Genomic DNA, 57,671 nt, shown 5'->3' with positions numbered 1-57,671 from the left:
AACTATGTTTAGTAAGGTTACAGAAACGACAATCAACGGTAAAAAAACAGTCACTCGCCTTGATACGCCTTATGATGCAGTAGTGATTGGAAGTGGTAATCGTTCAAAGCCAACTGATACGAATGAAAAAGATCAGCTATTTATGATCCGAGATGAAAATACACTTACAAAATCATATAAAACTAAAGCGCCAGATAGTATTAAGCCTGCAGATTTGATGCATATGAATAGTGATCCATTTGGGAATGCATTGGATGATGTAGATAAGTTTGTTGAGTTAGAAGCTGACTTAGCTGATTTTAAAGGCTGGCGATATGAGCTTGGAATCGGTGAAAAGTCCCTAGCAGCTTCAACTGTGGTTGGTGGCGTTGCTTACTTTACGTCCTTTACACCCGAGTCAAAAACATCAACTGAAAATCAATGTTCACTCAGTGGCGGTGGGGGCTCTTTATATGCTTTTCATTTGCATTATGGGACTAAAGTTTATGACGAGTTAAAATTTGCAACGAGTTATGATGTGCCAGATACCCCTCAACTCTTCTTTGGTGAATCACCCTCTTGTGTTGATAGCAATGCTGATGGCAAATGTGATAGCGACCCTAGTGTTGACGTTACCCAAGAAAGCCAATTTTATTTTCCGGGTCCATTAAGAAAAGATGGAGATAATCCAATGAAGCCGATTAAAATACAAGGGCCTGATTTGGTGGTTGTTGATGGCGAAATAAACCTAGTAGATGAAGAGGATGCTTCAGGAAATCCAGTGAGTTTAGGGCTTGAGGTTTTCCAAACTTATATTTATAAACGTGAAGAAAATGATGAAATTAAGAACTAAGGATATACAAATGCTAAAAAAGCAGAATGGATTTACACTCATTGAACTTATGGTAGCCGTTGCTATTGTTGGTATATTAGCTTCTATAGCGCTACCTAACTATACCGAATACGTAAAGCGCGCATCTAGAGCAGAAGCTGCCGCTGCTTTATTGGATGCAGCAAACAAAGAAGAGCAGTTTTTTGTTGATAATCGTGAATATACTAAAACATTCTCAGATTTAGGTATTGAAAATAAAACTGAAAACAAACACTTCGAGTTATCAATAGAATTAAACACAGAGAAAACGACATTTACTATAACAGCAAAACCAATTGCAGGAGTGGTAAAAGATGATGCAGACTGTAAAGAATTGTCCATTACTGATGTCGGGCTCAAAGGCGCTAAGGGTAAAAAAGGCAATTCTGATATTAATTATTGCTGGGGAAGGTAGCTTATTTTTTCTGGCATTTATTCGTTGATTTAATTCTAATTCTTCCTGTTTGGCTTATCGATAAAGCAAGTCCTTCCAGATTTGCTTTATTATTGTTTGGGCAGTAGATAAAAGTACCGTTTTGAAAACCATTTAATGAGCCATCAGGTCTAAATGTAATCGCATTTCTTGGGTATTCAAGACTATCTGCATGGTGAGTATGCTCAAACGTACTTAATAGTAATTCTTCGTCATTTAGCGATGTAGACTTATCACTATCAATAAATAGTGATACCTGATCATCCCAATAATCTACCACACACTCATTATTTTTTAGTGCACATAATGTAACGTATGTTCCATTTTCTATGGCATATAGCCTCGCGTAGTTAATGTTACGATGCAATAAGTTCATTTGATTACTTGCACGATTTAAGGCTAAAAAATTAGGAGAAAAAGACAGAGTAAGGTGGCTAATTATTGCAAAAATAGTTATGCATACCATTATTTCTAAAAGGGTCATCCCAACAACATTGTGTGAAAGTGTGATATACCTCATCCTTGAAGTTCCCGTTAGTGCAAAACATTATTTTAGTGTAGTAAATGATAACAATATGACAAGCATGTTTGATTGTTTTTTAACCGCATTTATTTTCGTTATCACCAAGATAAAAGGCGGTGCCCGACTGAGTTATAGTCAACGCTTTTACGTTCTCGCTACCACTATTTGGGCAATATACGAAATCACCCGGCTTAGTGGTAATTCGACCACTTGTATTAAATCGCAACATACTTTCGTTTCCTGTATATTTTAGCTTATCGTTTGGTCCAATTTTTTCCATTACACGTAGTAAGCTATCTCCGGGTGAATTGTAGCTAACTTTATTTTTATCACGGTCTTCTTTTGAATTAATTTTATCGATAAAAACAATGATTATTTTATTTTTATCCCAATTATTCCTGCATGGTAATTGTTGATCGTTCCTTTTTAGGGCATTGAACTGTACCGGGCAAACAATGACAATTTCATCGGAGCTGGCTGCTTGAGAGCGCGCATAGCTAACATTCCTCTTTAATTCTAACAAAAAATTCTCAGCGCGGTTCTCTTCTAGCATGTTACTGCTGCTCCAAAGTGCAATAGAAGCGACAATACCCACAATCGCAACCGTAACCATCAGCTCTAATAGGGTGAAGCCATGTTTCTTATTTTTCATATTAATCTCACTTACTGCGATAGTGTAATTATTGTTATAGTGAAAATTATATCACGGCTGATTGTTTTATCACCGCAATTCAATTGCTTTGTTTGCTATGAAGATAATGATTGTCTAAAATCGAGGTAATTAAAGCTTTGGAAAATAATGAATATGAAAAAAATTGAAGCAATCATCAAACCTTTTAAACTAGATGATGTGCGTGAAGCGCTATCGGAGGTTGGTATCAACGGAATGACGGTGAGTGAAGTTAAAGGCTTTGGGCGTCAGAAAGGGCATACCGAATTGTATCGTGGTGCTGAGTATATGGTTGATTTTTTACCTAAGGTAAAACTAGATATTATTTTAGCGGATGACGATGTAGAGCGTGCTATAGACGTTATTGTTAAAACAGCACAAACAGGAAAAATCGGCGATGGAAAAATATTTGTCACTGATGTAGAGCGTGTTGTTCGTATTCGAACTGCTGAAGAAGATGAGGATGCTATTTAAGCATTTTCATATCTGTTTTTTATTAAAACTCACCGGTTTTTAATTTGAATTCGCGTGGTTTTAATCTGAGATCCGTAATTAGCATGCTAATTACGGATGGGTTATTTTTTATAGCGTATTTTTAAGGTATTTAGCTTAGCAGTGAGTGCAAAAATACCATGCCTATAGCGAGCGGGCATACGAACTTAGTGTACCAAGGCCATATTTTCCAGAATAATGTGTTATGTACTTCTGGATTACCTTGCTGAATTGCTTTAAGCAACGAGCCTCTATACCAGATCCAGCCTACAAATATACAGCACATCAGACCAAGTAAAGGCTGAGCAACTTTGGTTGTAAGTGTAATTACTAAACCAAATAAACTCTCTAGATTACAGACTATAGTAATACTAACTACAGCAATTAATGCACCAATTAGGCATGTTGCTTGTACCCGCTTAAGTGCAAATCGCTCTACGGTATACGATACGGGCGCTTCAAGCATTGAAATAGACGATGTTAGTGCTGCAATACTCATTAGCGCAAAAAATGCAAAACCTACAAATAAACCCATGTCACCCATACCATCAAAAAGCGCTGGCAGTACTTGAAATACTAACGTGTCCTCTGAGAGCAGTTCACCTGTTGTCGAAGAGAAAATCTCAACCCCTTGTGCTTGTGCAACGTACATAGCCGGAATAATAAGTAAGCCTGCGACAAAGGCAATGAATACGTCTATAAGCGTTACATAAGCCCCAAGTGAAACTAAATTTTCTTTTTTACTGATATAAGAGCCATAAATAATCATAACACTAGTGCCCAGTGATAATGAGAAAAAGGCCTGGCCTAATGCGCTAACTAATAATTTAGCGTCAAAAATAGACGAAAAATCAGGAACAAGGTACGCTTTTAAGCCCTCAACTGCACCATCTTGAGTCATTACGTAAGCTATTAGCGAAAATAAAATCCCTAAAAGTGCAGGCATTAAACGTTTTGACCACTTTTCAATGCCATTTTCGACACCACGGCTAATAATCGCCACTGTTAATAGAATAAACACGATAGTAAATATGATATTGCGGGTAAGTGATTGTTCACTTAACCACGTTGAAGCCGATGATGCGCCAACTAATGTTGTGACTGGCTCTATCGTCGCGCTGAGCATCCAGCCTGCAACGATGGCATAAAAGCTAAGTATAAAGCCTGCACATAAAATACCGCCAAAGCCGACAATAAAAGCAAAGTGCTTTTGCCAAGGTTTATTTGATATTTTTGCAAGTGATGAAACAGCATTTGCTTGGCCGTGTCGACCAATCATTAGCTCTGCCATTAATGCAGGGTAGGCTAAAAAAAATGCCAATACTAAATATGCAACTAAAAACGCTGCACCGCCATTACTGGCTGTTTGTGTGGGAAAACCCCAAATATTGCCTAAACCAACGGCAGAACCCGCAGCGGCCATAATGAAACCAAAGCGAGAGCTAAACTCGCCTCTAATTGCGCTCATATTCTTGTACTTCTCTATTTTGTGACGGCGCTGACAATCTACTGGAAATGTAAAAAAATAAAAAGTGCTTATTGCTGATCTTGCGCAATTTATTGAGTGAGCAGTGTGTTATAACCGTGAATTTTAATTAGTATTACCGAGTTTTATAAATTACCGAGTTGATTTAAAAGTCATTAGGCACAGCACTTAACGAATACTTTGCGTTTTATAATGTTGATCAATAGTAAGAGTAAAGCAGGCGCCTCCAAGTTGTTTGCTGGTACTGACTTGAATATTACCGTGATGCCAATCGGCAACTTTAGCCACAATAGCTAAACCAAGGCCATAACTTTTATCTGCACGATTTCGGTGTGCTTCTTCTTTAAAAAATGGACTGAATACGTTGTTAAAGTTTTCCTTAGCAATACCAGGGCCATCATCCTCAACAGTAATAACAAGTTGTTGCTCATCAAGGCGTGCACTGAGGTAAATATGTTGTTCAGCAAAGTCGCATGCATTGGTTAATAAGTTTGTGATTGCGCGAGCGAGCCAGTGTAAGTCGGCGTTAATTATATCGTTCGAACTGTTGAGTTGAATATTGAGCATTTGTGATTCTAATTTAGGGGCTAGCTGCACTAAAATGTTTTCAAGGTAGTGCTTAATATTAGTGGATGAATACGTTAATTTATTAGCATTTTGTTCAAGTGTTGAAAATGCTAAATAGCTTTTTAGCATTGATTCCATATGATCTAAATCATTTTCCATACGGGCTAAGTATTGCTTTATTTTTTGTTCTTCGCGGCTGTCTAATGCTGCGTCGAGCCCAAATCTTAAGCAGGCAATTGGTGTGCGTATATCGTGAGAAAGACTCGAAGCCATAAGCTTATTTTCAGCAACTAGTTTTTCTATCTGGCTGGCCATCCGGTTAAAAGTAAGCTCTACATCTTTAATATAAGTAAAGTACGATACTTTAATTCTGGCTTGCACGTTACCTGATGCAAACTTTTTAGCCGCTTCGTTTAAAACAGTGAGGCGTTTTGCTAGGGGGGCTATAATAAAACCCATAAAAACACATAACCCAGTATAAAAAAGAAGAGTCAGTACGATATCGTTACGCTGCTCTTTATTTGCGCGTTTATCTAGCCGCATTGAAATATGATAGGGGCTTAACGTTTGACTGCTATAAAGCATATAAAAGCCTTGTTGATCTTCTAAAATCAAACCATTAGGTCTATGCATTTGCAATAATAGTGAAGGAGGCAGAGCAAGTGAGTCATTTAATTTATAATCAAGCAGTAAATCAAAGTCATCAGCAAGTTTTTTTACATAAGCTTTACGTTCGGAAGTGGCAATATAAGTTAACTGCTGACTGAAACCAGTAATCATTTTACTTTGTACAGCAAACTCATCTTGCGGTGAATGGGTTTGTTGGCTAAATGTATCAATTAACCAGCCTAACACTACGATCGATAAAAGTGCACTGCCAAGTAATGAGATATAAAACGTTTTCATTTATATACGCATCATTTTATTACCACGCGGTGGTAACGAGTAAATAGCCTCGCCCCCAGATGGTTTTAATTTTTTCTGGATTTTGCGGGTCGTCGTTAAACTTTTTACGAAGCGCAGAAATAAGCACGTCAACACTTCTATCAAGGCCGTCGTATTCCCTGCCTTTAGTTGCTTTAAAAACGGCATCGCGAGACACCACTTGACCTGCGTTACTCGCTAAGTAGTGCAGTAATAAGTACTCGGCGCTCGAAATATTTATATCTTGCTCGTTAAATTTTACGTTACGTGATTCGGTGTTAATACTCAACGTACCAACAGTAACAATATTATTGTTTGTTTTTGGCTTATTAGGTTCATTGTTTTGGCGAAGTGCCGCTTTGATCCGCGCTAAAAGCGCACGTGGGCGAACAGGCTTCATTATATAATCGCTTGCTCCGACCTCTAAACCTATGACTTCATCCATTTCTTCGTTTCGAGCGGTAAGCATGATAATTGGTGCAGTATAAAAGCTACGAAGCTCTCTGCATACACTGATGCCATCTTGTCCAGGTAACATAATATCGAGTAGAACAATATTTGGATTTAAGGTTTTTACTTTACTTATTACTTCATCACCTCGGTGGCAAACATGGGTGGTGTAACCCTGCTCAGTTAAATACTCAGCGACCCATTGAGCAAGCGATACATCGTCTTCAACGAGTAAAATAGTACCGTAATTATCCATAAACTATCCTTAATATGTTGTTTAAAATAGTCGCCAGCGGCGCTTTTTTTGCCTGTTTTGGTATACCCACTGTAGCTTAACTTCGCTGGTATGGATTACTTTTGATGTGTTACTGTCAAAAAGCTCAAACGCGATGCTTTGCTCTGAGTCAAAGGTGTAATTAAGCGTGCCTTGTTTTTGTTTTAGCCAACACTGCATAATGTATTTAGAGGTTGCATCACGTAAGCAGTAGTTGCCAATAGTCGGTTGCTGCCATGTTATGACAACATCGGCATAGCAATTTCGCCCTTCACGTAAGGCGACACATGTATCGGGAATTACAATAAGTGGTACTGGGTCACTTTCTGTCTGTGCAGACAAAACAGTAGGAAAAATTGCGAGTATGCAAATCCATCTAAAATACATAACGTAGGCCTACCTTGGCTTTGTGTTGATACCTTTGAGAAATGATAGGACTGTTATCAATTTCTTTTGAAAACCATGTAGTAAGCCAACCAGCTAAAAAAACCCAATCTTGGTTTATAGGGTACTCAGCATGAAATTCAAAAATAAGACTGGCACTAACGTTTGTTTTATAAATAGGGCGTAGTGCTGAAGCTTCATCTTTATCTATGCCAAAATAATAGTTAGTAAAATTGGCAGAATATGCACTTAGTCCAACACCCGATCTAAACTCCCAATTTCGCCAAGGTAAAATGTGACTAAAAAAGGTATTAATAACCCAGCCATTGTGGGTGCTTGAAATATCATGAAGGTATTCAAATGATATTTGTGAGTTAGCAAAGCGACGAGTTAATCTAAGACCAGTATCAAAGTCATAGCTACGTGATTTTATACCGCGTAATTCATCGATTATATCATTCCCGGTAAGGCCAATACCTCTTTCATCAAACCCCGCTTGAATATTTGTGGCTAAAATATCTAATCCCCAATCAAACTTATCAACTAAACTATAGCCTATAACAAAGCCACCACTGAGTTGGTTATGATCGAAGTCGAGATAGAATTTATCGTAAGAAATAGCAAGGCTTAAATCAATCTCTATACCGTCGGCGTAGGAGTCAACACCGACTAAGTATGAATCTTTAATATAATAGCCCCCACCGGCACTCCAATCCCAGGCAAAGCCTTGAGTTGGCTCTAGTGTATTATCGGCGTAGTAGCGATTACTTGCCATACTTGTAGTGCTGTACATGCAGCTACAAAATAAGCTTATGTAAAATAAAGTATGGTTAAGTAAAGAGTGTTTCATCTTTCGACCTAATTATTAGTTGTTATAAAGCGTAGTATATTGTTAATAGCCTTTCATAATCTGTAAGAAAATGTAGTGAAAGCCGAGCTTTACTGCACTTTAATTTTATCTATTAATATACTACTTAAGTAAAATTGCATCATGGGAGTCAATGCGCTCACTTCTGTGCGATTACATGGTCCACTTATTTTTGTCAGGTTAGATAGCTTCGATATTATTTTATAATCGGGTATTTCTATTTCTTTATCTACTCGAGCAAGGCGTGCTTGCTCCGTATTTTGTTGGTGGATAAAAGCAGCTACTTCCAACTCGTTAGATATTTTTTGTTCTTCGTTAAAGCTATAAGCTAGCGGCTCTTGGTGAAAGCTTGCACTGTCTATTGATGATTTTGCAAACCACACAACGTCACCAGACTTTTTGTGGGTTAACCGCATGCTTACTTCTGCAAAAATCGCTGCGCATTGTTGAGTGGGGTATTGTTGAACAACCTTTTTATACAAAGGATATGCTTTTTCTGGTTTACTTGGCGTGTATTGAATATCGTCTTTAAATGCTAAATCAAGTTGTTGAATTGTAAGAATGTAATCACTATCGTTTCTTGTTGTTACTTTTAATTGTTTTTCGTTAAGTGCTTGGCTTATTTGCGACAATAATGTGTCAGTCATACTTGCTTTATCTGATACGATTTTAACTGTTTGATTAAACTGTATTTTATGAGCAGGTAATTGAACAGACTTTACTTTTGGAGAAGCGTGCTCTGTTTCATACTCAAGCAGGTATGTTTGACTTTTTAAAGTTGGCTTTAACGGCATGGTTAAAGATTCAGCAGGTTGCTTTGTGATTGAACAACCAGCGGATAAAAAAATAAAAAGTGATACAACTAAAAAACGCATAAGAACTAAACACCCACTAAAGCATAATAATTGCCGTATTGTACGTTAGTCCAAACAAAACTTCATGATATTATGTGTCTAGATAAAGTTAAAAGATAAAATTATAAAATGAAGTACCTTAACCCTTTGCTGTATTGCTTTGCCGCAGTGTGTTTATTATTTAGCACGGTGGGCTTTGCAGCAAAAGCAGATCCTGACTGGGATGCATTTGTAAAAAAATACGGTCGTTATGTAGAAAAAAAACTAAAAAGCAAAGGTATTCCTGGTGCTGCCTTGTCTATAGTTAATACACAAAACCGAGATTATATTCATACTATGGGCTTAACTAAAGTACCCAACGGGAGAAAAGTAAACGCGCATACCCGCTTTAGATTAGCATCTGTATCTAAAACGTTTGCAGGCTCGTTGGCTGCTCAACTAGCCGCCGAGGGCCTACTTAAATTAGATAGTCCAATTAGTGAATATATTCCTGATTTTAAAAACACGAATTATAAAAACGATTTAAAAGTGTTTCATATTTTAAGCCATTCAAGCGGCTTGGTTCCAAATGCTTACGACAATTTGATTGAATCGCCTATGAGTTACCCCGATATTGTTCAGCAGTTACTAGATGTTGAACCAATCTGTAAACCTGGACGTTGTTATGGCTATCAAAATGTTATGTTTAGTTTAATTAATGAGGTTATCTTAAAAAGCACAGACAGAAGCTACACTAGCTGGTTAACTGACGCGATATTTAGTCCCCTAAAAATGGCTGACGCCAGCTTAGGCTATGACGCAATGGTAAAAGATCGTAATTATGCCTTGCCGCACGTGCGTGGAAAAAAACGTTGGTACAGTACCAAGCTTAAAAAAAATTATTATAAAGTCGGGCCTGCAGCTGGCATTAACGCAAGTGCGAGTGATATGGCTATTTGGTTAAAAGCACAATTAGGTCAGTATCCCGAAGTTTTATCACTTGATGCATTGGCAATTCAAACTCGTCCTTATACTTTGACAAAAAAAGAACGCTATAGGCGCGTATGGAAAAAGCATTTAGAGGGCACATTCTATGGGTTAGGGTGGAGAATATATAATTATGCCGATGAAATACTTTATTATCACAGTGGTTGGGTTCAAGGGTATCGCAGTGACTTAGTTGTTTTTCCACATTTAAACGTTGGTTTCAGTTTAATAATAAACGCAGAAACCGGTGCAATAAATGAACTGACGACGGAATTTATTAATCGCTTATTAGAGTATAAACGAGGTCAAAAAATATGAATGTTAAAAATATAATGATGCTACTTTTACTTGCGTTACTGAGCTGTGATTCAGTATTTGCAGCGCCGGATGAAATTTATTTATTCCGCCATAGTGAAAAATCATCAGGGGAGAATCCTAGCCTAACAGAACAGGGTGAAAAGCGTGCGCAGAGTTTGATTAGTCTATTTGAAAAATATAGTAAAGTTCAGTTGTTTAGCAGCAACTACAAGCGCACATTACAAACAGTAGCGCCATTAGAAAAGTACTTTAAGATTAAAGCTGAGGTATATAATGCAAGTGATTTAATTACACTTCAAAATACATTACTTGATTTAGATGGGGTTGTGATTGTAATTGGACACAGTAACACTACACCTAAGCTTGCAGAGTTACTCTCAGGTGACAATGTTGAGCCAATGCATGAAACAGATTTTACGCGTTACTTTTTATTAAATAAAAATAATGAGACGCATAAATATGATGTAAGTGATTTAACCATGAACTTTTAGGCCCTAATAGCCATTAATTAAATTTTCCAATCCACAAAGCCAACACGCCCTAGAATAAAAAAACCAGCGCTAGCTGGTTTTTTTATATACGAAATAAAATACTATTTTAGTTACGTGGTAAATGTATTTTTTTCTCAGCGCTTTGACGGTAAAGCACGATAGTATGACCGATTGTTTGTAGCTTAGTCGCACCTGTTTCACGAACGATAGCTTCAAAAATAAGTGCTTTAGTCTCACGATCGTCAGTTGGAGCTTTAACTTTAATCAATTCGTGAATTTCTAATGCGCTTTGAATTTCCATTACTACGCCTTCGGTTAAACCGTTAGAACCTAGTAAAACTACAGGCTTGAGGCTATGTGCCTGACCTTTTAAAAACTGCTTTTGTTTGTTTGATAATGTCATGTTTATACAAATTTTGCTGAATATGGCTTGAATTAAGGGTATTCTACCGCCATCTTAAGAATATTACTAATTAGTTGCGTGTTAATTTATGACAAATAAAAAACAGTCAGCCAGTTCACAGCGATGGCTGAAAGAACATTTTGATGATAAATATGTTCAAGAAGCGCAAAAAAAAGGCTGGCGTTCTAGAGCCGTTTTTAAATTAGATGAAGTCCAAAATAGAGATAAAATACTGCGTCCAAGTATGACCGTAGTTGATTTAGGTGCGGCTCCTGGTAGTTGGTCTCAATACCTAGCTGAAAAAGTGGGTGATAAAGGTCAGGTAATAGCGTGTGATATTTTACCAATGGACTCTCTTGCCGGTGTTGACTTTTTACAAGGTGATTTTCGTGAGGAGGCGGTATTAAATGCGTTATTAAAACGCATTGATGGTAAAAATGTTGATGTGGTATTCTCTGACATGGCACCAAATATGAGTGGTAATAATTCAGTTGATCAAGCTGGTAGTATGTATTTGGTAGAGCTTGCACTAGACATGTGTAGTCAAGTACTAAAGAAAAATGGCGCATTTATTGTAAAAGTATTCCAAGGTGAAGGCTTTGATCAATACTTACAAGACGTACGTAATAGTTTTAAAGTAGTGAAAATACGTAAACCTGATGCCTCGCGTGCCCGTTCTCGGGAAGTATATATAGTAGCGACTGGATACAAACTGTAGTACAGTTGCTTGGCGTTTAGTTGAATTTAAATTAATTGGATACAAGAGGTTAACCCCTTGAGCGATATGGCGAAAAATTTAATACTATGGCTGGTCATTGCAGTTGTGCTGATGTCAGTCTTTCAGAGCTTTAATGGCGGCGATCAAGTAGATCGTCAAACAAGCTACAGTCAATTTGTTAAAGATGCCCGAAATGGCTCTATACAAGAAGTGGCAATTGAAAGTACCAGTGGCACAATTACTGGCACTAAATCCAGTGGCGAGCGTTTTCAAACGATTATGCCAATTTACGATAAAGACATTTTAAATGACTTACTTAAAGGCGATGTCATTGTGAAGGGTGTTAAACCTGAAGAACAATCGTTTTTAGCAAGTATATTTATTTCTTGGTTCCCGATGATATTGCTTATTGGTGTATGGATATTTTTCATGCGTCAAATGCAAGGCGGTGGTGGTAAAGGGGCTATGTCGTTTGGTAAGAGCAAAGCGCGCTTAATGAGCGAAGACCAAATTAAAACAACCTTTGCTGATGTTGCAGGTTGTGATGAAGCAAAAGAAGATGTTACCGAACTGGTAGATTTTTTACGTGACCCATCAAAATTCCAAAAGCTAGGCGGTAGTATTCCTAAGGGCGTACTAATGGTCGGCCCACCGGGTACTGGTAAAACACTCCTTGCAAAAGCGGTTGCCGGTGAGGCGAAAGTCCCATTTTTCACAATTTCTGGTTCAGACTTTGTTGAAATGTTCGTAGGTGTTGGTGCATCACGTGTGCGCGACATGTTTGAGCAAGCTAAAAAAGCAGCGCCTTGTATTATCTTTATCGATGAGATTGACGCTGTTGGTCGTAAACGTGGTGCTGGTATGGGCGGCGGTAACGACGAACGTGAGCAAACACTAAACCAAATGCTTGTAGAAATGGATGGTTTTGGTGGTAACGAAGGTATCATCGTTATCGCAGCAACTAACCGACCAGATGTATTAGACCCTGCATTACTTCGTCCAGGTCGTTTTGACCGTCAAGTTGAAGTAGGTTTACCTGATATTCGTGGTCGTGAGCAAATACTTAAAGTACACATGCGTAAAGTGCCATTAGGCGATAACGTAGAAGCGGCTCTTATAGCACGTGGCACGCCAGGTTTCTCAGGTGCTGATTTAGCAAACTTAGTAAATGAAGCTGCGCTTTACGCAGCACGTGGTAATAAGCGTGTTGTAAGTATGGCTGAGTTTGATGCTGCTAAAGATAAAATCATGATGGGTGCTGAGCGCAAGACCATGGTGATGAGCGAGCAAGAGAAAGAGATGACAGCTTACCACGAAGCAGGCCATGCAATTGTTGGCCGTATGGTGCCAGAGCATGATCCTGTTTATAAAGTATCTATTATTCCACGTGGCCGAGCGCTCGGTGTAACAATGTACCTACCTGAACAAGATCGCGTTAGCCATTCCAAAGAGCTTTTAGAATCGATGATTTCTAGCCTCTATGGTGGTCGTATTGCTGAAGCACTTATTTATGGTGCGGATAAAGTAACAACGGGTGCAAGTAACGATATTGAGCGAGCTACAGATATAGCGCGTAAAATGGTTACGCATTGGGGTTTAAGTGAAAAACTAGGCCCGTTACTTTACGCTGAAGATCAAAACGAAATGTACATGGGCGGTGGCAGTAGTCGTTCATCTAGCATGTCGGACGATACAGCAAAAGTAATAGATGCAGAGGTTCGATTACTATCTGATCGTAACTATCAACGAGCAGAAGAAATATTAAAAGAAAACATTGATATTCTTCACTCAATGAAAGATGCGCTGATGAAATATGAAACTATTGATGCTAAGCAAATTGATGATTTAATGGCGCGTCAGGAAGTTCGTGAACCTCGTGATGCACACGATCGCCACGAAGCAAAACCTGCAAAAGTAGAAGAACCTCAAGAGCCTGTTAGTGATGAAAGTCAAAAATTGGATGATTCATCAAAAAAAGATGAAACAAACCTTGATGATAAAGCTGAATAATCGTTAAAATAGTGAATGAAAGCCCCGAACTTCGGGGCTTTTTTGTATCAGCGATTTAGAAAAAATAAAGGTTGGCAATGACTAGCACATTAACTCTTCCAAGAGGGCGTACACTCAATCTTGAAAAACCCGTTATTATGGGGATATTGAATGTAACGCCGGATTCGTTTTCTGATGGTGGGCAATTTTTAAAGCCTGCTGAAGTGTTAAAGCGTGCGATGCAATTATTAGATGATGGAGCGCAAATTTTAGATATAGGGGGAGAATCTACTCGCCCAGGTGCCCCCGATGTAACGCTTGAAGATGAACTTGCCCGAGTAATTCCAGTCATAAGAGTAATTCGTGAGCAAAGTGACTGTATTATCTCAATAGATACAAGTAAAGCGCAAGTAATGGAGCAAGCAATATTAGCAGGGGCTGATATTGTTAATGATGTTCGCGCACTGCAAGAACACCGAGCGTTAGAGGTCGTTTCTCAGTTTAAAGATGTAGCTATTTGCTTAATGCATATGCAAGGACAACCTCGTAGTATGCAATCAGCCCCTCATTACGATGATTTATTTGCCGATATCAACACATTTTTTACTCGGCGTATTAAAGCCTGTGAAACAGCGGGAATTAAGTTAGAACAACTTATTCTAGATCCTGGTTTTGGGTTTGGTAAAACGCTTGCTCATAACTATGAAATATTAACTAACTTTGATGATTTTAATAAATTTGATTTGCCATTGTTGGCAGGGTTATCACGTAAATCGATGATAGGTAATTTGTTAAATAGAGACATAAACGAGCGATTAGCGGGCAGCCTAGCAGGCGCGTTAATTGCAGCGCAAAATGGCGCAAAAATTATTCGTGTACATGACGTAAAAGAAACAGCAGACGTACTCAATGTATATCAAGCCTGCACACAAGGAATTTTATAATGAAAGAAAGAAAGTATTTTGGCACAGATGGTGTGCGCGGATTGGTAGGCACTCCACCAATTAATCCTGAATTTGCGATGAAATTAGGTTGGGCTGCAGGACGAGTGTTATCTCAAAGCGGTACTAAAAAAGTAATCATAGGTAAAGACACACGTATTTCAGGGTATATGCTTGAAACAGCACTTGAGGCTGGCTTAATTGCTGCCGGTATTGATGTTATATTACTTGGCCCTATGCCGACGCCTGCTGTTGCATATTTAGCACAGACGTTTCGCGCTGAAGCAGGGATTGTAATTAGTGCTTCACATAACCCATATTATGATAATGGTATTAAGTTCTTTAATGGGCAAGGCCTAAAGCTCGATGATGCTGTTGAGCTTCAAATTGAAGCTATGTTAGATGAACCAATGACGTGTGTTGCTTCAGACAAGCTAGGTAAAGCGAGTCGTTTGCCTAGCGCTGATGGCCGTTATATTGAGTTTTGTAAAAGCCAGTTTCCACAAGGGTTGTCGCTAGAAGGTTTAAAAGTAGTTGTTGATTGTGCTAATGGTGCCACCTATCACATTGCACCCTCAGTTATGCGTGAATTAGGCGCAGAAGTAATAACCCACGCATGTGAACCCAATGGTGTAAATATTAATCATGAGTGTGGCGCTACACATGTAGATACCTTAAAACGCAAAGTGCTTGAGTTAAAGGCTGATGTTGGTATTGCTTATGATGGCGATGGCGACCGTGTGATGATGGTTGATCACAATGGTCGTGTATTTGATGGCGATGATTTAGTTTATATTATTGCTTGTCAGGCTGCTCAAGATGATAACCTAGGTGGTGGTGTTGTTGGTACTGTAATGTCTAACATGGGTTTAGAAAATGCCTTAAAAGCTAAAGGAATCGAGTTTGAACGCAGTAAAGTGGGTGACCGATATGTAATGGAGCTGCTACAGCAAAAAGGCTGGAAAATTGGTGGAGAGAGCTCTGGTCACGTTCTAAATCTTGATTTGATAAGCACGGGTGATGGTATCATTTCAAGTTTACAGGTATTAGCTGCAATGGTTGCACAAAATCGTACATTACAAGATTTAGGGGCAGGCTTTACAAAATACCCAATGAAAATGATTAATGTGCGCTATACGCCAGGAACAGATCCGACCAAATCATCTGAAGTGCTGGCAGCTGTTGCTGAAGTAGAGCAAACATTAGGTGAAAAAGGGCGTGTATTACTTCGTAAATCAGGAACCGAGCCAGTTGTTCGCGTTATGGTTGAAGCAGAACAAGAAAAGGTTGTAATCGATAGTGCGCAAAAAATCGCAGCTGTTGTTGAATCTATGAGCAAACACACTGATTGATAACAATAACCGCTTGTATTTTTGGGCGATAAAAGTTAATATCTCGCCCGTTTTCTAATGTGGAGTGGAAAAATGGCAATACGCAAAGCGATGGTCGCAGGCAATTGGAAAATGAATGGTTCTTTAGAACTAGTTAAGCAAATGTCTGACGCTATCAACAATGTTAAATCTAAAAAGATAGACGTTGTATTATTTCCTCCGTTCCCATTAGTTTCAGCGCTTATTGCAAGTGGTGTATCTACTGGAACTCAGACTATTTCTGAGTATAAATCTGGTGCTTTTACAGGTGAAGTTGATGCACAACTAGTTAAAGACTTAGGGGCAGAGTATGTGCTTGTAGGCCACTCTGAACGAAGAAGTATTTACAATGAAAGCAATAGTACTGTGGCTGAAAAGTTTTCACGTGCTCAACAAGTCGGTTTGACTCCTATTTTATGTGTAGGGGAAAGTGAATTTGAGCAAGAGAATGGTAAAACAGAACTTGTCGTTGCTGCACAAATAGATGCTGTAATTGAGAAATTAGGTGTAGCAGCATTAAAAGATTCTGTGATAGCATACGAGCCCGTTTGGGCCATCGGCACAGGTAAAACGGCGTCGCCAGAACAGGCGCAAAACGTTCATAAATTTATCCGTGATAAAATTGCTGCACTAGATAGTGATTTAGCACAAGGGCTTACCATTTTGTATGGTGGTAGCGTAAATGAAAAAAATAGCGAATTATTATTTGCACAAACAGATATAGACGGCGGCTTAATTGGCGGTGCTAGTTTAAAAGCAGATTCATTTTCTGCGATCTGTGAAAGTGCGAAAGGAACCCTATAAGATGTACGAAATTTTATTAGTAGTTTATTTAGTAGTTGCTTTAGCTTTAGTTGGCATGGTTTTAATCCAACAAGGTAAAGGCGCAGATATGGGTTCGTCATTTGGTGCTGGCGCTTCTGGGACTGTTTTTGGTTCATCAGGTGCAGGTAACTTTATGACAAAAACAACAACAAGTTTAGCCACTGTGTTTTTTGTTTTGAGTATCGTTTTGGGTAACCTTACAGCTAGTCAAATCAAAAAAACTGATGAGTGGGAAATTTTACAAAAAGCACCGTCAGCTGAAACAGTAATTCCTGTTGAAGAAGATGTGCCAGTGACAGTTACTCAAGATAAAAATTCAGATATACCTAATTAATAATTAATAATTAATAATTAATAATTAATTGTTAAACGATTTATATTCCTCAAATAAATCATTAAATTTAACAGTTACGTAAAAGTTGAAATGCGGATGTGGTGGAATTGGTAGACACGCCACCTTGAGGGGGTGGTGCTTTCGGGCGTGGGGGTTCAAGTCCCCCCATCCGCACCAAATTAATAAGCCAGTAACAGCAATGTTACTGGTTTTTTTTTACTGAATTTTGAAATGGAACGTTTTTTGAGCACTCGGTTGCTGCTAATTGCATTTAATTTCAAAAAAAGCATAAAAAAACTAGAAATATTAAAAATATAGTTAACACTTATAGGTATTGAGCCGATAATAGATCTAGACAATAAAATAGGGTAAACAGTATGGCTTCAGGCTTCTCTTTTCAAAATCTAAGTATTACTAAAAAAATACATGCAATAACGAGCATAGCTGTTATTGCATTCCTACTGATCGTTTTGATCAATTACTTTGCGATGAATGATAACAGAGTGTCGCTTGATGAAATGGAGAAGTCATCTTACAAAGTCGTAAAACTAACCTCATCAAATGTAACCCTTTTAGAAAAACTTGATGAGTTATACACCCAAGCAGTGACATTTGGTGAGCAAGAGCTTGTTATAAAAGCAAGTGATACTTATAAAATGCTTGAATCAAACATAGAACTAATAGAGCAAATAAATCCCTCTTTCGTGAACAGCACAACAAAAAAAGAACTCGTTAATTACGAAAGAATATCTTCTAGCATTGCAAACGGAATGGTTAATGGCGGAGCTGATTTTAGTAAAATACAGCAGCAAGCTAAATTAAAAACAACCTTGTATAGCTCAGTTTTAGAAAGTTTTAAGGGTGCACAGCAAAAAGCGGATGATAGGTTTTTTGAATTAGTCGGGAATACCCGCTCTCGCTCTGATGATGCCCTCACTTTGATGCTTGTTGTTGCAGTTGTGTCTCTAACGTTGCTTTTGTTTATGGCTATTTGGATTGCCAAAGGGATCGGTTCATCGGCGAGTGATGCCGCAAATAACTTAAGCTTACTTGCAAGCGGTAAGGGCTCTTTAAGCACGCAGTTAACAGTAAATTCAGAAGATGAAATTGGGCAAGTGTCAATTAATTTCAATGCGTTTATAGCCTTACTTAAAGATACTGTACTTGAAGTAATTGCGGTATGTGAACCGTTAATGGAAAACTCAACACGGTTAATGCAAGGCATGGAACAAGCAGAAAAGGCTACAACAAAACAAACCACTGACGCAGAAATTGTTAAGCAGTCAATGGAAGAAATGAAGCAGAGTGTTGGTGATATATCTCAATCAGCAGGTAATGCGTCACATGCGGTTCAAACGGCAGAAAAAGAAGTAGAACAAAGCCGCTCTCAAGTACAAATGTCTGTAACTGCTTCACGCACTCTTAGTGATGAGATAAATCAAGCAGCTACAACAATCAATAAACTTGCAGATGATACAAAAAATGTGTCACAAATTTTGAACGTAATTACTTCAATTGCTGATCAAACTAACTTATTAGCGCTTAATGCTGCAATTGAAGCTGCACGTGCTGGTGAACATGGTCGTGGTTTTGCCGTTGTTGCTGATGAAGTTCGTGAGCTTGCTTCTCGCACAGCGCATTCTACTAATGAAATTCGTGAACTATTAGGCGCACTAACTAAAGCAGCTAATGAGTCGGTTACAGCAATGACTTCGGCTCGTGATATGGCAACCGACAACGCCACGGCTGCTGAGAAAACAGGTATCTCAATTGAAAAAATTGCAGAGCAGATGCTAGAAATTAATGGTATGAACTCACAGATTGCAGCTGCGACTGAAGAACAGACCTCTGTTGCCGCTATGGTTGTTGAGAATGTATCTAATATGCATGTGTCATTTGAAGACACCATGGATTCATTGCTAGCAGTACGTGATGTAGCTAAAAACCTACATTACTTATCGGATAATCTGCTAGACGCGACGGCTAAGTTTAGAATTGAGTAAGTTATAGCTTTAATGGCTATCAAAAGTTATTAATAAAAGATGGGCTAATTTATAGCCCATTTTTTTTAACTAATTTTCGTGTTATCTAAATACAAGCCTTTTGTATTGATCCACTTATACCAATCTGCTTATATATGGGGTCTATTTAACGTTAAGAAAATTACGCTAGAACTAGGCAAAAATTTTTGTATCTATTTGTTCTAAATAAAAAATTTTTAAATACGTTATAGTGCAATTTAATTCGTTAAATTGCTCAAAGATTTATGCAGATTGGTATTAATTAAGTGAGTTATTTTGAGGTAAGAAAATCTTGTTGATAACAAGGAAGAAACCTCGTTATTTAGTTGCTCTCGGTAATTACTCTTGCATTGCTCTACCTCTTGCGTCATGCAGTTGTATATCAGAAGTTTTTAACACCATTTGCGTCAGATTAAATCTTTTTAATTAAGTATTACCAGCGAATAGGCATTATTAGCTTGACTGGAGGAATTAAATTTATCGGGCTTTGATTACGGTAGCTATGAAATTTATGTCCGATATAACTAATATTACTTCTTTCCTTTATAGATAATAAAGAGCTGGGCTAAGTAAAAATTGAGCAACAAAGAGTTAATTGTCCCTAGAAAAAACCGAAAGGGCAGCGCATGTTTGGCATTTATTCCACGTTATCGCCTATTTATAGGGAATAACCACGTAAGGTATTTCTTTTATAAAAAAAAGGCCCGTATAGGGCCCAGTTCAAAAGAAAACAATGCGTAGAACTTAGAGGCAGTTTAAAGTTAATTGTTATTTGGCAGTAAAAGTAAGTAAAAGATCATTTACCTTACGTGAGCCCTCAACTAGCTCAGCGGCTCCTTTTGCAACATTAAAGCTCAAGTTTAAGTTATCGTCACCAAGCTCTTTAATCTGTGTTACGTTGCCACCAATGTCACTACTAACAACTTGTTGCTGCTCTGCTGCTGCAGATATTTGAGTCGCTAGTTGAGATATTTCGCTTATTTGCAAAAATATACCATCAAGCTCTACTTGAGTTTGATCTGTTGTGCTAACGCAACTATCGGCTTGTGTTTTAGTATCTTGCATTATTTTAGACCAGCTAAATAATGTGTCTTGGATTTCTTTTATTGAGCTATGAATCTGAGCTGTTGCATTTTGAGTACGAGATGAAAGTGCACGCACTTCATCAGCCACAACGGCAAAGCCACGACCATGTTCACCAGCACGAGCGGCTTCGATAGCGGCATTAAGCGCAAGCAAGTTGGTTTGTTCGGCAATACCCTCAATCTCACTCATTACTTGGCCGATCTTATCCGCTTCAGAAGCTAAACTATTTGCTGTTGTAGCTGCTTGTTCTACTTGCGTCGCTAAGTCAGAAACCATCGAGCTATTGCCAGCAATATGTTGTTTTATATCAGAACAACTTTGATGCGTAAGATTTACTTTATCAGCTGTATGGTGAGTATTATTAGATATTTCACCAATAGTTGAACTCATTTGTAGCATTGCGGAGGCTATTTGTTCTAAGCGCTGTCCTTGTGAGGCAATGCCTTTTTCCGTTAGTGTTGATTGTTCATCTAGGTGTATCGCTATATTATTGAAATTCAGTGTAGAATCTCTCATTCTGCCAAGCACAGTTCGTAATTTTGCGCTAAGCATTTGCTCTCTATAATCACTCACGCTATGTGGATTACTTCCACTAAAAATGTAGCGAGAGACCGAATCGAAATTTGCTTTTTGTGTGTTTAATATCTTGGGGGTGGCAATTAATTCATCATAATTTAGCGCTATAACTAAAACACACACAAGTGAATTAATTAACGCAGTACTCCAAGAGGCCAATAAAGCAACAGAAACTAACCAAGCGATTAAGCCAATAAGTGTAATACCTTGTCTAAGATTTGTTTGCTCGCGAAGGTTGAGCAGTGATTTACCCGCGTTTATTTTATTGTAAAGGTGCTGGGCGCGTTGTTTAAGTTGTTCACTTGCTTTACTTCTTACTGATTGATAGCCGATCAATTGACCATGCTCAAAGATTGGCGTCACAAAGGCATCTACCCAGTAGTAGCGTCCATCTTTGCAGCGATTTTTTACCATGCCTCGCCAAGAGTGACCTTGCTTTAGTATTGTCCACATTTCTTTAAATGCCGCCTTCGGCATATCTGGATGACGTACAATATTATGATTTTTACCCATTAGCTCTTCTGGACTATATCCTGCGATAGCACAAAACTCTTGATTAGCGTATGTAATTACACCTCTAAGATCCGTTGTGGAAACGAGCTCTTGTGATTCGTCAAAGTGAACCTCTTCATTTATTAAGCTTTTATTATTGCGCATTGTATTTACTGTCATCCTTTAATGTTGTCGCTATTATATTGCTTACTGGGTACAAAGCAAAAAATCGAACCAATCTATACCTGCTTACAATTTATATCTTACACTTTTATGATCTACATCAAGTCTTTTTAAATTAAATTATTGAAAGTGCTTTGAATTATTTTTATCTAAATTCTGGTCTATTAAGCGGCTTAACTTAATACTAAGGCATGCTGACGCCCTTTACTTACATCCGTGTGGGCAACAAAGAGTTAATCGCCACTAGAGCGAACCCAATGAGCAGCGTATGTTTGGCATTTATTCTAATCGCCTATTTATGGGGGATAACCACACTGCATAGGCTCTGCCTTGCCTAAATACCAAATAGACTGCTGCAAATTTAACCTTGAAAGATAAACAGGGCCTAATATGTTTTACTCGAAATTGGTTAGTTACCCGTGCAAAGCAATTGTATAATGTTAAGAGCAGTGGCAGTATGGCGATTTATTGCATGGTGTAATTCATATCACGCGTATGTTCAAAACAGGGCAAACGATCATTGGTAAAAAATTGTATCGTTCTTAGCAATTTAATCTTGAGTAATAAGTGACTAGCCCCCATAACCCTATGATTAAGCCACGTGGCCCGAGGAAATATTTTTGACAACACATGATTTAACAAATGCGCTTAATGCGTTATCAGCTGAAAAGCACCACAACGCAGTTAAAGGCATTAAACGTGGCATTGAACGAGAGTCGCTAAGAATACAAAGTAATGGCGTGATATCTCCTAAAGGACACCCTAAAGGTGTGGGTAGTGCGTTAACTAACGGTCACATTACAACTGATTTTTCTGAGTCATTACTTGAGTTTATCACCCCTGTTAGTGATTCGTCGTCGCAAACTCTTAAGCAATTAAAAGATTTACAAAAGTTTACGCTAGAAAAAATGGGCGATGAACTGCTTTGGCCTATTAGTATGCCATGCTTTATCGAGCATCAAGATGATATTGTTTTAGCTCAATTTGGCAGTTCCAATACAGGTAAAATGAAAACACTCTATCGTGAAGGGTTAAAAAATCGCTACGGTAGTATGATGCAAGCCATTGCGGGTGTGCATTTTAATATTTCTTTTCCAGATACCTTGTGGCACTCGCTTCATTCGCTAGAACAAAGCAATGCAAGCATGCAAGATTTTATTTCTGATGGTTATTTAGCACTTATCCGAAACTTTAAGCGCGAACTATGGTTAATTAGTTATCTATTTGGTGCATCACCGGCTTTATGCAGCTCATTTTTACAAGGGCGAAAAACAGAGTTACCCTTCAAAAAACTGGGCAAAGGCACACTTTATTTAGAGGTGGGCACTGCGCTGCGTTTAGGTAACCTAGGGTATACAAATAGCGCACAATCATCTTTACGTGTTATGTATAATTCGCTTGATGAGTATGTAGCAGGGCTTAAGAAAGCAATTAATACGCCATCAGATATTTACAGTAATCTTGATGACTATACGAGTACAGCACCTAAGCAACTAAATAAAAATATACTGCAAATCGAAAATGAATTTTATTCACCTATACGCCCTAAACGCAATGCTAAAAATGGTGAAACGCCAACAGATGCATTACTTAGAGCGGGTATTGAGTATATTGAAATTCGGGCACTAGATGTAAACCCATTTAGCGAAGTGGGTATTGATATAGAGCAGATTCACTTTCTAGATGTTTTTTTGACGTATTGCTTATTAAAAAATTCACCACAAATGGATTGGAAAGAACAAGCGTGTAGCACTGAAAACCTCGATACGGTTGTAAATCAGGGTCGCGAAGAAGGGCTCATGCTTAACTTTAATAATGAATCACGTAGTCTTCAATCATGGGGAGATGAGATATTTTCTCAATTAAGTGAAGTAGCTGTGTGGATGGATAATGCTTACGGCGTTGATTATTACTCAAGTACAGTAAAGCGGATGGCTACATGGATCCATAACCCAGCATTGACCTATTCGGGGCGTTATGTGGCAGAACTAAAAGAGTCTGGTTTAGATAATGGACATTTTGCTTTAGCGTTGGCTAATAAGTATAGGGAAAACCATGCTGAGGCCCAGTACAGTGAGTTTTTAAAGCCTTGGTTGGAGCAACAAGTTGTAGAGTCTAATGAGGCTAAGGCAGCGATTGAAGGGGCTGATACGCAATCGTTTACTGAATTTTTGGATGCGTATTTTAAAGGGAAATAATTGGCTGTTAGTTAAAATAAAAAAACGCAGCCCTTAAGTGGCTGCGTAAATATTCTTCAGGGATGAAACAATGCTGTACTGCTGCATTATAAAATCAGACCTACACATTTTATAAAAGTTCAGTGAGATCTTAAAATATGAAAAAAAACACAATTATTTTATCTCTAGTGCTGACTATAGCTGGCTGTGCAACCGCTCCTCCAAAGCAACCTAATGATATTTGTAAAATTTTTGAAGAAAAGTCAGATTGGTATTACGACGCAAAAGACGCTCAAGAAAAGTGGGGCTCTCCAAAGCACGTACTCATGAGTATGATGTATCAAGAAAGCTCGTTTAAACACGACGCAGCCCCACCGATGGAATATTTCTTATGGATAATCCCAACGGGTCGTGCCAGTGATGCTTATGGTTATTCACAGGCCAAAACGCCTACGTGGTCTGATTATATTAGAGAGACGGGTAACAGTGGCGCAGATCGGGACGACTTCGATGATGCAATTGATTTTATGGCATGGTTTGTTTATAAAACTCACAAAGTGAATGGTATTTCTAAATGGGATGCTTACGCACAATACCTTAATTATCATGAAGGGTGGGGCGGCTACAAACGTGGTACTTACAAGAAAAAAAAGTGGCTAATGGGCGTAGCTAATAAGGTAAAAAACAGAGCAAGCCGTTATGGTGCGCAATTAAAGCGATGTGAAGATGAACTTGATAAAGGTTGGTTGGAACGGCTATTTACGTAATAGAAAAACAGTTTAAATAGGGAGCCAAATGGCTCCTTTTTTGTTTTAACGGGTTCGCTTACTAGGCTGTATTTTTACCTGTTTAATCATGTTCTCTTTTACTTCGAGCACTTCAACAGGGTAACCAGCAATACGTAAACTAATGTTGGCATCAGGAATGTCTTCTAAATACTCAACAATTAAGCCGCTAAGTGTTTTAGGGCCATCGAGCGGAAATTCCCAACCCATTTCTTTGTTTAAATCGCGAACGTTAGCACCACCATCAACAATAAAAGAACCATCTGTTTGAGTGGTAACTTCTTCACTTGGTGTGCGTGTTTGCGTTGTTGTAAAGTCACCCACTACTTCTTCAAGAATATCTTCGAGTGTAACTAAACCTTGAATGTCACCGTATTCGTCAACCACCAAACCAATACGTTCTTTAGATTGTTGGAATTTTAAAAGTTGCGTATTGAGCGAAGTACCTTCAGGTATAAAGTAAATTTCACGAACCGCACGCAATAGTGATGGTTTATCAAATTGCTCTTTTGTAAGTAGCCTAAGCGCATCACGCGAATGAATAAACCCAACAGCATCGTCAATATTATCTCGATAAAGTAATACGCGTGTATGTTGAGAGTGCGTAAGCTGGCGGCTAATTAGTTTCCAGTCGTCATTTATATCTATAGCCACAATTTCGTTGCGTGGGATCATAATATCTTCAACGGTGACTTGTTCTAAATCTAAAATTGAAGTTAGCATGCTTTGGTGACGGGCGGGTAATAGAGCACCGGATTCGTTTACCACTGTTTTTAATTCTTCTTTACTCATGCTGTGTTCGTCGATTTGAGCGGCACTAATACCAAATAACCGCAGTATTCCATTGGTCATCCAGTTAATAACAACAACAAAAGGGAATAGAATTTTAAGTAACCCTTTGAGTATTATTGAACTTGGAAAAGCAACTTTTTCAGGATATAAAGCGGCAAGTGTCTTAGGAGTCACTTCGGCAAATATCAGCACAACAAGTGTGAGTGCACCTGTAGCAATAGCGATACCTAAATCACCATATAAACGTATACCAATAATAGTGGCAACTTGCGCCGCTGCTATATTGACTAGGTTATTGCCGATTAAAATTAAACCAATTAATCTATCTGGACGGCTGAGTAATTTACTGACTCGCTTAGCTGCACGATGATCTTGTTTAGCAAGATGTCGCAGGCGTATACGATTGATTGACATGATCCCAGTTTCTGAACCGGAAAAATAAGCAGAAAAAAGTACCAATAAACCTAAAATGATAAATAGGGTACTTGTCGATATGTCGTCCAACGATGGATCCTTTTCTTATAAATCAATGCGTATTAAGCTAGAGTGAGCTTGCAGAGTCAAGTTAAAACTTATTAAGTACCACTTCTTGTATGAAACGGCTGCCAAAATAAGCAAGTGTGAGGATAAATGCAGCGACCATGATGGTAATAACAACGGGTTTTCCTCTCCATCCTTTTTTCATATGACCTAATGCAACGACAGCAAATATTACCCAAGCGAGCAAAGATAGTATCGTTTTGTGGATAAATTCTTTTGCAAACATCCCATCCAGAAAAACAAAGCCAGATATTAATGCAAAAGTAAGTAGTACAGTACCTAAGTTAAGCAGTTGGTATAGTTGGCGCTCAACAACCATAAGAGGTGGTAAATGACTATGCACTATGGCTAAATCTTTACGTTTTAAACGCTTATCAATAAAGTAAAACTGAACCCCGTATAAAGTAGCAATAATTAAAATACAATATGCCAGTAAAGATAAAGAAATATGAGTGACTAAGCCAATTTCAACTTGCAAGCTTTGCAAAAGCAAGTGGTGAGGGATAAATAAGCTTGCAATGCTTAATAATGCGGCAAAACCATATACAACAGGGAGTAACAAGGTTGCAGGAAACTTTAACGATACGGCCGTGACGGATACAACGATAACCCAGCAGGTTAGTAAAGCCACATTAACGATACTTAAATCTTGGCCGTCGGCACGAAAAACAGAGTTTACCAACAATAGCATATGCGCCAATATAGCAACCGTACTCAGTACTATGGTGACTTTTTGGCTCGGGCCTTGTTGGTGAAATAGTCGTGAAAGCACGTGAGACGTTGCTAGCACATAAAATAAACTGGCAATAATAGTTAAACTAATAATCAGCATAATGCTTGGGCCACTTAATTTGAGTCAAAAAAATTCTTGTTGTTATGTAGCCATTGTATTTTATAGCAAAGCAAATGCATAGACCTTAAAAAAAGAAACTCAACTACTAGCACTTGAACACTGTATTGTCCGCCACCATTTACGGTATACTGTTTTTAATTCAAATTTAATAATATCAATATTGTTAATTGAACGACCAGACTAAGCGGTCGTGTGATTAGATTGATATAACGTCTTATCGGAACCGATACATGTTTGAGAACCTCCAAGAACGATTAGGTAAAACCTTAAAAAATATCAGTGGTCGAGGCCGCCTAACAGAAGACAACATTAAAGACACTCTTCGTGAAGTGCGTATGGCTTTTTTAGAAGCCGATGTGGCGTTGCCTGTTGTTCGTGATTTTGTAAAACAAGTAAAAGAACGCGCCGTTGGTGTGGAAGTTACTAAAAGTTTAAGCCCAGGCCAAGTATTCGTAAAAATCGTACGCGAAGAACTTGAAAAAGCAATGGGTGAAGCCAATGAAGAGCTGAGTTTAAATGCACAACCGCCAGCGGTTGTAATGATGGCAGGTCTTCAAGGTGCAGGTAAAACCACGAGTGTTGCAAAACTAGCTAAGTTTTTAAAAGAGCGTAAGAAAAAATCGGTGCTTGTAGTCAGTGCCGACGTATACCGCCCAGCGGCAATCAAGCAGTTGGAAACACTTGCTGCTGAAGTTGATGTTGATTTTTTCCCAAGTGATATCTCGCAAAAGCCGGTAGATATTGCAACAGCTGCTATCTCTCATGCAAAAAAGAAATTTATCGATGTAGTACTTGTTGATACCGCTGGTCGTTTACATGTCGATAGTGACATGATGGATGAGATTAAAGATCTTCATAAAGCAATCAACCCAATTGAAACATTATTTGTTGTTGATGCAATGACAGGCCAAGATGCCGCCAATACAGCAAAAGCATTTGACGAAGCATTACCACTTACCGGTGTTATATTAACAAAGACCGACGGTGATGCGCGTGGTGGTGCCGCTTTATCTATTCGCCATATCACGGGTAAACCGATTAAATTTATGGGTGTGGGTGAGCGTACTGATGCATTAGAACCTTTTCATCCGGACCGTATAGCGTCGCGTATTTTAGGTATGGGTGATGTACTTTCATTAATCGAAGAAGTCGAGATGAAAGTCGATAAAGAGCAGGCTGCCAAAGTTGCGGAAAAAGTATTTAAAGGTGCAGGTTTTACGCTTGACGATTTTGCCGATCAACTTAAACAAATGAAAAGCATGGGCGGCATGATGTCAATGCTTGATAAACTGCCTGGTATGTCTAATTTACCCGATGCAGTTAAAGGGCAAATGGGTGATAAAACGTTCATTCAAATGGAAGCAATTATTAGCTCTATGACGAAAAAAGAACGTGCTCGTCCTGAAATCATTAAAGGTTCGCGTAAAAAACGTATCGCAGCGGGCTCTGGTACACAAGTGCAAGAGATCAATAAGTTGCTCAAGCAGTTTACGCAAATGCAAAAAATGATGAAAAAGATGAAAGGTAAAGGCGGCATGATGAAAATGATGCGCGGTATGAAAGGTATGTTACCTCCAGGAATGATGGGAGGCGGTGGGCCTAAATTTTAAAATTAGCTCAGCGCTATTTTTAAAATAAAAATCATATTCAATAAAAAGGGAGCAAATTGCTCCTTTTTTATTGAATAAATTATGCGTATTGTACATAGTTAATCCTATTTCCTCGTTCAGATCACAATTTAACCTACTAAACTGTCTTTTTGGTTCACTTCTTACTTGCGTTATTGCCAAAAACTCGTACAATTCCCCAGCTCCCCATTCTGGGGAGTAAATCTTATTAATGAAAACAGTCAATCTTTATAGAGGACGGTATGGTAACTATTCGTTTGCAACGTGGTGGCGCTAAAAAACGCCCTTTCTATCAAATTGTGGTTGCGGATAGCCGTTTCTCGCGTGACGGTCGCTTCATCGAGAAAGTAGGCTTTTTTAACCCAATTGCTGCAGGTCAAGAAGAAAAAATTCGTTTAGATTTACCACGTGTTGAACACTGGGTAGGTCAGGGCGCATCTCTTTCAGATCGCGTAGCTAAGTTAGTAAAAGACGCTCGTAAAGCGGCTTAATAGGCGTAAGTGTAACCATGAGTCAAGAGAACACCTCATCAATAATTGTCGTAGGAAAGCTCGGTGCCCCATATGGTATAAAGGGCTGGCTTAAGGTACATTCATTTACTGATGATCCCATAGGGATCTTCGATTTCAGCCCGTGGTTGATAGGGCAGCAAGGTAAATGGCAGTCCTTAGAAGTGGTCGACTGGCGTCGCCACAACAAAGGCTTTATCGCTAAATTTGCGCAGGTAAACGACCGAGACGAAGCTATGGCTTATACCCATGCCGAAATCTCAATGGATTCAGCGCAATTACCAGAACTCCCGCAAGGTGAGTTTTATTGGCGAGATCTCATTGGCATGTCCGTTGTAACTGATAAAGGTTATGACTTAGGCATTGTTGATGACCTAATGGAGACAGGATCAAATGACGTACTAGTTGTGAAAGCAAACAGTAAAGACGCATTTGGTCAAGCTGAGCGTTTAATTCCTTTTTTAACTGATTCAGTTATTAAAGACGTTAAATACGATGCAAGAGAAATTACCGTAGACTGGGATCCTGGGTTTTAATGACGCAAACTAGTTCATTATGGGTAGGGGTGATAAGCCTTTTTCCAGACATGTTTGATGCAATTACCCAGCAAGGGGTTACCGGTCGCGCAGTAAAAAGTGGTTTAATTGATTTTAACTGTTGGAATCCACGGGATTACGCTTTAGATAAGCATAGAACAGTGGATGATCGCCCTTACGGGGGCGGACCTGGTATGTTAATGATGGTTGAACCATTAAAAAAAGCCATTCTTGACGCTAAAAAAGCGGCAGGTGATGGTGCTAAAGTAATTTATATGTCCCCACAAGGGCGCAAACTTGATCAGCAAGGAGCAAGCGAACTCGCAAGCTCTAAAAAACTGATTTTGATTGCCGGTCGCTATGAAGGTATAGATGAGAGAATAATAGAATCATATGTTGACGAAGAATGGTCAATTGGTGATTTTATTTTGAGTGGTGGTGAACTACCTGCCATGACATTAATTGACGCAGTAGCGCGATTAGTGCCAGGCGTGTTAGGTCATAACCAGTCAGCGGAACAAGATTCATTTTCGGATGGCTTGTTAGATTGTCCACACTATACACGACCAGAAACATTGGACGACAAACAGGTTCCTGCTGTATTACTCAGTGGCAACCACCAAGAGATAGCAAAATGGCGGCTTATGCAGTCATTAGGCAGAACTTGGTTACGACGTCCTGACTTGTTGCATAACCTAGCTCTGACTGAGGAGCAAGCGGTATTACTCGCGAAATTTCAGCAAGAGTACCAAAAAGCTTGTGGCTAGAAGACAGTTACACCTAGGAAAGTGAGAAACATAATGGCAAAAGTAAACCAAAATATTATTAAAGCGCTTGAAGATGAGCAGCTTAAAACAGACGTACCTACATTCGGCCCTGGTGATACAGTGGTTGTACAGGTAAAAGTAAAAGAAGGTGCTAAAGAGCGTCTACAGGCCTTTGAAGGTGTTGTAATCGCTAAGCGTAATCGTGGTCTTCACTCAGCATTTACAGTTCGTAAGATTTCGAACGGTGAAGGTGTTGAGCGTGTATTCCAAACGCACAGCCCTCTTATTGATAGCGTAACAGTTAAGCGTCGCGGTGCAGTTCGCCGTGCTAAGCTTTACTATCTACGTGAGCGTTCTGGTAAATCTGCACGTATTAGAGAAAAACTTAACTAATACGCGCTGTTTATCAACGCAAAAAAACGGGTTGCATCCTTCGGGTTGCAACCCGTTTTGGTTTTTGTGATATTATTTTCTTAACTCTTAACTCTTAACTCTTAACTCTTCACCTAGCCTTCATTCCCCGTAAAATTTTGGGATTAATCTTTTCTCAGTTCATCGATCCTGTTAGTATTTATCGTATTGATTAGTTTACTTTTATGTAAATTTATATTTACGTTATTTGTTTTTTAAGGTGGTATGGACGTGGCTGACATAAATGATTTAGCACAGCTAAGAGAAGGTATAGATGAATGCGACGCACAGCTGGTTGCTTTACTCGCTAAACGCAATGGTATTACGCAAAAAATTGGTGAGATAAAGCAACAAACGGGTGTGCCTTTACATGCGCCTGTCCGTGAAGCTGAGCTATTAGCGGCAAGACGACAAGAAGCAATAAATCAAAATGTAAGCCCAGATCTCGTTGAAGATATACTAAGACGTATGATGCGAGAAGCCTATCAAAACCAACAAGCAAAACTTGCATGTGCAGCGCCAGAACTTTCGCCCATTGTGATCGTGGGTGGTCAAGGTGCTATGGGGGAGTTATTTGCACAGCAGTTTATTCGTTCAGGTTACGACGTTAAAATTTTAGATAAAGATCAGCAAAGCGATGCGAAAAATATTTTAAAAGGCGCGAAGTTGGTAATGATGAGTGTGCCTATTAATGCATTAGACTCCGTAGTTGCCAAATTACCTAAACTTGATGATGATTGTTTACTTGTTGATATAACATCAGTGAAGCAATCGCCGATCAAAGCACTGAAAGCTGCACACAGTGGCCCTGTGGTTGGTTTACACCCTATGTTCGGACCAGACATATCCCATTGGGTAAAACAAACAATAGTTGTGTGTGAAGGTCGAAATTATCAAGCTGCTAAAGGTTTATTAGCGCAGTTACAAGTATGGGGTTGCCAACTTGTTGAACTTGATGCGAAAAAGCACGATGAAGCAATGCAAATTATTCAAGTAATGCGTCATTTAACCACCTTTGTATATGGGCAATTTCTAGCTAAGCAAAGCCATACGTTAGAAGAGTTACGAAGCTGCTCTTCACCAATTTATCAGCTTGAATTAATGATGGTGGGGCGTTTATTTGCTCAATCACCAGAGCTTTATTCGGATATTATGTTAGCTCAATTTGATGATGTAGAAAGTTTACTTGCGCAGTATCAAGATACATTTTCTAGTACATTAGCAAAATTAAAAATGGGAGATAAAAGCGCGTTAATAGCTTCCTTTGCTGATGCAAAGGCGTATTTTTCTGATTCAACGCAGCACTTTTTAACGCAGAGTAGAAGTTTATTAAATAAAGCGAATGATGCAAAGGTACTCGATTAACGTTCAGGGCGTGTTGAACTTTGGTGGTTTGATTTTCAGCAGACTGTTTGCTATTTAAGCAAGGGAGACCCTGTGATGTATGCTCCCCATAAATAGGTGATAACGCAGCATAAATGCTAAACATGCGCAGCTCTTTGGGGCCTTTGTCGGCCCCGTAGTTTCAAGTTAAACTCAATTAACTATTTACGCTCACTGCCTGTAACGTTTCACTTTGGTAGCAGCCCAAAATACGCACGTACTGAGTATGCTCCTTAAGTTCTTCTAATGCTGTTTTTATTTGATTGTCTGCAAGGTTCGCCTCTAGGTCAACATAAAAAACTTCTTCCCATGGGTTGCCCGGAGTAGGGCGAGATTCTAGTTTTACCAGATTAATTTTGTGCTGTTTAAAAATCATTAATGCGTCAGCAAGCGATCCTGCTTGTTGTTTTGTCGACATTATTAAGCTGGTCTTGGTTGGAATTTGATTGGATACCTGAAGAGGCTTACGCGCAACAACAATAAAGCGGCTATGGTTTTCGCTTTGGTTTGCTAGGTTTGATTTAATAACCTCAAGCCCTACGTTTTTCCCCGCTTGTGCAGAGCCTATTGCCGCGCTATTAGGTGTGCTTAAAGCTGACTGTAATGCGCTTGATGTTGAATCACAGGTTTCGTGTTGTAAGTCACCTAGCCCTTGTAAGAATCGACTACACTGAGCAAATGGTTGCGGATGTGCAAATATTTTTGTTAGTTGACTAAGTTCAGTCTCAGGGTTGGCGAGTAGGCAATGCTCTACACTGTGAGTAACTTCGCCAACAATAGACACTTGCGCATGTTGTAGTAAATCAAACACCTCATTAATACTACCAGAGCTTGTATTCTCGATAGGGAGTAAACCAAAATCAGCTTGGCCGTTTTCTACTTTAGCCGTTATTTCATCAAATGATGTACAGCCTATTTCAATAAGTTTACCTGGACGGCGACTAAAGTATTTATGACAGGCTAATTGGCTGTATGATCCTTGGCCGCCCAAATAAGTAACACGATGAGTTTCGCTTAATGCATCAGGGTTTAAGTTTTTTTGCAGCATCGCTTGCTGATGTAATACAGAATCTTCTAAGATGGTTTGAAAAACATTATTCACATAATAAGCATCTAAACCAAGTGACTTTCCGTAGCCAATTAGCTTTTCAAGCAATGCTAGCTCACGTGCTTCATCACGAATAGGCTTGTTATTAGCTATTTTGTACTCTACAACTCCATGGCTGATACGGCGGCGCTTTGCTAATAACACGAGTAGATCAGAATCAATTTCGTTTATGTCGTGTCTTAGTGTATTTAATACATCATTAGTCATTTTGGTTTCCTCATTCCAAAAAATCCGCCGAATTATACGGCAGAAACAAAAAAGCCTCCCAGTTGGGAGGCTTTACTATTCGATTGATTTTATCTCACAAACAGGGAAGCCTCTTCTATATAAAGAAGCTAAAAAACGAAAAGAAGGTGTGAGCGTAAATAATATTCATCGTGTCAATGTATGGAGTGTTGTCTGTAATGTCAATAAGTAACCTGAGCTTTGAATAATAAATCTATCTCAAGCAGCTACTTTCAGTGCTAACCGCATTGAATTTACTTGCAATTGGTCCGCTATTGACGTGTAAATTCGTCTTGTTTTTACTGAAAGTCTCGGACTAGAGAAAAATAAATTTAAATATCATTATAGTTCAATATGTTAGTGAATATCTTAACCCGAGTTAAGGTTAAGTAGTTTGTACTTAATAGCTGACTAATCAGTATTTACTTTTAAGCGAGTACGATTTATGAAAAAGTTAACAAAAAATTTATAATTTAAGGTTCTGATCTGGTATATTTCGTAGTACTGACTTAAATAAAAATAATTATTAATAATAAGGCTGGCCTGTGGTGTATCGACGCCCTCCATCACGCTTTGGATTAAACTCTTTAAGTGTAAAATTATCACTGCTTATTTCTGCAATTTGTTTGATTGCGGGTGTGTGTGCTGCTGCCTTAATGCTCAAGTCAGAAGAAAAACAACTTGTATTTGAAGAGCACGAAGTACTAAAAAGCTCGACTGATTTATTAGTAAAACAGTTTAACGAAAAAGTTAACACAAAAGTGAATATTGCTGAGCAAGCAAATAGTGTTGTCGTCGAACAGCTTTTTTCAAAACAACAATCAATTAACCTAAGTAATAATGCTAAGTTGCAATTTAATAATGACGGTACAATTAGAAGTGCATCAGCAGATGGTATGTCAGCGGCTTATTTAGCCCAAAAAAATTACTCCCCTTTTTATAAGCAGTTAATTAATGATTCAGAATCGTTATGGCGAATAATCGCGCCAACATTAATACATGATTTTTTTAATTTTTATCTCATCACAAAAGACAATTTCATTCGAATCTCCCCACCTAATTGGGCATTAAATGCACCTGCAAACTTTAATTTTACAACGGGGACTACCTATAACGCAGTTCAAAAAAATATTAACCCGACTCAAGAGCCTAAGTGGTCAAAAGTTTACTACGACAAGGTGTGGAATAAATGGGTTATCAGCTTATTAGTGCCTATTTATGTAGAAAATGAGTTTTTGGGCGTGACAGGGAACGATATAGCGTTAAACACACTTATTTCACAGCTCCCTGTTGGTGATAAAGAAAAGCATTTACTTGTATTTGATAGTAAAGGTCAGCTATTAGCACATCCTGATGTTAGTCAGAATTTATTAGCTAACTATGGTAGTAAAGGGAAAACACTTAACACGCAAGATTTCGTTAATGACGAATTACAAGCCATTATTAATGAAGCTAGAACAATGCATCTTTCTGAATATGCAAACTCGTTTGAGCAAAATGACGAAGAACATATTATTAATATCCGTAAAATAGATGAATTAGATTGGTATATAGGTGTTTATAAAAAACGTTCATCTACGTTATCAGCGTTACAAGATTTAAAGCTGAAATTTTTTGGACTCTTTATTATGTACGCTGTTTTAGTTGCTTTGTTATTACATCAAGCACTCTATCAACTTGTACTTCGCAGATTGCACACTTTAGTTTATGCAGTTACAAATTTTGGTAAAGGGAATTTGCAAATAGAGTTCCCACCAGAAAATAAAGATGAAATAGGTACTCTCAATGGTTCATTTAGAGATATGACGGTAGAGATCCGTAAACTTATAGATGGCCTAACTCAACGCATTACAGAAAAAGAAATAGCTGAAAAAGCAGCAAACAGACTGTCCAAAGCGGTTGCATTTTCGGGTACTGGTGTGGTGATCACAAATGAAAACTTTATTATTGAATACGTAAACCCCAAAATGCTTGAAATGACAGGTTACCCAGAGAGTCATTTTAACAGAACCCCATTGTTGAGTATTATTGCTACCGAAATGGCTATTTTGGTTGACGACATTGATATTGATTTGCGAAGTCGCAATTATTGGCGAGGCGATACCCTTATCCAAGGCTTAGATAAACAATCAATTTGGGTATCCCTTAGTGTGTCGCCAATCCGAGATGAGAGCGGTAAAATCACCAGTTATGTGGCGTCTGCACAGGATATTTCGTTTGTAAAAGAAAGCCAGCGAAAAATGGAGCAACTAGCTTATTTTGATACATTAACCGGGTTGGCAAACAGAACATTTTTTAGAATGCAACTTCGTAAATCTATGGCACTGGCTGAACGTGGGCATTACGCTTTTGCATTATTTTATTTTGATTTAGATGAATTTAAACGCATTAACGATACGCTGGGACACGATGCTGGGGATCAACTCTTGGTTGAGGTTGCAAACAGATTAAAAAAACGCCTGCGCGCAGAGGATACGATTGCACGCCTTGGTGGTGATGAATTTGCTGTTTTACTTAGTGGAATAGAGAGTCAAGAGCATGCAACAGATGTGGCAAACACGATCCAAAAAACGTTAAATGTTCCTATAAAGCTTAGCAGTAATGAAGTTATTATAAGTGCTAGCATTGGTATTACAATGGCGCCTTACGATAGCTTAGAAGAAGATCAGCTTTTAAAACATGCTGACTTAGCAATGTATGAGGCGAAGGCCAAAGGGCGTAATACATTCCACTTTTATAGCCAAGAATTGGATGCCGCAGCAAACGAACGTTTATTTATCGAAAATGAACTACGCCAAGCCTTAAGAGAAAAACAGTTTGTTATTTATTACCAGCCTCAAGTTGATAGTAGTAATCAACAGGTAATGGGTTATGAAGCCTTGTTGAGATGGTTTCACCCAACCGAAGGGCTTATTCCTCCAACTAAATTTATTCCTATTGCAGAAGCGACCGGTTTAATTGTTGAATTAGGCGAGTGGGTATTACAAGAGTCATGCGACTTTGCGGTTAGGTTAAAAGAACAAGGTAGAGAAAACAATATTTCAATTAATTTGTCCGCTCGTCAGTTTAAAGATGCGAGTTTAGTTACCATGCTTAGCAAAATGATTATTAAGTCGGGAGTGTCGGCCAAACGCCTTCATTTAGAGCTAACCGAAAGCATGTTGATGGGTAATGTGGAAGCCGCAATAACACAATTACATGAACTTAAGGCATTAGGCGTTTCAATCTCAATAGACGATTTTGGAACTGGGTATTCGTCGCTAAGCTACTTAAAGCGATTCCCTGTTGATATATTAAAAATTGATCGCTCTTTCGTAAGAGATATTCCCGAAGACACCAATGATATGGAAATTACGGCGGCTATAATTGCAATGGCACAAAAGTTGAACATTAATGTAGTTGCTGAAGGTGTTGAAACAATAGAGCAAGTTCAATTTTTACAGAACAACAACTGCTTCGTTGTGCAAGGTTACTATTTTAGTGCGCCGATCCCAGAGCGTGAATTTCCTAGTTTGTTTGAGAAATTAAATAATATTCAGCGTATTGAAAACTTAAATAAAAATGCGGGTTAACCACCCGCAATTTTTACTTTAAATTTTAAGCCTTCTAAAATAGCTTTTAATTTATCGCGGTCGTCACCTTGTACTTCTATAACGCCCTCTTTAACAGCACCACCTTGACCCATTTTACTTTTAATTACTTTTGCTAATTTTTTTAGGTCATGCTCTTTTGGGTCTATACCTGTGACCAACATAACGCCTTTTCCCTTACGACCTTTTGTCTGGCGTTCAATTCGTAAAAAACCGTCTTTGAATATCTTACCAGCGACCTCTTTTTCTGGCTTTGATTGGCTTATTCTGCCCGTATCTGTTGAATATACTAACTGACTATCACTCATCTTTTACCTATGGATAAAATGAATTAAACAATGGCATAAATGATAGCAAATTTGCGCTTGTGTGTTTTTATTTTTGCTAATTACTTTTAACAGGTTATATTTAGTTCAAAGGAAATACTATTGAGAGCTTAAGATGAGTTTAACTAAAAATGAGTCTATTGATGGCACTACTTTAACAATACAAATTAAGGGTAAATTTGACTTTAATTTAGTGCAGTCTTTTCGACAAGCCTATGCGCAAATAAATGAGAGTATTATCAAAGTTGTTATTGATTTAAGAGAAACAGAGTATATGGATAGCTCTGCCCTTGGCATGTTATTAAATATGAGAAAAACAATAGAAAGCCAAGTTAGCACTATTCAAATAAGTAACTGCCAACCACAATTAAGGAAAATATTACAGATCTCACGTTTCGATAAAAAATTTGATATTAGCTAATGATCCATGTGCTAATTGTTGACGACCAAACGCTTAATCACATTTTACTTAGTAAGATGCTAGAGCAAGAAGGTTATAAAATATCGATGGCTCATAATGGGCTTGAAGCATTAAATGTATTAGAAAAAAACGAGATTGATGTTGTTTTACTGGATGTTTTAATGCCAGTGATGGACGGTTTTGAAGCTGCGCAGTTGATTAAACAGCGTTTTAACGAAGTATACTTACCAATTATTTTTATCACCTCGTTAGACGACCAAGCAAGTTTTGAGCGTTGTTTGGAGGTTGGGGGTGATGATTTTATTCATAAACCCTTCGATAAAGTTATATTACACGCAAAAATCAAAGCGCATAATCGCACTCGAGAGCTTAGCCAAAAAGCGAATCAACAAAAAAAAATGCTCCAATATCACCATAACCAGATAGAGCGTGAACATGAAATAATTGAGCATATTTTTAATAATTCGTTAGAAAATCAGGATAAGTTTAAGCAACATCTTGATTTTAACCTCTCTCCTGCCTCTATGTTTAATGGGGACATGTTTTTAGTCGCACAAAGCCCAATTGGTAATTTATATTGTATGCTCGGCGACTTTACTGGACATGGCCTTGCTGCTGCTATTGGTGCGTTACCAGCTTCTCACGTATTTTACTCCATGGTACAAAAAGGCATGGCGGTTAATGATATTGCAAGTGAGCTCAACACTCTGCTTTATAATTTATTACCCGGACACATGTTTTGTGCAGCGACAATTATAGAACTTAGTGCCTCAGGAAAAAGCATATCAGCATGGCTGGGAGGCCTACCAGATGCGTACCTAATTGATAAAGAAGGGTGTGTTAAACAACTACTAGAATCCCAGCATATGGCATTGGGTATTTTGGATGAAGATGAGTTTGAGCATGGTGTTATTCATTTTGAAACAAACCAGCAAATGCGCCTTGCACTAGCAACTGATGGCATTATTGAAACTGCGAATAAAGGCGACGAATTTTTTGGCGAAGAGCGCTTTTTAGATATATTAAAGAGTAGGCACATGATCAGCTGTAAAAATATAGTTGATGACGTCAGTGAATTTGCACAAGGTAACGTACAACAAGATGATGTAAGTATTGTTTTGCTCAATTGCTTACCGTTGACGGCAGAAAAGCAATCGATAGAGGTGTTTTCGACATTAGCTTTTAATTTATCATTAAGCTTAAATGCCAAACAAATAAAACAAACCGATCCTGTTTATGATTTAGTGAATATTTTAAGCAGTGTGGGCGGGCTAAAAGCGCATCGTTCAAATATATTTTTACTTCTCTCTGAGGCTTATAATAATGCGCTTGATCATGGTGTATTGGGTCTTGATTCTAATGTTAAGCATCAAGAAGATGGTTTTTTTAAGTATTACGAAATGCGAGAAAAAGCACTAGCGAAGCTCAGCGATGCAATGATTATTATTGATATGCGTTATTGCCCAGAGACCTTGAGTTTATACTTTATCATTTGTGATTCAGGACGCGGCTTTATTAGTAAAGCCGATGAGCTGGAAGCTAGCAATAACGAATTCGGCCGAGGATTATCATTGCTTGAAGAAATAGCTGAAAAGGTCACTTATAATGCCAGTGGGAACCAAGTGGAAATGTGCTATAAGTTGAGCTAGCTCTGTAAAAATATCCATGCTATTATTCCTTCACTATAGATGTATGGATGGCCAAATGATTTCCTCTTATTTAAATAAAGCACAACTAAGTGTTAATCCTATGCTGATTTCAGCAGAGCTTGAAAAGCTTGAACAACACCTCAAAAATACAGCTTTACCTGATGTTCGTTGGCAGTACCAAATACCGGAACTTGGCGAGGGCGGTGCATGCAGCTTATTTGGTTATTTACAGGATGAGCCATTCAAATTAACGGATTATATTAAAAGCAATGAGCAAACACAGCGTAAGCTGGCTAATTTACAAAGTATAGTGAGTTATATTGAATTACAAACGGGCGTGGATTGGTACGGTATTTATCAATCAACAAACACAAGTGAAGGTAAGCAGTTATTAAAACTAGCCTATCACGGGGCACCAAGTCGACCATTATTTCCGTTAACACAAGCATTTGCCACTGGTAGCAATAATGTGCAAGTTGCATTGTCTAACAAAGGACGTGTTATAAATAATGTTGAACAATACTTCGCTCAAGGTGGTGAGTATTATACGTGCGATCCAAAAGTTAAGTCTGAAGTGTGTTTGCCTTTGTTTAATCTTCAAAATGACTGTGTCGGTATCATTGATGCAGAAGCATTTAATAATGATTTTTTTGATGAGAAAGCGCTTGCAGTGCTAATTGCATGCTGTATTAAAATTCCTCACTTTTTAGTGTAAATAACACTAGTCAATGTGACGGGCTTTTATGTTAAGCTTAGCCTAACAGCTAACCCCTAAATAACGATAAGAGATAGCCAATGTTCTCAGTATTAAAACCATTACCAACCGACCCTATTCTTGGCCTTATGGCTGCATATAAACAAGATACGAATCCTAATAAAATAGATTTAGGCGTAGGTGTTTATAAAGATGAGCAAGGCAATACACCGGTTCTTAAATCGGTAAAAAAAGCAGAAGCATTTCGTCTCGAAAATGAAATCAGCAAGTCTTATATCGGTTTAGCGGGTAATTTAGATTATTGTCAAAAAATGGAGCTGTTACTATTAGGCGAGCATCAAGCGTTGCTAGCTAATCGCGTACGTACAGCACAGGCTCCTGGTGGCACTGGCGCCCTGCGTGTTGCTGCTGAGTTTATTGCTCGTTGCAATGCAAAAGCAACGATATGGGTTACTAACCCTACATGGGCCAATCACATTAGTTTATTTGAAGCCGCAGGCTTAACGGTAAAAGAATACCCATATTACGACTATGAAAATAAAGATCTATTATTTGATGAAATGATCAATACCCTAAAGCAAGTGCCTAAAGGTGATGTTGTTTTACTTCATGCATGTTGTCATAACCCAAGTGGCATGGATTTAAGTGAAACACAGTGGAATATAGTCGCTGAACTAGCAAAAGATGTTGGCTTTACACCGCTTATTGATATTGCATACCAAGGCTTTGGCGCATCACTTGAAGAAGATGCACGCGGTTTGCGTATTTTAGCGAATGCGGTTGAAGAGCTTATTATTTGTTCTTCATGCTCTAAAAACTTTGGCTTATATCGTGAACGTATTGGTGCCTGCTCACTTATTGCAAAAGACAGCGCAGCGGCTGATATTTCAAATTCGGTAATGCTAAGTGTCGTTCGTAGCATTTATTCAATGCCGCCAGCGCATGGTGCAGACATAGTAAACACTATTTTGAGCAGCACAGAACTGACACAAATGTGGCATTCTGAGCTTGATGAAATGCGAAATCGTATTAACGGTTTACGTAGCCTGATCAAAGAAACGCTAGCGACTAAAGACATCGCTCAAGATTTTTCATTTATTGAGCGCCAAAACGGTATGTTTTCTTTCTTAGGTATTAATAAAGAGCAAATTGCTCGCCTGCAAAAAGAATACGCAATTTATATTGTTGGCTCTAGCCGCGTAAATATAGCGGGTGTTAGTAAAGCAAATATTGATTACTTTGCTAATGCGGTTGCTGCTGTTTGCAAATAATAGTAATCATATAAAGTTAATGCTCCCTCATTATTGAGCTATTTTTAATTAATGAGGAAGCATTAAATTAACAGTATCGCTTTTATATTTAACCCGAATTCAGGTCATTAACTGAAAATTATTTATCAATTAAATCTTCAACACCTACAATTAACCAAGGCGCATCATCTGCGAGCACACGCTCTAAGTGCCAAATTTCTAAGATAGGTTGTTCTTTTTTATCGCCTAAATCACGATACTTCCCGCTAAACCGAACACTCATTTGCCATAAATTGACATTAGTATCTGCACGGACAAGCTCAGCATCAATAAACATAACTTCAGTGTCTACGTTTTCTATGGCTTCACGCTCAGTTTTAAACTCGGCAACAAGTTCAGGGCTCAAGTATTCAGCCATTGTAGTGTAATCAGCATTATTCCAGGCAGTTTGTAGCGTATGGTAATGACTACGGGCACCTTGTAAAAAACCATTTACGTCAAAGTTAGGTGGTAAGTTAAAAGGAACATCTGGGGCTTGTGGTGCGTTGCTTGCAAAGCCTGTACTTGTTGGTTGCTCGATAGGCGCTTGTTTAAACGCATTTTGCTGAGCACTTGTACCTGCACTGGCATTTGCAAGTTGCGGTGCACGATTAGCACGTAAAAAGCCTGTTATTAATTTGAATAAAATAAAGAGTCCGCCGGCTAATAAAATCATTTCTAGCAACTGAAAACCTTCAAAATTGTCGCCTAGCATAGCTGCAATTAAGCCACCAGCTAAGAGCCCACCAAGTACACCAGCCATAATGCCTTTTTTATTTGATTTAGCTTTAGGTGCAGCCGTTGGGGTTGTTGTATCGGCTTTTTGTTTTTGCGCTGTTTGTTGTGTTGCAGGCGTTTTTCCGCGTTTACTGCTGCCAAACTTTTTACGTGCCTGTACATCAAAACTGGCAGTACATAATAATGCCAATAGTGAAAAAATAACGATGATGTTTTTCATGAAAATCCTTAATTTTAATCGAGCCGCGATTATAATTTACTTTCATGAGGAATTTAATTAATTACTTTAAAAATCAGAGGTTTTAGGTATAAAAGGAAGAATTTATTAGATGTTACTGAATAAAAAACCGCTCAGTAAAAACTAAGCGGTGAATTTGTTTGTTTCAAAGCCAACGAATGGCGTCTGTAACGCGTTCGTTATAAATATTGAGAGGAGCTCCAACACTTGCCACTAAAATAGTATCTGCTTGTGAGCCTCGATTAATATGACCTTCAAAACGCTCATCACGAAAATTATCATCGCCAAAGCCAAATGACTTATTTTCAGAAGGCACTATAAATACAGTCATTGGACCAAAGTCAGATTCAAAAATTAAATGTAAGCCTTTTTCACCTTTAAAATCGCAAAACATCGCATAGGTTATTGCACCTGGTAGCTCTTCGATATGGCCGCCTAAAACAGCGAGCTTGTCGTTAACGCTTTGCAAGCTAATCGGTTCTTTCTTATCAAGTGCATTAATTTCGTAGTACACGTGGGCGAGGGCATGTTCACCTGCTTCGTGGGCAATATTTTGCTCTGTACTCATAAAAAATGCACCAATAGCGACGAAAAATGATGCCGCTAATGCAAGATGTACGCGATCAAATTTAAATCGCGAGCGGGCATCTACTACATTGTCACCAGCTGCTTGTTCATCTTGCAACGCTTTTTCTTTTAATGATGTGTTTAAAAGAATGCGATCCGCAAGATTTTCAGGCACAGGTATATCAAGCGCATCTTGAATATATTGATCAAATTCTTTCATGTCGTTAATAAAACTTTGTCGCTCTGGGTTATTGTCGGCAAACTCCATAAGCTCCTTATCAATGTCGTTTGGCTGCGCAATAGTGCGGCGACGAAACTCAAGTTCATCCATTATTTTGATGCCCCTTTAAGTTGTTCATCATCACGGCTTAAGGCCTCTTTAAGTTGATTTCTAGCACGGTATAAACGAGTCATTACCGTGTTTTTATTTAAATCGAGTATGTCTGCAATTTCTTCACCAGAGCAGCCCATTACAACTTGTAATAATAATGGCTCACGGTATTCATCTGACAATAGTGCAATTTGACGTTGAATTACCGTTTGTTCCATTTCATCGTCTAATGAATGGCTGGTCTCATCAACAAGCGTGTCGTTTTCTACGTCGCTGTAATCAAACTGTTTACGTTCAAATCTGCGTGCATTTTCTCTGCGTAATATAGTCAGTAGCCATGGTTTAGCTGCTTTTTGGTCAAGTAAAGAGTCAAGTGAACGCCAAGCACGTAAAAACGTTTCTTGGACTAAATCATCTGCTATGTGCGGATCTCGGCACAACCAATAAGCAAAGCGATAAAGCTCCTTATTGTAAACGTGCACCAAGGCTTCATAGCGTTTTTGTTTCTCTACCATATTAATTAAGACCTGATTGTTTGATTTTTTCTTTCCAAGCATAAGTACTTTTTTATTAAAAATTATAATTTATTGCAAAAGAAGACCTGAGTATCGTAGTAATTATTTATAAAGATCTTTTAATACAGGTTGTTGCGACTTTGATGCTTGAGCTTGATATTTCTCAAGAATTTTAATGATAGCATTAAGCTCGCAGCTTGTAGCTTTATTACTATAAAGTTGTGCCTGTAGTTGGGCAATATGGCTATCTAATTGGCTGTCATTTACAGCGTCGCGTAATGCATCGATTGAACCCACATTTTTATTTGTAATCTGCACTGCATAATTATTAAGCTCATTATAAAATGCTTTATTGTCGTTTAATTTTGCGGCTGCAACCAGCTTTTTTAAACTAGGTTGATTAATGGTGCTTGCAGTAGGCTGTGATTTTTTTATGGTGTTTTTAGTAGAACGGTTAAACCAATAAAACATCACAGTCGCAATCCATAAAACATAACCCAATACTGCAACAATAATAAGCCATAGAGGCGTTTGATTTTGTACTTGCACTGATTGTGTATGTGAGACGTTTACATTGTTATTTGGCGCAGGAGCTAGCGTATTTACATTTTGCTGGCTGTTATTTATTGCCGGGCTAATGGCATTACTGCTTGGTATTACAGTCACTGTTCGCGCTGGGAGTGTAGCCATGCTAATACGATTCATTTTTGTATTAAACCAAGGTAGCTTTATTTCAGGCAGGGTGTAAGTCCCCGGTTTTTGTGGTAGCAACGCATACGAAGCAGTTTGTTGCGATACAACTCGACCATCACGTACTGCATTGTTATTTTCTTTTTTATCAGGGTAACTACGTATGCCATCAATGGTGGGCATAGAAATTTCAGGTAATTGCTCTTTTGTGACACCAAGTGCGGTCAGTGTAATTGTTCGTGTGATAGGTGTACCTACTTCGACGGTATTATCGTTAGGCTGCCACTCTTCGTTAAGGTTAACTAGCTCACTTGGTAACCACGCACCTTTATAATCACTTGGAATGGGTTTGATCTCTAGTTGCTGATCGTCGCCAAGGGCCGACACTTCTAATTGTCGGTAATTTTGTTGTACTCGACCTTGAAAAGCAGGGCCCGCAATTGTGTAAGCGCCACTTTTTTGCGGCTGGATCAAATACTCTCGAGTAATAACGAGGTAGCGTTTACCGTCAACAAGTTCATAACTCTCTTTTTGTTTACCTAATTGGGTCAGCTGAGCGTCTTCCATCCTTGGTGTGCTTAAACTGCCATCAAGTAGTTCTTTCGCCAGATAAAGTTTAACAGTATAGACACCGGCTTCTTGCACAAATAATGAATTACTCGAGAGCGACGTTTTTAAAAATATTTCGTTATTTTTATCTGCATCAACAGAGCGTTTTGCCACTTTTAGTTTAATAGGCTGTGAGGTTAACCCCGCAACGCTAAATGCTGGGATTGTGTAATCGCCCTCTGCACGGGTCATTAACTTTACAGACCACGTAGTTTGTTTATTTATACTGCCGTTAACAATATTGGTGCGCGAGCTTAAGCTAGTCGGTCCTACAACAAAGTCTTTTAATAGTGCTGACGTATCAGGCTGATCGCCTTTAACGGTATCATCTACCGATATATTAAGCATAAAAAACTCACCCGCTAACACAGGGTTTTTATTTACGCTGGCTTCTAATTTGGTGGCAGCCCACAAAGGCATCGCACTTAATAGCAATAAACAGCAAAATAATCGCATTACCATGATTTTTCGACTCCTGTAGGGCGACGTTTATATTGTCTTTTTTGGGCTTCTAATTGCATTTTATTCCGTAATAAAATAGCCGGATCATCCGGTACTTTTCTAAGTAATTGATTAATCTGTTGGGCTTTTTCTTTTTCTTCATTAGTGAGTTCACTGGCTTGAGCTTGCATAGCCTGTTGCTGCGCATTTTGCTTTTGCTCATCAGTGGCAGGTTGCTCGCTCATTGCTTGTGGCTTACTTTGTTGCTGCTCGTCCTCTTTAGGCTGCTCAGCGTTTTTATTTTGCCCTTGTTCACTTTGTGGCTGGGCTTGCATATCAGGTTCATTTTGTTTGTCTGATTGCTCGCCTTGTTGATCTTTTGATTGTTCAGGCTCTTTATCCGATTTTTCATCGCTCGGGCTCTGACTTTCGTTTTCGCCTTTTTCAGAGTCGCTTTTATCACCATTTTGTTGCTGATCCTGCTTTGACTCATCAGAATTTTGTCCTTGCTTTTGATCATCTTTTTTCTGGCTATCATCTTGGTCTTTAGAGTCGTCGCCGTCGCTTTGCTGATCTTGCTGGTTTTGTTGCTCTTGTTGATTTAGTAATTGCTCAACCAAGGTTTGGTTATCGGCTGCTTGCGTAAAGTCATCTTGTAAGGCTTGGGCTTGTTTATAAGCTTCAATAGCGTCCTCAAGCTTGCCAGCTTTGGCAAGGGCATTACCGTAGTTGTATAAACCGGTTGCCGACTTGTCACTATTAAATTCATTAAGTGCAGCATCAAAATTACCTTGCTGATAAAGCGCAGCACCCTTTAAATCACTCGATTGAGCCTGTGTTGCTGCCTCGTATTCTTTATTTTTATACGCCTGCAATGCACGTTGATCTGCATTTTGCAAAAGAGTAGGGAGCTCTACGGCATACGCATTTTGCTGCGGTAAAAAGCCAAAGGCTAAAAAGGCACCTAACAAGGCGGCGCGTCTAAATAAATATAAACCAAGTGGCAGTAAGAGTAATAATCCATAAATCCCGGCGTCTATTCGCCAAAGTGCATGGCTTTGCTTTTCGTCTTTCAATAACTCACTCTGTGCGCTTGGGGCAAACGTATTTATGTCACGACTACTCGGCTGATAGCTGGCAAATTTGCCGCCACTGCTTGATGCTAAATTTTTAAGCTGGTTGGCATTGAGTGTAGGGACTACAATTTGGCCGTATCTGTCTTTCAAAAAACCACCTTCAGGTAACTTAATTGGTGCGCCTTGAGCGGTCCCTACGCCATATATATTTAATCTATATTGGGTGTTACTGGTAAAGCTACTTACATCGCTTTGTTCTTGTTGGTCAATACCGTCAGTCACTAAAATAATGTCGCCATCAATATAGCCCGCTTGCGTTAATAGCTCTTTGGCCATATCAAGACCGGCTAAAACGTTTGAGCCTTTGTCAGGCATTATTTCAGGGCTTAAGCTTGGAATTAAGTTGCTGAGTGTTGCAGCGTCGTTTGTCAGTGGCGATATTGTATAGGCCGTTCCTGCGTAAGCGACAAGCGCGGTATCACCTTCTTTGAATAGTTCAATCATATCAAGCGCTTTAAAGCGTGATTGCATTAAACGATTTGGTAAAATATCGGTGCTGTACATTGAGTACGACATATCCATAACAATTACACGGGCACTTTTACTTTGAAATACAGGAACTTGTTTTTTCTCAAAGCTAGGCCCTGCACTAAATAAAATGCCAAGGCTGCAAAACAAAGCAACTAACCAAAGTGGCTGGCTGGCTTTAGTGTTTGCTTCGCTCATTATAAATTGTGCCAAATGCGGTGCAATTAGCTGCTCACTGGTGGTTTTTTTATGCTTAATTAAGGCGACAAAAAATAATGCCACAGCAGGTATGAGTAACCATAAAAGAGCAGGGCGAATAAATTCAAAATCCATTAGTTTGGCTCCTTTAATGCACGCAGTGTACTAAGCATTACTTTTAAGCTAATCAGTAAAATGGCAATAAGTAACGGGCAGTAAAATAATGAACTTTGTGGGCGAAATGTTTGTTCATCAGCGTTAATAGGTTCAAGCTTATCAAGCTCTGCGTAAATTTGTTGAAGGCCTGCTACATCTTTCGCTCTAAAGTATAATCCGCCAGTTTGCTCGGCAATTTTTTTAAGTAAGCTTTCATCTAAATTACTGCCACCAGAGCTACCCATATTAAATAAGCTAAAGCCGCGTGGATTATCTGAGCCAACGCCAATGGTGTACACTTTAATGCCTTCTTCGCGAGCTAGCAGTAAGGCATCTTCTGGGTTTAGGTTGCCTGCGGTGTTTTGTCCGTCGGTTAATAGCACCACAATACGATTGCTTTTATCTTTATTGGCAAAACGTTTTACCGAAAGACCCAATGCATCGCCAATAGCTGTGGCGCGCCCCACCAAACCAATTTGCGCTTCACTGAGCATTTTACTTACTGTTTTAACGTCGCGGGTGAGTGGGGTTTGTAAAAACGCGGTATCGCCAAATAATATCAGCCCAAGCCTGTCACCTTGACGCTGCTCTATAAAATCACTGAGTACGGCTTTTACCATAGTAAGGCGGTCAACATATTGGCCATTGTAAGCCATGTCTTGTTCGGTCATAGAGCCTGATAAATCAACCGCTAGCATTATATCGCGGCCTTCATTTGGTAATGAAATTGGCTCATCTAACCATGTTGGATTGGCGGCAGCCGTCACAAGCAATAACCAAATTATCCATTCGAGGGGATTTAAACGTCGCGACTGTGGCTCAATACTTTGGCTGGTTAAATTATGCTTTGCAAAACTGGGTATACGTAAACGCGTATTAGCGTTACTCGCAGCGGGTTTTAATAGTAAAAGTAACAAAGGCAAGGGTAGTAATAAAAATAACCATGGCCAGCTAAATTCAAACATGGACTGGCTCCTTTACTTTAAATTGTTTAATACCTTGGCGAAATTTTTCGCACAGTGTTGTATCTTTTTGGTTGGGGTTATACAAGCTTAGTATTTCTTGTTCGCTAAAGCTTAAACCGGTAAGCGTAGTAAGTGTTGTGCACCATTTAGAGGTAGATTGCGCAGCAAGGCGCTTGTCGTAATACTCAAGCACTAAACGTTTTAAAATAATATGTAGTTGCTGAGGGTTTTGCTCACTTTGGCTTAATGCTATTGCATAGCGTTTAGGCTTTTTAAATTTATGTTTTTTGTAAAATATATAAATAGCTGTGCACAGTGTTAAAAACAGCAATGCAATAATAACCCACCAAGCGGGGGCGAGTGGCCACCAATTAACTTGGCTTGGCGCTATTATGTCGTGCAGTCCATCGAGTGGATTGGTTTGCATGGTTATTTTCTCACTAATTGCAGCTCAAGCGGTGTTGCTGCATTGAATGATATTAAATTAAGACCTGATTTAGTTAAGCGATTAAGGCGCGTGCTAAATGCGTGTTCCGCATTTTTAGCAAAGCGTTCTCTAAAGCTGTTATCCATTAATGGCAGGGCAAAATCTTGACCATTTGCATTAACGGTTACAGCTTGCTTAAATGCAGGTAACTGATGCTCAAACGGATCGCTTATATGGCAACCAATCAGCTCGCAGTGACGACTTAATATTTCAAGTTGCTTAAAGCTGGCATCGTCCAAGGCATTAAAGTCAGAGACTAAATACACTAAGCTGCCGGGCTTTGCTAAATGATTAAGGCGCTTTAGATTATCGCTAAAGTTGTTAGTGGCTGCCTTATCGATATTGTTGAGCGCTTGCTGGTGGCTGTCGCATAAATTATGGCAAAGCTTAAGGACTGCTTTTTCGCGAGCACTGGGTTTAAGCTCTAAATGCGAATGCTGATTAAACACAATACCGCCAATTCTATCGCCGCGCTGGCACGCCGACCACGCAACAAGTGCACTTATGTGCGCTGCTTGCACTGACTTTAACAGTAACTTTGAGCCAAACAGCATTGAGTTCGAAAAATCAGTAAACACAAACACAGGGCGTTCTTTTTCTTCTTGAAAGAGCTTTGTGTGTGTTTCGCCGGTACGGGCAGTGACTCGCCAATCAATCGATCGAATATCGTCACCTTGCTGATAATGTCGCACTTCGGCAAATTCCATTCCTCGGCCTTTGTGCGGCGCAAGATATTGCCCTGTTAAGGTATTTTTTATTTTTACCTTAGGGGCAAGCTCAAGCAATTGCGCTTTGGCTTTGTAATACATCAACTCTTTAAGTGCTAAATTAACACCGTGGCTATGGCTCTGTTTGAGCCATGCTTGGGATTCTAATTGTTTTTGCATAACTTATGGTACGGCTACAAGTTCAACTATACGGCTTATTACCTGATCTTTAGTAATGCCATCGGCTTGCGCTTCGTAACTTAAAATAATGCGATGACGCAGTACGTTATGCACAACCGCTTGAATATCATCAGGGGCTACAAAATCACGGCCTTGTAACCATGCGTGGGCGCGAGCACATTTATCAAGTGCAATCGTTGCACGAGGGCTTGCACCAAATTCAATCCAGCTACCAAGTTGCGCGTCTAATTTAGCGCCTTCACGGGTGGCAATAATGAGTTGTACTAAATATTGCTCAAGCGGCTCAGCTAAATACAGGCCTAGTATTTCTTTACGAGCTGCAAATAAATCGCTTTGACTAATTTTTTGCATTACCGGTTGTTGCTCGTTAAGTGCTTCGCCGCGCGTTAAACGCAGTATATCAAGCTCATGCTCTGCACCAGGGTAGCCAATACTAAGGTGCAGTAAAAAGCGATCCAACTGGGCTTCTGGTAGCGGGTATGTGCCTTCTTGCTCTAGCGGATTTTGCGTTGCCATAACTAGAAACAGTTCGCTAAGTGGGTAAGTATTTTTACCTACAGTGACTTGGCGCTCTGCCATTGCTTCTAATAATGCTGATTGTACTTTTGCTGGAGCACGGTTAATTTCGTCGGCTAAAATAAGGTTATGAAAAAGAGGGCCTTTTTCAAATACAAACTCACTGGTTTGTTGACGGTAAATATCGGTACCGGTGACATCGGCAGGTAATAAGTCTGGTGTAAACTGTACACGTTGGAACGAGCCTTCAATACCTTTTGCCAGTGCATTTACAGCACGTGTTTTGGCAAGCCCTGGAGGGCCCTCTACTAATAAGTGACCATCGGCTAAAATTGCAATAAGTAGTGCTTGAGTAAGCTCTGGCTGGCCAATAATTTGTGTATCTAAATACGTTTTTAATTGTGAAAATGCGTTAGCTGCCATAATAATTTCGACTTTCCTCGTCAGCTGGGTTTATACCTGAATGTTTTAGGCGTTAAATACTGACCTATTTATAAGGTTTATAGTTGTGTAACTCAAGGGTTAGACTGTATTTTTTAAAATAGTTCGTTATTTATTAATGATTTTTAGCCTATCACAAAATTTTGTAAATGCGTTTAAAAAAGCATATGGTTGTAGCGCATTTTACGGGCTTGTGGATTATTTATATTGCTGCATTTGCATTAATTACAGTTTATCTATTGGCTTTAGTACACGGGTTGTTTAGAATCGAGAAAAATAAACAGGTCAGACCTGTCAGCGGGAGAGCATAATGTCTGAACAAAATATACTAAAAACACCAAAGGGCGATCGTATTGCCATTGTTAGCGGCTTACGTACACCTTTTGCTAAGCAAGCAACTGCATTTCATCATATATCTGCACTTGATATGGGGAAGTTAGTCGTAAACGAGATGCTTGAACGACTAAATTTTGATAAATCAGAAATCGATCAACTGGTATTTGGACAAGTAATACAAATGCCAGAAGCACCTAATATTGCCCGTGAAATTGTATTGGGTACAGGTATGCCTGTATCAGTTGATGCATATTCGGTATCGCGTGCTTGTGCTACTAGTTTTCAGGCAATTGCTAATGTAGCTGAATCTATTATGGCAGGCTCTGTAAGTGTAGGTATTGCAGGTGGCGCAGATTCATCATCGGTACTTCCTATTGGTGTTAGTAAAAAGTTAGCAGGCAGCTTAGTTGATTTAAACAAAGCCCGCACGCTTGGTCAGCGTTTAAAAATATTCTCAAAACTGCGTTTGAAAGATTTACTACCTGTACCGCCAGCGGTTGCAGAGTACTCAACAGGCCTTTCAATGGGGCAAACTGCTGAGCAAATGGCTAAAACGCACAATATTAGTCGTGAAGATCAAGATGCACTCGCGCATCGCTCTCATACGCTTGCAACTCAAGCCTGGGCCGATGGCAAATTAAAAGATGAAGTAATGACGGCGCATTTACCGCCATACAAAGGCTTTATCTCAGAAGATAATAACATTCGTAAAAACTCAACGGTTGAAGGCTATGCAAAGCTTAAACCTGTTTTTGACCGCCAACATGGCTCAGTAACTGCTGCAAATGCAACCCCACTTACAGATGGTGCCGCAGCGGTACTGATGATGAGCGAAAGCAAAGCAAAAGCACTGGGTTACGAAATTTTAGGTTACGTACGTAGTTTTGCGTTTTCAGCCATTGGTGTTGAAAAAGACATGCTAATGGGTCCTGCTCATTCAACGCCTATCGCACTTGATAGAGCCGGCATTACCCTTGCTGATTTAGATTTAATTGAAATGCACGAAGCATTTGCATCACAAACACTTGCCAACATGAAAATGTTTGCGTCAGACAAATTTGCGCAAGAGCATTTAGGTCGTAGCAAAGCAATTGGCGAAATTAACATGGATAAGTTTAACGTTAATGGCGGCTCACTGGCATATGGTCATCCATTTGCAGCAACAGGTGCTCGCTTAATTACGCAAAGCTTATACGAGCTTAAACGTCGTGGTGGCGGTTTAGCATTAACAACAGCCTGTGCTGCTGGTGGTTTAGGTGCAGCCTTTGTATTGGAGAGCGCGTAATGACTGATTCAGTATTTAATTTAACGGTAGATGAAAATAAAATCGCCGTAGTGACCATTGATGTGCCGGGTGAGAAAATGAACACCTTGCGCGATTCGTTTGCGGATGACTTAAAAGCGTTATTGGCTCAAGCTAAAGAACATGCTGTAAAAGGCATGGTATTTATTAGCGGTAAAAGTGATAACTTTATCGCCGGTGCCGATGTAAAAATGCTCGACAGCGTACAAAAACGTGAAGATGCGCTAGCAATTAGCGAGCTGTGCCATCAAGCGTTTTTTGATATGACAAAACTGCCTTATACCACAGTTAGTGCCATTCATGGTGCTGCACTTGGTGGCGGTTTAGAGTTTGCTTTAGCCTGTGATTACCGCGTAGGCTCAGATAGCGATATTACAAAAATTGGTTTACCAGAAGTGCAACTTGGCCTATTGCCTGGTGGCGGTGGTACGCAGCGTTTAACTAAAATTGTTGGCATTCAAAAAGCACTTGAATGGATGCTTACAGGTAAGCAAATTCGTCCTAAGCAAGCTAAAAAAGCAGGCGTACTTGATGATTGTGTACCGCACAGTGTACTTTTAAACGTAGCAAAAGAATTTGCCGCCAAGAAAAAGCCACAAGCTAAAGAGCCTAAGCTGGATAAAATTAGTCAACTGCTAGAGTCAAACCCGTTTGGTCGTAACTTTATCTTTAAAAAAGCGAAAGAAAACGTACTGAAAAAAACCGGTGGGCATTACCCAGCGCCGCTAGCGATTATTAAAGCGGTACGTGCAAGCGTAGAGCTTGATGAGCTAAAAGCGTACAAAACCGAAGCCGAAGGCTTTGCCACACTGGTAATGAGTGACGAATCTAAAGCGCTTCGTGGTATTTTCTTTGCCACCACGGAAATGAAAAAAGAGTGGCGCAATGATGATGCACCGGCCATTACTAAAACAGCCGTACTAGGCGGTGGTTTAATGGGCGCAGGTATTGCACATGTAAGTGCAGTAAAAGCAAAAGTACCAGTACGCATTAAAGATGTAGCAGAGCAAGGCATTAGCAATGCCATGAACTACACCTACAAAATTTTAGATAAGCGCCTTAAACGCCGTATTATGTCTAAATCAGACATGCAGTTAACAATGAACCGTATTACCGGTACAACTGATTACAGCGGCTTTAAGCACATTGATTTAGTGATTGAAGCGGTTTTTGAAGATTTAGAACTAAAGCAAGGTATGGTTGCTGATGTAGAGCAGCAATGCCAAGCAAACACTATTTTTGCAAGTAATACGTCATCACTGCCTATTTCGCAAATTGCAGCGCAGGCAACGCGTCCTGAAAATGTAATTGGCCTGCATTACTTCTCGCCAGTTGAGAAAATGCCGTTAGTGGAAATTATCCCACACGAAGGCACTTCACAAGAAACCATTGCTCGCGTGGTAAATTTTGCACGTAAGCAAGGTAAAACGCCAATTGTGGTAAAAGACATGGCTGGTTTTTATGTGAACCGCATATTAGCGCCTTATCTTAACGAAGCCGCTAACTTAATGCTTGCAGGCGAGCCAATTGAAAAAATTGACGCAGCCCTTGTCGAGTTCGGTTTTCCGGTAGGGCCGTTGGCACTGCTTGATGAAGTAGGTATTGATATTGGCTCCAAAATTGCCCCAATTCTTGAGAAAGAACTCGGTGAGCGTTTTAAAGGCCCAGATGCATTTACCCGTATGATTGACTCAAAACGCCTAGGCCGCAAAACGGGTCGTGGTTTTTACGAATACGATAAAAAAGGCAAAAAGGTTGATGAGTCAGTTTATGAGCTACTGGGTGTTACGCCAACACCGCGTTTAAACAAAAGTGAAATTGCTAAGCGTTGTGTAGCACAAATGCTTAACGAAGCTGTACGTTGTTTAGATGATGGCATAATTGCAAGCCCACGTGATGGCGATATTGGTGCTATTTTTGGCATTGGTTTCCCTCCGTTCTTAGGGGGCCCATTTAGCTATATGGACAAACTAGGCGCTAGCAAAATAAGCTCTGAAATGTCTACACTGGCTAACAGCAATGTTATTTTTGAACCATGTGAATCACTCGTAGCAATGGCTGCCTCAGGCGCAACGTTTTATGGTGATAAACCAGCAGAAGCTGCGTTGATTGAAACAGCCGATGTTGAGTCTGAAGAGTCTTCACAAGAGCAAGCCACTACAGCTGAAGATGTTAAAGGCGACACTAAATAACATTTAACCCGTTTGAAAAAAAAAACCGCATTTTATATGCGGTTTTTTTATACCTGTGATATTAATAAGGTAATACCAAACTGCATAAATCTTTGATCGATTTAACGAATTAAATTGCACTATAACGTCGTTAAAAATTTTTATTTAGAACAGCTAGATACAAAAATCTTTGCCTAGTTCTAGCGTAATTTTCTTAACGTTAAATAGACCCCATATATAAGCAGATTAGTATAATACAAATTTTATTAAAAACATGATCATTCTATCGCATTAAATCACCCCATAACGTCGCTAAATAGACCCCATATTTAAGCCGATTAACATAAAAGGAAATATATGCAGTTATTTACAGAAAGACTCAGTATGCGGCAAATCACGCAAGCTGATTGGCCTCTTTTTTTAGAGCTTCATCAAGAGCCTGACGTGCTTTTATATTGTTTTGATAAGCCAAAAGACGCATTTGTGAAGCACCGATTTGAGCAACGCTTACCGACGTGGGATCCAAATTCGCGCCATCCGTTATGTTTTGTTGTTATAAATAATGAAACGCAGCAAATGATAGGTGTTACTGGTTTTACTTATGATGGAACAACTGCGGAGCTAGGGTATTTATTCTTGCCAAAATACTTCGCTAAAGGGTATGCAACAGAGTCGTTAAAAGCAGTCATTGAATGGGCACAAAAAGCGTGTGGTATTAAACAGTTTAAAGCCGTGGTAACTCGGGGAAATGTAGGATCAGAAAATGTATTAAGTAAATGCGGACTCACATTGACTGATACAATTTTGCAAGCACACACAATTGCTAATAAATTATATGATGACCTTATTTATACGCTTAATATATAATCAAAATTAAATGGGCTAGTATGCAACTAGCCCATTTAATTTTATAAATGGATTGCGATTGCGTTGCGATCTTTCTCCGGCATATTCTGCACAACTAAATCAAACGAATTATCAATCATACGTTCAATTTCACCTTGAGGAATTGAGCCATCTAAAATAACCGTATTCCATAAGCGTTTGTTCATGTGATAGCCTGGGATCACCGCAGGAAAAATGTCACGTAATGAAAGTGCTTCATCGGGATCACATTTTAAATTAAGCCACCAAATAGGGTCTCCATTGTCATTCGTTTCGCCATCGTTGCCAACGGCAAGGGTGGCAAACATTTTATGATTCACTTTATAAACGTCAACCTCTTGAGCAAATGGTTTTGTAACTTGAACAAGTGGCTTTTTAATTAAATACTCATGTACTCTTATTTGGTCCATGATCCATTCCTTGAAGTCATACTCGATACACATACCATAGCATTATTTTATTAGTTTTGTGATACGAAATATTATTTGTACTCATTTTTTCTTCATTAATACACTGAAGTCGTGGAAGTTATTAGTATTGACACAAAGAAAAACCCTATAAATACGAAAAAGTAACCAAGCTAACGCTATAGGGCTAGACAGTTTTCGGTAGCGATGAATAAGCAATTACAGCGGCGTCACGTTGAGTGAGATTGGGCCTCGTTGTATTGTGGCTATAAAGACGACAATATTCTATGGGATCGCCTTCGTGTGTTAAATAAGCTTCAGTGGTGAATTGCAGTAACGTCTCTTTCCAGCGCTTTACAATAGAGGGGGGTGGGTTTGGTAAAGCATTTAAAATGAGTTTAGATTCTTCAAAATTACTATTAATTGCCACATTAAGCATGTCATCGTTAGCAGCGGCTAGCCAACTAGCGCCATTAGTGCCTACGCAAAGTAATGGCATATAAGGTGCCAACGCTGGGCATACATTGTTTTTGTATATTTCAACTTGCCAGTATGGGCGCGCTATTTTTATAAATTGAGTAAAACTTTCAATTGTCGTAAATTTGGATGTTGCAAGAGGCAGAATTTCAACCCTAGGTTTATTCGCGTTCACTGTATCATTGGCAACATCAATATACCAAGGTCCAAGTATGAGCGCGTTTTGAAAGTACTCATCTCGTAGTGATCCCCAGGCCTTTTTTAAATCAGTACCTTGGTGAATGCATTCTTTTAATAAACTGAGCCCGAGCTTATCTGTGTGTGGTAATTGTGCTTGTAATAATGCAAACATTTCATCGCGAATTTCTCTGCAACGTCCTATCGGATAAGGCTTGTTGGCAAAGTTAGGCATTTTAGGTGCAAGTTTTAAATCGACGACTAATCTTAGTTGTGCCAGGTCGTTGCAGATCATTGTTAGCTGTTGTGGTGTGAAGTTATTATCAAGCACGTATATTTCCCAAAATCGTTATTGTAATTTGCTTAACTGGGTTTGTGTATAGGCGTCATTTCTTAGCCACCTTAACATGTTTGGATAACCGTTAGGGTGGTCTGGCTGTTCACACATAAACCACGAATATAAAAGAGGGTAACCAAAACCCGTGCTGTTGGTAAAGGCCTCTATTAAGTTATCAGATGCCCCTTTATAACCCTGCTCATGAAATAAAATATTCGGGGCGATATTTAAATAGCAAGCTGCAGCCCATGACCAAGCTATTGCGGTCATTTCTTCGGCCGCTTGATGATCATGGTTTTTCATATCTCCTGTTAAACACGTTCTTGTCGTTTCTGAGGTAACTGCAATATGACCTGCTTCATGAAGAATATCACCTGGGTATAACAGCTTTTCTAAATCAAGTAATAAAGTGCCTTGTTCTATTTTAAGGCCAGGTAAAAAAGTCTTTTCGTTTAACGTTTCATACCGATGGTTTATACCTATATCAGTAAGAAAGGCTAAAATATTTTCAACCTCAGTTAACTGCTTATCTGTATTGTGTTCAGTGCTAATAGTCATAATGATTTGAGATTACTGTTAGTGACTAGCCAATGTTCAAATTCTTCAATACGTTGACTTTGATAAAGTGCTGCCGTTGTTTCATGGTACGGCAGCGTTAATGAATCTAGTAGCTCTGTCCATAATGCCCATTCATCTTCGGCAATGCTGAAGGAGTGACCGCTTTTAGCTGCCTGTGCACGCTCAAACATACGCTTTACGCCTGGTAAACCTAAATTATTAAGATCTGTAAATTTAGCTAATTTAGTCTCTGTTTTAATTGTATTTTTTATGGGGAATTTAAATATAAAGTCTGCGCATTTGGGCATTATATATTCATAATGAATAGCTTCACCGCCACGAAGCTGCGCATCATGAGGTAAAAAAGTCAGTGGTATATTCAAACTACATTGGTTTTCGGTCAATTTAAGGTGTTTGTATACTT

55 protein-coding genes and 1 tRNA gene (2 of these 56 running past the window's edge) are annotated in these 57,671 nt (G+C 39.0%); 29 read left to right on the top strand and 27 right to left on the bottom strand.

The genetic code is table 11. From position 1 onward, the window contains the following. Both ACJJVZ_RS14580 and ACJJVZ_RS14575 read left to right on the top strand, forming a co-directional pair. Positions 1-832, top strand: the 3' portion of a protein-coding gene (locus ACJJVZ_RS14580) for a pilus assembly protein (protein WP_405601476.1). 2,330 nt of this gene lie to the left of the window's left edge; the window shows 832 of its 3,162 coding nt (coding positions 2,331-3,162); its start codon lies beyond the left edge, outside the window; it ends in the stop codon at positions 830-832. A gap of 10 nt (positions 833-842) precedes the next feature. Beyond that, positions 843-1,265, top strand: a complete 423-nt coding sequence (locus tag ACJJVZ_RS14575) for a type IV pilin protein (protein ID WP_138585537.1) — start codon at positions 843-845, stop codon at positions 1,263-1,265. Position 1,266: 1 nt separating this feature from the next. Here ACJJVZ_RS14575 and ACJJVZ_RS14570 read toward each other — a convergent pair whose 3' ends face one another. Together ACJJVZ_RS14570 and ACJJVZ_RS14565 are read right to left on the bottom strand one after the other, a co-directional pair. After that, positions 1,267-1,803 carry a GspH/FimT family pseudopilin gene (locus tag ACJJVZ_RS14570; protein WP_405601473.1) on the bottom strand — a complete coding sequence of 179 codons (537 nt, stop codon included), beginning with the start codon at positions 1,801-1,803 and terminating at the stop codon, positions 1,267-1,269. A gap of 79 nt (positions 1,804-1,882) precedes the next feature. Then, positions 1,883-2,458 carry a GspH/FimT family pseudopilin gene (locus ACJJVZ_RS14565; protein WP_405601471.1) on the bottom strand — a complete coding sequence of 192 codons (576 nt, stop codon included), beginning with the start codon at positions 2,456-2,458 and terminating at the stop codon, positions 1,883-1,885. 153 nt (positions 2,459-2,611) lie between these two features. On the opposite strand from ACJJVZ_RS14565, the gene glnB reads away from it, so the two are divergent. Then, positions 2,612-2,950 carry a nitrogen regulatory protein P-II gene (glnB, locus tag ACJJVZ_RS14560; protein WP_077539086.1) on the top strand — a complete coding sequence of 113 codons (339 nt, stop codon included), beginning with the start codon at positions 2,612-2,614 and terminating at the stop codon, positions 2,948-2,950. A gap of 130 nt (positions 2,951-3,080) precedes the next feature. Here the strand turns inward: glnB and ACJJVZ_RS14555 are convergent, their stop codons facing one another. The 6 genes from ACJJVZ_RS14555 to ACJJVZ_RS14530 all read right to left on the bottom strand — a co-directional run bounded on the left by ACJJVZ_RS14555 (position 3,081) and on the right by ACJJVZ_RS14530 (position 8,796). Continuing rightward, positions 3,081-4,436, bottom strand: a complete 1,356-nt coding sequence (locus ACJJVZ_RS14555) for a sodium-dependent transporter (RefSeq protein WP_405601469.1) — start codon at positions 4,434-4,436, stop codon at positions 3,081-3,083. Positions 4,437-4,622: 186 nt separating this feature from the next. After that, positions 4,623-5,927 carry a sensor histidine kinase gene (locus ACJJVZ_RS14550; RefSeq protein WP_405601467.1) on the bottom strand — a complete coding sequence of 435 codons (1,305 nt, stop codon included), beginning with the start codon at positions 5,925-5,927 and terminating at the stop codon, positions 4,623-4,625. Positions 5,928-5,946: 19 nt separating this feature from the next. Continuing rightward, positions 5,947-6,651: a response regulator transcription factor gene (locus ACJJVZ_RS14545; RefSeq protein WP_077538627.1), complete on the bottom strand. Its 705-nt coding sequence runs from the start codon at positions 6,649-6,651 to the stop codon at positions 5,947-5,949. Between the two features lie 21 nt (positions 6,652-6,672). Beyond that, a complete protein-coding gene (locus tag ACJJVZ_RS14540) occupies positions 6,673-7,056 on the bottom strand; it encodes a DUF3019 domain-containing protein (RefSeq protein ID WP_405601465.1) in 384 nt (127 codons plus the stop codon). Then, positions 7,046-7,903, bottom strand: coding sequence for a MipA/OmpV family protein (locus tag ACJJVZ_RS14535; RefSeq protein ID WP_405601463.1), 858 nt, complete (start codon positions 7,901-7,903; stop codon positions 7,046-7,048). The genes ACJJVZ_RS14540 and ACJJVZ_RS14535 overlap by 11 nt, the downstream gene beginning before the upstream one ends. Positions 7,904-7,992: 89 nt before the next feature. Then, positions 7,993-8,796: a hypothetical protein gene (locus ACJJVZ_RS14530; protein WP_405601461.1), complete on the bottom strand. Its 804-nt coding sequence runs from the start codon at positions 8,794-8,796 to the stop codon at positions 7,993-7,995. Positions 8,797-8,904: 108 nt separating this feature from the next. Here ACJJVZ_RS14530 and ACJJVZ_RS14525 point away from each other — a divergent pair, with 108 nt between their 5' ends. Together ACJJVZ_RS14525 and ACJJVZ_RS14520 are read left to right on the top strand one after the other, a co-directional pair. After that, positions 8,905-10,059, top strand: coding sequence for a serine hydrolase domain-containing protein (locus tag ACJJVZ_RS14525; protein ID WP_405601458.1), 1,155 nt, complete (start codon positions 8,905-8,907; stop codon positions 10,057-10,059). Continuing rightward, the gene (locus tag ACJJVZ_RS14520) at positions 10,056-10,550 is read left to right on the top strand and encodes a histidine phosphatase family protein (RefSeq protein WP_193155756.1); all 495 of its coding nucleotides are present in this window, start codon (positions 10,056-10,058) and stop codon (positions 10,548-10,550) included. The genes ACJJVZ_RS14525 and ACJJVZ_RS14520 overlap by 4 nt, the downstream gene beginning before the upstream one ends. Before the next feature lie 106 nt (positions 10,551-10,656). Here ACJJVZ_RS14520 and yhbY read toward each other — a convergent pair whose 3' ends face one another. Next, positions 10,657-10,953: a ribosome assembly RNA-binding protein YhbY gene (gene yhbY, locus ACJJVZ_RS14515; RefSeq protein ID WP_077538615.1), complete on the bottom strand. Its 297-nt coding sequence runs from the start codon at positions 10,951-10,953 to the stop codon at positions 10,657-10,659. An 88-nt stretch (positions 10,954-11,041) separates the two neighbouring features. Between yhbY and rlmE the strand changes: the two genes are divergently transcribed. From rlmE to ACJJVZ_RS14475, 8 genes are all read left to right on the top strand, one after another. Then, entirely contained in the window at positions 11,042-11,671 is a 630-nt protein-coding gene (gene rlmE, locus ACJJVZ_RS14510; RefSeq protein WP_405601455.1) for a 23S rRNA (uridine(2552)-2'-O)-methyltransferase RlmE, read from the top strand. Between the two features lie 66 nt (positions 11,672-11,737). After that, positions 11,738-13,681 (top strand): ATP-dependent zinc metalloprotease FtsH, encoded by a 1,944-nt coding sequence (gene ftsH, locus ACJJVZ_RS14505; protein ID WP_226894537.1) that lies wholly within the window; start codon positions 11,738-11,740, stop codon positions 13,679-13,681. A 77-nt stretch (positions 13,682-13,758) separates the two neighbouring features. Further along, positions 13,759-14,604, top strand: a complete 846-nt coding sequence (gene folP, locus ACJJVZ_RS14500; RefSeq protein ID WP_405601453.1) for a dihydropteroate synthase — start codon at positions 13,759-13,761, stop codon at positions 14,602-14,604. After that, a complete protein-coding gene (gene glmM, locus ACJJVZ_RS14495; protein ID WP_405601450.1) occupies positions 14,604-15,953 on the top strand; it encodes a phosphoglucosamine mutase in 1,350 nt (449 codons plus the stop codon). Before folP ends, glmM begins: the two co-directional genes overlap by 1 nt. A 72-nt stretch (positions 15,954-16,025) precedes the next feature. Beyond that, a complete protein-coding gene (gene tpiA / locus ACJJVZ_RS14490) occupies positions 16,026-16,775 on the top strand; it encodes a triose-phosphate isomerase (protein ID WP_182702206.1) in 750 nt (249 codons plus the stop codon). Between the two features lies 1 nt (position 16,776). Further along, entirely contained in the window at positions 16,777-17,130 is a 354-nt protein-coding gene (secG, locus tag ACJJVZ_RS14485) for a preprotein translocase subunit SecG (protein ID WP_138585520.1), read from the top strand. 92 nt (positions 17,131-17,222) lie between these two features. Beyond that, positions 17,223-17,307, top strand: a tRNA-Leu gene (locus ACJJVZ_RS14480). 200 nt (positions 17,308-17,507) lie between these two features. Then, positions 17,508-19,133 (top strand): methyl-accepting chemotaxis protein, encoded by a 1,626-nt coding sequence (locus ACJJVZ_RS14475; protein WP_138585519.1) that lies wholly within the window; start codon positions 17,508-17,510, stop codon positions 19,131-19,133. Between the two features lie 786 nt (positions 19,134-19,919). Here the strand turns inward: ACJJVZ_RS14475 and ACJJVZ_RS14470 are convergent. Beyond that, positions 19,920-21,470, bottom strand: a complete 1,551-nt coding sequence (locus ACJJVZ_RS14470) for a methyl-accepting chemotaxis protein (protein WP_405601446.1) — start codon at positions 21,468-21,470, stop codon at positions 19,920-19,922. 638 nt (positions 21,471-22,108) lie between these two features. On the opposite strand from ACJJVZ_RS14470, the gene gshA reads away from it, so the two are divergent. Continuing rightward, positions 22,109-23,686: a glutamate--cysteine ligase gene (gene gshA / locus ACJJVZ_RS14465; RefSeq protein WP_405601444.1), complete on the top strand. Its 1,578-nt coding sequence runs from the start codon at positions 22,109-22,111 to the stop codon at positions 23,684-23,686. 137 nt (positions 23,687-23,823) lie between these two features. Beyond that, a complete protein-coding gene (locus ACJJVZ_RS14460) occupies positions 23,824-24,432 on the top strand; it encodes a transglycosylase SLT domain-containing protein (RefSeq protein ID WP_193155747.1) in 609 nt (202 codons plus the stop codon). Positions 24,433-24,477: 45 nt separating this feature from the next. Here the strand turns inward: ACJJVZ_RS14460 and ACJJVZ_RS14455 are convergent, their stop codons facing one another. Together ACJJVZ_RS14455 and ACJJVZ_RS14450 are read right to left on the bottom strand one after the other, a co-directional pair. Further along, entirely contained in the window at positions 24,478-25,746 is a 1,269-nt protein-coding gene (locus ACJJVZ_RS14455) for an HlyC/CorC family transporter (protein ID WP_138585703.1), read from the bottom strand. Between the two features lie 61 nt (positions 25,747-25,807). Next, the gene (locus ACJJVZ_RS14450) at positions 25,808-26,614 is read right to left on the bottom strand and encodes an inner membrane protein YpjD (protein WP_077538607.1); all 807 of its coding nucleotides are present in this window, start codon (positions 26,612-26,614) and stop codon (positions 25,808-25,810) included. A gap of 251 nt (positions 26,615-26,865) precedes the next feature. Between ACJJVZ_RS14450 and ffh the strand changes: the two genes are divergently transcribed. The 6 genes from ffh to tyrA all read left to right on the top strand — a co-directional run bounded on the left by ffh (position 26,866) and on the right by tyrA (position 31,851). Further along, positions 26,866-28,245, top strand: a complete 1,380-nt coding sequence (ffh, locus tag ACJJVZ_RS14445) for a signal recognition particle protein (RefSeq protein ID WP_077538606.1) — start codon at positions 26,866-26,868, stop codon at positions 28,243-28,245. 260 nt (positions 28,246-28,505) lie between these two features. Continuing rightward, positions 28,506-28,754: a 30S ribosomal protein S16 gene (gene rpsP / locus ACJJVZ_RS14440; RefSeq protein WP_011327633.1), complete on the top strand. Its 249-nt coding sequence runs from the start codon at positions 28,506-28,508 to the stop codon at positions 28,752-28,754. A 17-nt stretch (positions 28,755-28,771) separates the two neighbouring features. Beyond that, the gene (rimM, locus tag ACJJVZ_RS14435; RefSeq protein WP_007378357.1) at positions 28,772-29,308 is read left to right on the top strand and encodes a ribosome maturation factor RimM; all 537 of its coding nucleotides are present in this window, start codon (positions 28,772-28,774) and stop codon (positions 29,306-29,308) included. Then, on the top strand, positions 29,308-30,075 hold the full coding sequence (gene trmD, locus ACJJVZ_RS14430) for a tRNA (guanosine(37)-N1)-methyltransferase TrmD (RefSeq protein ID WP_138585702.1): 768 nt from the start codon (positions 29,308-29,310) through the stop codon (positions 30,073-30,075). Before rimM ends, trmD begins: the two co-directional genes overlap by 1 nt. Positions 30,076-30,108: 33 nt before the next feature. Further along, positions 30,109-30,468, top strand: a complete 360-nt coding sequence (rplS, locus tag ACJJVZ_RS14425; RefSeq protein ID WP_007378355.1) for a 50S ribosomal protein L19 — start codon at positions 30,109-30,111, stop codon at positions 30,466-30,468. A 249-nt stretch (positions 30,469-30,717) separates the two neighbouring features. Next, positions 30,718-31,851 carry a bifunctional chorismate mutase/prephenate dehydrogenase gene (tyrA, locus tag ACJJVZ_RS14420; protein ID WP_405601438.1) on the top strand — a complete coding sequence of 378 codons (1,134 nt, stop codon included), beginning with the start codon at positions 30,718-30,720 and terminating at the stop codon, positions 31,849-31,851. Between the two features lie 175 nt (positions 31,852-32,026). Here tyrA and ACJJVZ_RS14415 read toward each other — a convergent pair whose 3' ends face one another. After that, the gene (locus ACJJVZ_RS14415) at positions 32,027-33,184 is read right to left on the bottom strand and encodes a chorismate mutase (RefSeq protein ID WP_405601436.1); all 1,158 of its coding nucleotides are present in this window, start codon (positions 33,182-33,184) and stop codon (positions 32,027-32,029) included. 563 nt (positions 33,185-33,747) lie between these two features. Between ACJJVZ_RS14415 and ACJJVZ_RS14410 the strand changes: the two genes are divergently transcribed. Continuing rightward, entirely contained in the window at positions 33,748-36,774 is a 3,027-nt protein-coding gene (locus tag ACJJVZ_RS14410; protein WP_405601434.1) for an EAL domain-containing protein, read from the top strand. Here the strand turns inward: ACJJVZ_RS14410 and ACJJVZ_RS14405 are convergent. Next, entirely contained in the window at positions 36,771-37,100 is a 330-nt protein-coding gene (locus ACJJVZ_RS14405; protein ID WP_405601432.1) for a stress response translation initiation inhibitor YciH, read from the bottom strand. The two genes, ACJJVZ_RS14410 and ACJJVZ_RS14405, sit on opposite strands and share 4 nt — an antisense overlap. 133 nt (positions 37,101-37,233) lie before the next feature. Between ACJJVZ_RS14405 and ACJJVZ_RS14400 the strand changes: the two genes are divergently transcribed. The 4 genes from ACJJVZ_RS14400 (at position 37,234) to ACJJVZ_RS14385 (ending at position 41,174) form a co-directional block, all read left to right on the top strand. Further along, entirely contained in the window at positions 37,234-37,539 is a 306-nt protein-coding gene (locus tag ACJJVZ_RS14400) for an STAS domain-containing protein (protein ID WP_077538596.1), read from the top strand. Further along, positions 37,539-39,188, top strand: coding sequence for a SpoIIE family protein phosphatase (locus ACJJVZ_RS14395; RefSeq protein WP_405601430.1), 1,650 nt, complete (start codon positions 37,539-37,541; stop codon positions 39,186-39,188). Before ACJJVZ_RS14400 ends, ACJJVZ_RS14395 begins: the two co-directional genes overlap by 1 nt. Positions 39,189-39,243: 55 nt before the next feature. After that, positions 39,244-39,903: a GAF domain-containing protein gene (locus ACJJVZ_RS14390; protein ID WP_405601427.1), complete on the top strand. Its 660-nt coding sequence runs from the start codon at positions 39,244-39,246 to the stop codon at positions 39,901-39,903. A gap of 80 nt (positions 39,904-39,983) precedes the next feature. After that, positions 39,984-41,174 (top strand): amino acid aminotransferase, encoded by a 1,191-nt coding sequence (locus ACJJVZ_RS14385; protein ID WP_405601425.1) that lies wholly within the window; start codon positions 39,984-39,986, stop codon positions 41,172-41,174. A 118-nt stretch (positions 41,175-41,292) separates the two neighbouring features. Here the strand turns inward: ACJJVZ_RS14385 and ACJJVZ_RS14380 are convergent, their stop codons facing one another. The 9 genes from ACJJVZ_RS14380 to ACJJVZ_RS14340 all read right to left on the bottom strand — a co-directional run bounded on the left by ACJJVZ_RS14380 (position 41,293) and on the right by ACJJVZ_RS14340 (position 50,578). After that, entirely contained in the window at positions 41,293-42,150 is an 858-nt protein-coding gene (locus ACJJVZ_RS14380; protein WP_405601422.1) for a Tim44 domain-containing protein, read from the bottom strand. 163 nt (positions 42,151-42,313) lie between these two features. Next, positions 42,314-43,066: a DUF3379 family protein gene (locus ACJJVZ_RS14375; RefSeq protein WP_405601420.1), complete on the bottom strand. Its 753-nt coding sequence runs from the start codon at positions 43,064-43,066 to the stop codon at positions 42,314-42,316. Continuing rightward, entirely contained in the window at positions 43,066-43,623 is a 558-nt protein-coding gene (locus tag ACJJVZ_RS14370) for a sigma-70 family RNA polymerase sigma factor (RefSeq protein WP_077538584.1), read from the bottom strand. The genes ACJJVZ_RS14375 and ACJJVZ_RS14370 overlap by 1 nt, the downstream gene beginning before the upstream one ends. 60 nt (positions 43,624-43,683) lie before the next feature. Beyond that, complete coding sequence (locus tag ACJJVZ_RS14365; RefSeq protein ID WP_405601418.1) at positions 43,684-45,342, bottom strand: BatD family protein; 1,659 nt, start codon at positions 45,340-45,342, stop codon at positions 43,684-43,686. Beyond that, the gene (locus tag ACJJVZ_RS14360) at positions 45,336-47,258 is read right to left on the bottom strand and encodes a VWA domain-containing protein (protein ID WP_405601416.1); all 1,923 of its coding nucleotides are present in this window, start codon (positions 47,256-47,258) and stop codon (positions 45,336-45,338) included. The genes ACJJVZ_RS14365 and ACJJVZ_RS14360 overlap by 7 nt, the downstream gene beginning before the upstream one ends. Beyond that, positions 47,258-48,244, bottom strand: coding sequence for a vWA domain-containing protein (locus ACJJVZ_RS14355; RefSeq protein WP_405601414.1), 987 nt, complete (start codon positions 48,242-48,244; stop codon positions 47,258-47,260). The genes ACJJVZ_RS14360 and ACJJVZ_RS14355 overlap by 1 nt, the downstream gene beginning before the upstream one ends. Next, a complete protein-coding gene (locus ACJJVZ_RS14350; RefSeq protein ID WP_405601411.1) occupies positions 48,237-48,671 on the bottom strand; it encodes a DUF4381 domain-containing protein in 435 nt (144 codons plus the stop codon). Before ACJJVZ_RS14350 ends, ACJJVZ_RS14355 begins: the two co-directional genes overlap by 8 nt. A gap of 2 nt (positions 48,672-48,673) precedes the next feature. Beyond that, positions 48,674-49,618, bottom strand: a complete 945-nt coding sequence (locus ACJJVZ_RS14345) for a DUF58 domain-containing protein (protein ID WP_077538574.1) — start codon at positions 49,616-49,618, stop codon at positions 48,674-48,676. Between the two features lie 3 nt (positions 49,619-49,621). Continuing rightward, on the bottom strand, positions 49,622-50,578 hold the full coding sequence (locus ACJJVZ_RS14340) for a MoxR family ATPase (RefSeq protein WP_004335627.1): 957 nt from the start codon (positions 50,576-50,578) through the stop codon (positions 49,622-49,624). Positions 50,579-50,906: 328 nt separating this feature from the next. Here ACJJVZ_RS14340 and fadI point away from each other — a divergent pair, with 328 nt between their 5' ends. The 3 genes from fadI to ACJJVZ_RS14325 all read left to right on the top strand — a co-directional run bounded on the left by fadI (position 50,907) and on the right by ACJJVZ_RS14325 (position 55,273). Further along, complete coding sequence (gene fadI / locus ACJJVZ_RS14335; protein ID WP_077538572.1) at positions 50,907-52,217, top strand: acetyl-CoA C-acyltransferase FadI; 1,311 nt, start codon at positions 50,907-50,909, stop codon at positions 52,215-52,217. Next, positions 52,217-54,427 (top strand): fatty acid oxidation complex subunit alpha FadJ, encoded by a 2,211-nt coding sequence (fadJ, locus tag ACJJVZ_RS14330; RefSeq protein WP_193155733.1) that lies wholly within the window; start codon positions 52,217-52,219, stop codon positions 54,425-54,427. Before fadI ends, fadJ begins: the two co-directional genes overlap by 1 nt. A 336-nt stretch (positions 54,428-54,763) precedes the next feature. Further along, entirely contained in the window at positions 54,764-55,273 is a 510-nt protein-coding gene (locus tag ACJJVZ_RS14325; RefSeq protein ID WP_405601407.1) for a GNAT family N-acetyltransferase, read from the top strand. A gap of 41 nt (positions 55,274-55,314) precedes the next feature. On the opposite strand, the gene ACJJVZ_RS14320 is transcribed toward ACJJVZ_RS14325, so the two are convergent. The 4 genes from ACJJVZ_RS14320 to ACJJVZ_RS14305 all read right to left on the bottom strand — a co-directional run. Beyond that, a complete protein-coding gene (locus tag ACJJVZ_RS14320) occupies positions 55,315-55,701 on the bottom strand; it encodes an MmcQ/YjbR family DNA-binding protein (RefSeq protein ID WP_077538566.1) in 387 nt (128 codons plus the stop codon). A gap of 184 nt (positions 55,702-55,885) precedes the next feature. Beyond that, a complete protein-coding gene (locus ACJJVZ_RS14315; RefSeq protein WP_273048983.1) occupies positions 55,886-56,683 on the bottom strand; it encodes a hypothetical protein in 798 nt (265 codons plus the stop codon). A gap of 18 nt (positions 56,684-56,701) precedes the next feature. Next, positions 56,702-57,247, bottom strand: coding sequence for a hypothetical protein (locus ACJJVZ_RS14310; RefSeq protein ID WP_138584009.1), 546 nt, complete (start codon positions 57,245-57,247; stop codon positions 56,702-56,704). Further along, positions 57,244-57,671 carry the 3' portion of a class I SAM-dependent methyltransferase gene (locus tag ACJJVZ_RS14305; protein ID WP_405601403.1) on the bottom strand. Its footprint extends 601 nt past the window's final position, so 428 of the gene's 1,029 nt are visible here — the last part of the coding sequence; its start codon lies off the right edge, out of view — the gene reads right to left on this strand; its stop codon occupies positions 57,244-57,246. The genes ACJJVZ_RS14310 and ACJJVZ_RS14305 overlap by 4 nt, the downstream gene beginning before the upstream one ends.

Origin of the sequence: Pseudoalteromonas sp. Ld19 (assembly GCF_045064135.1) — a bacterium.
GTDB lineage: Bacteria > Pseudomonadota > Gammaproteobacteria > Enterobacterales > Alteromonadaceae > Pseudoalteromonas > Pseudoalteromonas aliena.
Note: the sequence above shows the minus strand (reverse complement) of the source record. Positions and strands in the feature narration are given on the sequence as shown.

What these genes read in the sequence shown, in the direction of transcription:
- ACJJVZ_RS14575 (WP_138585537.1), top strand. Translation starts at nt 843, where the DNA reads ATGCTAAAAAAGCAGAATGGATTTACACTCATTGAACTTATGGTAGCC.
- ACJJVZ_RS14570 (WP_405601473.1), bottom strand. Translation starts at nt 1,803, where the DNA reads ATGAGGTATATCACACTTTCACACAATGTTGTTGGGATGACCCTTTTA.
- ACJJVZ_RS14565 (WP_405601471.1), bottom strand. Translation starts at nt 2,458, where the DNA reads ATGAAAAATAAGAAACATGGCTTCACCCTATTAGAGCTGATGGTTACG.
- glnB (WP_077539086.1), top strand. Translation starts at nt 2,612, where the DNA reads ATGAAAAAAATTGAAGCAATCATCAAACCTTTTAAACTAGATGATGTG.
- ACJJVZ_RS14555 (WP_405601469.1), bottom strand. Translation starts at nt 4,436, where the DNA reads ATGAGCGCAATTAGAGGCGAGTTTAGCTCTCGCTTTGGTTTCATTATG.
- ACJJVZ_RS14550 (WP_405601467.1), bottom strand. Translation starts at nt 5,927, where the DNA reads ATGAAAACGTTTTATATCTCATTACTTGGCAGTGCACTTTTATCGATC.
- ACJJVZ_RS14545 (WP_077538627.1), bottom strand. Translation starts at nt 6,651, where the DNA reads ATGGATAATTACGGTACTATTTTACTCGTTGAAGACGATGTATCGCTT.
- ACJJVZ_RS14540 (WP_405601465.1), bottom strand. Translation starts at nt 7,056, where the DNA reads ATGTATTTTAGATGGATTTGCATACTCGCAATTTTTCCTACTGTTTTG.
- ACJJVZ_RS14535 (WP_405601463.1), bottom strand. Translation starts at nt 7,903, where the DNA reads ATGAAACACTCTTTACTTAACCATACTTTATTTTACATAAGCTTATTT.
- ACJJVZ_RS14530 (WP_405601461.1), bottom strand. Translation starts at nt 8,796, where the DNA reads ATGCGTTTTTTAGTTGTATCACTTTTTATTTTTTTATCCGCTGGTTGT.
- ACJJVZ_RS14525 (WP_405601458.1), top strand. Translation starts at nt 8,905, where the DNA reads ATGAAGTACCTTAACCCTTTGCTGTATTGCTTTGCCGCAGTGTGTTTA.
- ACJJVZ_RS14520 (WP_193155756.1), top strand. Translation starts at nt 10,056, where the DNA reads ATGAATGTTAAAAATATAATGATGCTACTTTTACTTGCGTTACTGAGC.
- yhbY (WP_077538615.1), bottom strand. Translation starts at nt 10,953, where the DNA reads ATGACATTATCAAACAAACAAAAGCAGTTTTTAAAAGGTCAGGCACAT.
- rlmE (WP_405601455.1), top strand. Translation starts at nt 11,042, where the DNA reads ATGACAAATAAAAAACAGTCAGCCAGTTCACAGCGATGGCTGAAAGAA.
- ftsH (WP_226894537.1), top strand. Translation starts at nt 11,738, where the DNA reads ATGGCGAAAAATTTAATACTATGGCTGGTCATTGCAGTTGTGCTGATG.
- folP (WP_405601453.1), top strand. Translation starts at nt 13,759, where the DNA reads ATGACTAGCACATTAACTCTTCCAAGAGGGCGTACACTCAATCTTGAA.
- glmM (WP_405601450.1), top strand. Translation starts at nt 14,604, where the DNA reads ATGAAAGAAAGAAAGTATTTTGGCACAGATGGTGTGCGCGGATTGGTA.
- tpiA (WP_182702206.1), top strand. Translation starts at nt 16,026, where the DNA reads ATGGCAATACGCAAAGCGATGGTCGCAGGCAATTGGAAAATGAATGGT.
- secG (WP_138585520.1), top strand. Translation starts at nt 16,777, where the DNA reads ATGTACGAAATTTTATTAGTAGTTTATTTAGTAGTTGCTTTAGCTTTA.
- ACJJVZ_RS14475 (WP_138585519.1), top strand. Translation starts at nt 17,508, where the DNA reads ATGGCTTCAGGCTTCTCTTTTCAAAATCTAAGTATTACTAAAAAAATA.
- ACJJVZ_RS14470 (WP_405601446.1), bottom strand. Translation starts at nt 21,470, where the DNA reads ATGCGCAATAATAAAAGCTTAATAAATGAAGAGGTTCACTTTGACGAA.
- ACJJVZ_RS14460 (WP_193155747.1), top strand. Translation starts at nt 23,824, where the DNA reads ATGAAAAAAAACACAATTATTTTATCTCTAGTGCTGACTATAGCTGGC.
- ACJJVZ_RS14450 (WP_077538607.1), bottom strand. Translation starts at nt 26,614, where the DNA reads ATGCTGATTATTAGTTTAACTATTATTGCCAGTTTATTTTATGTGCTA.
- ffh (WP_077538606.1), top strand. Translation starts at nt 26,866, where the DNA reads ATGTTTGAGAACCTCCAAGAACGATTAGGTAAAACCTTAAAAAATATC.
- rpsP (WP_011327633.1), top strand. Translation starts at nt 28,506, where the DNA reads ATGGTAACTATTCGTTTGCAACGTGGTGGCGCTAAAAAACGCCCTTTC.
- rimM (WP_007378357.1), top strand. Translation starts at nt 28,772, where the DNA reads ATGAGTCAAGAGAACACCTCATCAATAATTGTCGTAGGAAAGCTCGGT.
- trmD (WP_138585702.1), top strand. Translation starts at nt 29,308, where the DNA reads ATGACGCAAACTAGTTCATTATGGGTAGGGGTGATAAGCCTTTTTCCA.
- rplS (WP_007378355.1), top strand. Translation starts at nt 30,109, where the DNA reads ATGGCAAAAGTAAACCAAAATATTATTAAAGCGCTTGAAGATGAGCAG.
- ACJJVZ_RS14415 (WP_405601436.1), bottom strand. Translation starts at nt 33,184, where the DNA reads ATGACTAATGATGTATTAAATACACTAAGACACGACATAAACGAAATT.
- ACJJVZ_RS14405 (WP_405601432.1), bottom strand. Translation starts at nt 37,100, where the DNA reads ATGAGTGATAGTCAGTTAGTATATTCAACAGATACGGGCAGAATAAGC.
- ACJJVZ_RS14400 (WP_077538596.1), top strand. Translation starts at nt 37,234, where the DNA reads ATGAGTTTAACTAAAAATGAGTCTATTGATGGCACTACTTTAACAATA.
- ACJJVZ_RS14395 (WP_405601430.1), top strand. Translation starts at nt 37,539, where the DNA reads ATGATCCATGTGCTAATTGTTGACGACCAAACGCTTAATCACATTTTA.
- ACJJVZ_RS14390 (WP_405601427.1), top strand. Translation starts at nt 39,244, where the DNA reads ATGATTTCCTCTTATTTAAATAAAGCACAACTAAGTGTTAATCCTATG.
- ACJJVZ_RS14385 (WP_405601425.1), top strand. Translation starts at nt 39,984, where the DNA reads ATGTTCTCAGTATTAAAACCATTACCAACCGACCCTATTCTTGGCCTT.
- ACJJVZ_RS14380 (WP_405601422.1), bottom strand. Translation starts at nt 42,150, where the DNA reads ATGAAAAACATCATCGTTATTTTTTCACTATTGGCATTATTATGTACT.
- ACJJVZ_RS14375 (WP_405601420.1), bottom strand. Translation starts at nt 43,066, where the DNA reads ATGGATGAACTTGAGTTTCGTCGCCGCACTATTGCGCAGCCAAACGAC.
- ACJJVZ_RS14370 (WP_077538584.1), bottom strand. Translation starts at nt 43,623, where the DNA reads ATGCTTGGAAAGAAAAAATCAAACAATCAGGTCTTAATTAATATGGTA.
- ACJJVZ_RS14365 (WP_405601418.1), bottom strand. Translation starts at nt 45,342, where the DNA reads ATGGTAATGCGATTATTTTGCTGTTTATTGCTATTAAGTGCGATGCCT.
- ACJJVZ_RS14360 (WP_405601416.1), bottom strand. Translation starts at nt 47,258, where the DNA reads ATGGATTTTGAATTTATTCGCCCTGCTCTTTTATGGTTACTCATACCT.
- ACJJVZ_RS14355 (WP_405601414.1), bottom strand. Translation starts at nt 48,244, where the DNA reads ATGTTTGAATTTAGCTGGCCATGGTTATTTTTATTACTACCCTTGCCT.
- ACJJVZ_RS14350 (WP_405601411.1), bottom strand. Translation starts at nt 48,671, where the DNA reads ATGCAAACCAATCCACTCGATGGACTGCACGACATAATAGCGCCAAGC.
- ACJJVZ_RS14345 (WP_077538574.1), bottom strand. Translation starts at nt 49,618, where the DNA reads ATGCAAAAACAATTAGAATCCCAAGCATGGCTCAAACAGAGCCATAGC.
- ACJJVZ_RS14340 (WP_004335627.1), bottom strand. Translation starts at nt 50,578, where the DNA reads ATGGCAGCTAACGCATTTTCACAATTAAAAACGTATTTAGATACACAA.
- fadI (WP_077538572.1), top strand. Translation starts at nt 50,907, where the DNA reads ATGTCTGAACAAAATATACTAAAAACACCAAAGGGCGATCGTATTGCC.
- fadJ (WP_193155733.1), top strand. Translation starts at nt 52,217, where the DNA reads ATGACTGATTCAGTATTTAATTTAACGGTAGATGAAAATAAAATCGCC.
- ACJJVZ_RS14325 (WP_405601407.1), top strand. Translation starts at nt 54,764, where the DNA reads ATGCAGTTATTTACAGAAAGACTCAGTATGCGGCAAATCACGCAAGCT.
- ACJJVZ_RS14320 (WP_077538566.1), bottom strand. Translation starts at nt 55,701, where the DNA reads ATGGACCAAATAAGAGTACATGAGTATTTAATTAAAAAGCCACTTGTT.
- ACJJVZ_RS14310 (WP_138584009.1), bottom strand. Translation starts at nt 57,247, where the DNA reads ATGACTATTAGCACTGAACACAATACAGATAAGCAGTTAACTGAGGTT.